Origin of the sequence: Emticicia fluvialis (assembly GCF_024793945.1) — a bacterium.
GTDB lineage: Bacteria > Bacteroidota > Bacteroidia > Cytophagales > Spirosomataceae > Emticicia > Emticicia fluvialis.
The window spans coordinates 173015-219726 of sequence record NZ_JANUSD010000010.1; the positions used below are offsets into that span (position 1 = coordinate 173015).

At 43.7% G+C, this 46712-nt stretch carries 42 protein-coding genes and 1 tRNA gene (1 of these 43 cut by a window edge); 14 read left to right on the top strand and 29 right to left on the bottom strand.

Annotation, left to right across the window (positions count from 1 at the left end; all coding sequences use genetic code 11):
* From NZ848_RS13390 to NZ848_RS13415, 6 genes are all read right to left on the bottom strand, one after another.
* A protein-coding gene (locus NZ848_RS13390) for a hypothetical protein (protein ID WP_259015888.1) crosses the window boundary here: on the bottom strand, positions 1 to 56 show its start. It extends 2359 nt beyond the left edge of the window; only the first 56 of its 2415 coding nucleotides appear in the window; its start codon is at positions 54 to 56; its stop codon lies beyond the left edge, outside the window.
* Positions 57 to 107: 51 nt separating this feature from the next.
* Positions 108 to 2780 carry a hypothetical protein gene (locus tag NZ848_RS13395; protein ID WP_259015889.1) on the bottom strand — a complete coding sequence of 891 codons (2673 nt, stop codon included), beginning with the start codon at positions 2778 to 2780 and terminating at the stop codon, positions 108 to 110.
* 279 nt (positions 2781 to 3059) lie between these two features.
* Positions 3060 to 3563 carry a DinB family protein gene (locus tag NZ848_RS13400; protein WP_259015890.1) on the bottom strand — a complete coding sequence of 168 codons (504 nt, stop codon included), beginning with the start codon at positions 3561 to 3563 and terminating at the stop codon, positions 3060 to 3062.
* Between the two features lie 302 nt (positions 3564 to 3865).
* Positions 3866 to 4786 carry a helix-turn-helix domain-containing protein gene (locus NZ848_RS13405; RefSeq protein WP_259015891.1) on the bottom strand — a complete coding sequence of 307 codons (921 nt, stop codon included), beginning with the start codon at positions 4784 to 4786 and terminating at the stop codon, positions 3866 to 3868.
* A 49-nt stretch (positions 4787 to 4835) separates the two neighbouring features.
* Positions 4836 to 5681, bottom strand: a complete 846-nt coding sequence (locus NZ848_RS13410; protein WP_259015892.1) for an SDR family NAD(P)-dependent oxidoreductase — start codon at positions 5679 to 5681, stop codon at positions 4836 to 4838.
* Positions 5682 to 6148: 467 nt separating this feature from the next.
* Positions 6149 to 6222: transfer RNA gene (locus tag NZ848_RS13415), tRNA-Arg, on the bottom strand.
* A 240-nt stretch (positions 6223 to 6462) separates the two neighbouring features.
* On the opposite strand from NZ848_RS13415, the gene NZ848_RS13420 reads away from it, so the two are divergent.
* From NZ848_RS13420 to NZ848_RS13430, 3 genes are all read left to right on the top strand, one after another.
* Positions 6463 to 7872, top strand: coding sequence for an MBOAT family O-acyltransferase (locus NZ848_RS13420; protein WP_259015893.1), 1410 nt, complete (start codon positions 6463 to 6465; stop codon positions 7870 to 7872).
* A 133-nt stretch (positions 7873 to 8005) separates the two neighbouring features.
* Positions 8006 to 8992, top strand: coding sequence for a hypothetical protein (locus NZ848_RS13425; protein WP_259015894.1), 987 nt, complete (start codon positions 8006 to 8008; stop codon positions 8990 to 8992).
* Positions 8993 to 9076: 84 nt separating this feature from the next.
* Positions 9077 to 10051 (top strand): NAD-dependent epimerase/dehydratase family protein, encoded by a 975-nt coding sequence (locus NZ848_RS13430; protein ID WP_253522837.1) that lies wholly within the window; start codon positions 9077 to 9079, stop codon positions 10049 to 10051.
* 124 nt (positions 10052 to 10175) lie between these two features.
* Here the strand turns inward: NZ848_RS13430 and NZ848_RS13435 are convergent, their stop codons facing one another.
* The 9 genes from NZ848_RS13435 to NZ848_RS13475 form a co-directional block, all read right to left on the bottom strand.
* Positions 10176 to 11360, bottom strand: coding sequence for a glycosyltransferase (locus NZ848_RS13435; protein ID WP_259015896.1), 1185 nt, complete (start codon positions 11358 to 11360; stop codon positions 10176 to 10178).
* 138 nt (positions 11361 to 11498) lie between these two features.
* Positions 11499 to 12614 (bottom strand): glycosyltransferase family 4 protein, encoded by a 1116-nt coding sequence (locus NZ848_RS13440; RefSeq protein ID WP_259015897.1) that lies wholly within the window; start codon positions 12612 to 12614, stop codon positions 11499 to 11501.
* Positions 12615 to 12846: 232 nt separating this feature from the next.
* On the bottom strand, positions 12847 to 14166 hold the full coding sequence (locus tag NZ848_RS13445) for an MFS transporter (RefSeq protein ID WP_259015898.1): 1320 nt from the start codon (positions 14164 to 14166) through the stop codon (positions 12847 to 12849).
* A gap of 84 nt (positions 14167 to 14250) precedes the next feature.
* Positions 14251 to 15006 carry a LamB/YcsF family protein gene (locus NZ848_RS13450; RefSeq protein ID WP_259015899.1) on the bottom strand — a complete coding sequence of 252 codons (756 nt, stop codon included), beginning with the start codon at positions 15004 to 15006 and terminating at the stop codon, positions 14251 to 14253.
* A 69-nt stretch (positions 15007 to 15075) separates the two neighbouring features.
* A complete protein-coding gene (locus tag NZ848_RS13455; RefSeq protein WP_259015900.1) occupies positions 15076 to 16023 on the bottom strand; it encodes a 5-oxoprolinase subunit C family protein in 948 nt (315 codons plus the stop codon).
* Between the two features lie 367 nt (positions 16024 to 16390).
* On the bottom strand, positions 16391 to 17065 hold the full coding sequence (pxpB, locus tag NZ848_RS13460; RefSeq protein ID WP_259015901.1) for a 5-oxoprolinase subunit PxpB: 675 nt from the start codon (positions 17063 to 17065) through the stop codon (positions 16391 to 16393).
* A gap of 107 nt (positions 17066 to 17172) precedes the next feature.
* On the bottom strand, positions 17173 to 19185 hold the full coding sequence (locus tag NZ848_RS13465) for a thioredoxin domain-containing protein (protein ID WP_259015902.1): 2013 nt from the start codon (positions 19183 to 19185) through the stop codon (positions 17173 to 17175).
* Between the two features lie 9 nt (positions 19186 to 19194).
* The gene (locus NZ848_RS13470) at positions 19195 to 20847 is read right to left on the bottom strand and encodes a T9SS type A sorting domain-containing protein (protein ID WP_259015903.1); all 1653 of its coding nucleotides are present in this window, start codon (positions 20845 to 20847) and stop codon (positions 19195 to 19197) included.
* Positions 20848 to 20867: 20 nt separating this feature from the next.
* A complete protein-coding gene (locus tag NZ848_RS13475) occupies positions 20868 to 21542 on the bottom strand; it encodes an NUDIX hydrolase (RefSeq protein ID WP_253522863.1) in 675 nt (224 codons plus the stop codon).
* Between the two features lie 172 nt (positions 21543 to 21714).
* Between NZ848_RS13475 and NZ848_RS13480 the strand changes: the two genes are divergently transcribed.
* The 4 genes from NZ848_RS13480 (at position 21715) to NZ848_RS13495 (ending at position 25813) form a co-directional block, all read left to right on the top strand.
* A complete protein-coding gene (locus NZ848_RS13480; protein ID WP_259015906.1) occupies positions 21715 to 23001 on the top strand; it encodes a hemolysin family protein in 1287 nt (428 codons plus the stop codon).
* Between the two features lie 335 nt (positions 23002 to 23336).
* Entirely contained in the window at positions 23337 to 23966 is a 630-nt protein-coding gene (pyrE, locus tag NZ848_RS13485; protein ID WP_253522868.1) for an orotate phosphoribosyltransferase, read from the top strand.
* A gap of 59 nt (positions 23967 to 24025) precedes the next feature.
* Positions 24026 to 24958: a hypothetical protein gene (locus tag NZ848_RS13490; RefSeq protein WP_259015907.1), complete on the top strand. Its 933-nt coding sequence runs from the start codon at positions 24026 to 24028 to the stop codon at positions 24956 to 24958.
* A 3-nt stretch (positions 24959 to 24961) separates the two neighbouring features.
* Positions 24962 to 25813: a sulfotransferase domain-containing protein gene (locus NZ848_RS13495; RefSeq protein ID WP_259015908.1), complete on the top strand. Its 852-nt coding sequence runs from the start codon at positions 24962 to 24964 to the stop codon at positions 25811 to 25813.
* A 9-nt stretch (positions 25814 to 25822) separates the two neighbouring features.
* Here NZ848_RS13495 and NZ848_RS13500 read toward each other — a convergent pair whose 3' ends face one another.
* From NZ848_RS13500 to NZ848_RS13510, 3 genes are all read right to left on the bottom strand, one after another.
* Entirely contained in the window at positions 25823 to 25966 is a 144-nt protein-coding gene (locus tag NZ848_RS13500; RefSeq protein WP_253522877.1) for a hypothetical protein, read from the bottom strand.
* Positions 25967 to 26276: 310 nt separating this feature from the next.
* Positions 26277 to 26420: a hypothetical protein gene (locus tag NZ848_RS13505; protein ID WP_253522880.1), complete on the bottom strand. Its 144-nt coding sequence runs from the start codon at positions 26418 to 26420 to the stop codon at positions 26277 to 26279.
* 200 nt (positions 26421 to 26620) lie between these two features.
* Positions 26621 to 28498, bottom strand: coding sequence for an asparagine synthase-related protein (locus NZ848_RS13510; RefSeq protein WP_259015909.1), 1878 nt, complete (start codon positions 28496 to 28498; stop codon positions 26621 to 26623).
* 573 nt (positions 28499 to 29071) lie between these two features.
* Here NZ848_RS13510 and NZ848_RS13515 point away from each other — a divergent pair.
* The 3 genes from NZ848_RS13515 (at position 29072) to NZ848_RS13525 (ending at position 31256) form a co-directional block, all read left to right on the top strand.
* The gene (locus tag NZ848_RS13515; RefSeq protein ID WP_259015910.1) at positions 29072 to 29731 is read left to right on the top strand and encodes a hypothetical protein; all 660 of its coding nucleotides are present in this window, start codon (positions 29072 to 29074) and stop codon (positions 29729 to 29731) included.
* The gene (locus tag NZ848_RS13520; RefSeq protein WP_259015911.1) at positions 29698 to 30483 is read left to right on the top strand and encodes a sensor histidine kinase; all 786 of its coding nucleotides are present in this window, start codon (positions 29698 to 29700) and stop codon (positions 30481 to 30483) included. Before NZ848_RS13515 ends, NZ848_RS13520 begins: the two co-directional genes overlap by 34 nt.
* Before the next feature lie 98 nt (positions 30484 to 30581).
* Positions 30582 to 31256: a response regulator transcription factor gene (locus NZ848_RS13525; protein WP_101726179.1), complete on the top strand. Its 675-nt coding sequence runs from the start codon at positions 30582 to 30584 to the stop codon at positions 31254 to 31256.
* 351 nt (positions 31257 to 31607) lie between these two features.
* Here NZ848_RS13525 and NZ848_RS13530 read toward each other — a convergent pair whose 3' ends face one another.
* The 4 genes from NZ848_RS13530 to bla form a co-directional block, all read right to left on the bottom strand.
* The gene (locus NZ848_RS13530) at positions 31608 to 32705 is read right to left on the bottom strand and encodes a fatty acid desaturase family protein (protein ID WP_253522893.1); all 1098 of its coding nucleotides are present in this window, start codon (positions 32703 to 32705) and stop codon (positions 31608 to 31610) included.
* Between the two features lie 129 nt (positions 32706 to 32834).
* Complete coding sequence (locus tag NZ848_RS13535) at positions 32835 to 33851, bottom strand: zinc-binding alcohol dehydrogenase family protein (RefSeq protein ID WP_259015912.1); 1017 nt, start codon at positions 33849 to 33851, stop codon at positions 32835 to 32837.
* A 244-nt stretch (positions 33852 to 34095) separates the two neighbouring features.
* Positions 34096 to 35463 carry an FGGY-family carbohydrate kinase gene (locus NZ848_RS13540; protein WP_259015913.1) on the bottom strand — a complete coding sequence of 456 codons (1368 nt, stop codon included), beginning with the start codon at positions 35461 to 35463 and terminating at the stop codon, positions 34096 to 34098.
* A 202-nt stretch (positions 35464 to 35665) separates the two neighbouring features.
* Positions 35666 to 36418 (bottom strand): subclass B1 metallo-beta-lactamase, encoded by a 753-nt coding sequence (bla, locus tag NZ848_RS13545; RefSeq protein WP_259015914.1) that lies wholly within the window; start codon positions 36416 to 36418, stop codon positions 35666 to 35668.
* Between the two features lie 382 nt (positions 36419 to 36800).
* Here bla and NZ848_RS13550 point away from each other — a divergent pair, with 382 nt between their 5' ends.
* Complete coding sequence (locus tag NZ848_RS13550) at positions 36801 to 37169, top strand: hypothetical protein (RefSeq protein WP_259015915.1); 369 nt, start codon at positions 36801 to 36803, stop codon at positions 37167 to 37169.
* An 81-nt stretch (positions 37170 to 37250) separates the two neighbouring features.
* On the opposite strand, the gene NZ848_RS13555 is transcribed toward NZ848_RS13550, so the two are convergent.
* From NZ848_RS13555 to NZ848_RS13575, 5 genes are all read right to left on the bottom strand, one after another.
* Entirely contained in the window at positions 37251 to 37760 is a 510-nt protein-coding gene (locus NZ848_RS13555) for a hypothetical protein (protein ID WP_259015916.1), read from the bottom strand.
* Between the two features lie 61 nt (positions 37761 to 37821).
* Complete coding sequence (locus NZ848_RS13560; protein ID WP_259015917.1) at positions 37822 to 38682, bottom strand: chromate resistance protein ChrB domain-containing protein; 861 nt, start codon at positions 38680 to 38682, stop codon at positions 37822 to 37824.
* A gap of 48 nt (positions 38683 to 38730) precedes the next feature.
* Positions 38731 to 39147: an arsenate reductase ArsC gene (locus NZ848_RS13565; RefSeq protein ID WP_259015918.1), complete on the bottom strand. Its 417-nt coding sequence runs from the start codon at positions 39145 to 39147 to the stop codon at positions 38731 to 38733.
* A gap of 111 nt (positions 39148 to 39258) precedes the next feature.
* Positions 39259 to 40104, bottom strand: a complete 846-nt coding sequence (locus NZ848_RS13570; RefSeq protein WP_259015919.1) for an arsenite methyltransferase — start codon at positions 40102 to 40104, stop codon at positions 39259 to 39261.
* A 60-nt stretch (positions 40105 to 40164) separates the two neighbouring features.
* Entirely contained in the window at positions 40165 to 40500 is a 336-nt protein-coding gene (locus NZ848_RS13575; RefSeq protein ID WP_259015920.1) for an ArsR/SmtB family transcription factor, read from the bottom strand.
* Between the two features lie 234 nt (positions 40501 to 40734).
* Between NZ848_RS13575 and NZ848_RS13580 the strand changes: the two genes are divergently transcribed.
* Positions 40735 to 41715 carry a glycosyltransferase gene (locus NZ848_RS13580; protein WP_259015921.1) on the top strand — a complete coding sequence of 327 codons (981 nt, stop codon included), beginning with the start codon at positions 40735 to 40737 and terminating at the stop codon, positions 41713 to 41715.
* Between the two features lie 346 nt (positions 41716 to 42061).
* On the opposite strand, the gene NZ848_RS13585 is transcribed toward NZ848_RS13580, so the two are convergent.
* Complete coding sequence (locus tag NZ848_RS13585; RefSeq protein ID WP_259015922.1) at positions 42062 to 44914, bottom strand: outer membrane beta-barrel protein; 2853 nt, start codon at positions 44912 to 44914, stop codon at positions 42062 to 42064.
* Between the two features lie 399 nt (positions 44915 to 45313).
* Here NZ848_RS13585 and NZ848_RS13590 point away from each other — a divergent pair, with 399 nt between their 5' ends.
* Positions 45314 to 45946: a carboxylesterase family protein gene (locus tag NZ848_RS13590; protein WP_259015923.1), complete on the top strand. Its 633-nt coding sequence runs from the start codon at positions 45314 to 45316 to the stop codon at positions 45944 to 45946.
* Positions 45947 to 46102: 156 nt separating this feature from the next.
* The gene (locus NZ848_RS13595; RefSeq protein ID WP_259015924.1) at positions 46103 to 46366 is read left to right on the top strand and encodes a hypothetical protein; all 264 of its coding nucleotides are present in this window, start codon (positions 46103 to 46105) and stop codon (positions 46364 to 46366) included.
* Between the two features lie 135 nt (positions 46367 to 46501).
* Here the strand turns inward: NZ848_RS13595 and NZ848_RS21525 are convergent.
* The coding region (locus NZ848_RS21525) for a transposase (RefSeq protein WP_309600835.1) at positions 46502 to 46712 on the bottom strand (211 nt) is incomplete at its 5' end.

A 46712-nucleotide genomic window follows, 5' to 3' on the forward strand; every position in this document is an offset into this window, starting at 1 on the left:
TTCCCATCATCGTATTGACGCAAGGATTCATTATCTGAGAGTAAGAGATGCAGCATTTTAAAAACTAAATATCTGAATATTGGACCGTTTACTTAATGAACTCATCTTCAATTTTTTTCGCTTTTCCCCAATGTGTCACCATCTTTAGACTCAATATTGGAATCTTTGCTTCTACGACCCCTTGTACTTTTAAGTTTATCTTCGTCTTTCAAATTATTTGTTTTTTCACTTTTAATTGGAATATCTTTTAAAATTTCAAAAACTTTACCAATCTTTGACTTCAAGTCTTCATCATTAATCCCGCAGAATTCAATTAGATTTTCCAATAAATTATTTTCAGCTTTTACTACATTATTATTTGCCTTTTCGGCATTATCTCTTTTAAGATAAAGCCATAATATCGGACAAGCCAACATCCATTTCGAAAATGATAATACTTCGCTATTACTTTTAGCTTTTTTAATTACTTTTTTCAGGTTATTTACAAATAATGCTTCGCTATAACGTGGATTATTAAGATTCAATTCATTTGAAAAATCACTATTAGCAATGCAATCTTCTATTAATACTGCATTCATAAACGCTATTAATTGGGCTTGGAATATTTCTCCAAGATTTTTACGACCTATTTTATTTTCTAAATTTGCTAGGGCGTAAAAAAATCTGGTAGAAATTTTGCCCATCAGATATGAAGAGACAGTTAATTCTTCAGGACGGGCTTTAACCCATTTTTTAAAATATTCTTCCAACTTAATCACATCTTCACCTTCATCAGCAAAATCCAAAGAAATCTCTTCTGGAGTCTCATACTCCTCATTAGGCCTTCTTTTAAAATCTGGCATTATAAATGCTCTCAACTGTGCCAATTCAAAAAAATCATTTAAACTGATTTCGGAATCAATCTTTTTGCAAAGTTCGCCAATTGCACCTAAAAGCGTATAAGGTGAATAGGTAAGAAGTGACGATTGTTTGTATGCATATTGATTGGAGGTCAAAGGTAAATATACTAATAATCGTTCTATACGGTTTGCACTTTTGATTTTTAAAATCCCATCAATTCTATCCGCAGTGTCTTCAATGCCCTTTTTTGCTGTTGAAGCCAATCCAAATAATGGTATGCTACCAGCCTTGGAAATGTATTCACTATTTGAACCCTTATCTAAATAACCTCTCAAATATGAAATAATTCTACCTGTTACCGATTTTAAACTTCCATCGTTTAGTATAACCTCCCGCCTGCACAACTCTACAAAAGACAGACTATAATCTGAGGAGTTATCATCTTTATACCCAATCAATGGCATAAGATTTCTTAGGTACCCAATCCGGATAAAATAATCAAAAAACACAAATGGATTGTACTTATTTTCTGCAACTAACATGAAATTTAAGGTTAACAAACCAGCATTCAAAAAAGAATCTGTTGTAAATGGCTGTAATTGGTATAATTCTACCAGTTTTCGCTCTTTAATTAAAAATTGTAATATAAATCTATTTAGCATTTTGCCTATCTGCCTTAAGGGAATAGGATCAATTTCCCTTGACTGCAAATCACTAAAAAAAACATCAATCAATAATTTTGCATACTTGCCGGCGTTTTGTTGTTTTAAAATATCTCCATAGAAAATAGAAAGAATTTGAATTTGCGTTCTAAGAGGAGTATTCAAAAAGAATCTTAAATATTGTGAAGTTTCATTCTCACTTATTATTCCAAAAATTTTCAAAAAGTTCTTATAAGCAGTTTGAATTTCAATTTTACTTTCTAATTGACTTTGTGAATGAGAAATAGAGAAAAGTAATTTCCTGCCAGAATCTCTCTCATTTATTAACTGCCAAAGTGTTGGTAGAGCAATTCTCAACCTGGGCTGCAAAATTTTCTGTAAATACTGAGATTCCAGTTCTGAAATAGTATCATCAAAACGACCTAACCTTTTGAGCACTTCACCCTCATATTTCAGAATCTCACTACCAAAATTTTGCCATTTCTTTTGTCTAACCACAGTTGAATAAAGCTTCAAATCACCAGATAATAGTGTAATTAATCTCTCACTCGTAAGATATTTACGAATTGTTTCCAGTACTGGCCAGCCCTTTCTTGAGTCAACATCAATATCATCGAACATCAAAAGAAAAACTTTCTTATCTAGAATTTCCAAAGCTCTTACTAATAGATTATGAAAGTTTTCAGATAGTTTGAAAGATGCCCCTACCGACTTCAAACCATTTTCCATTACAAATTCGGGGTCTTGCCAACTGTTATTTATATGGTCAGCCACTCCATCAATGGAGGGTAATCCTGATGCCAGTTTGCTCAAGGCATTACGCCAATCTTTTCTTTTCCAGACTATTTGATCCGAAGTTGGTTTACATTCTTCATCGTCTAATTTATTTTCAACCAATTCCGTAATTCTGGAAATTACATTCAAAAAAACATGCCCTTTTTCTTCTATCAATGTTGGATCAATTATTTCTAGAACCTGCACCTGCTGAAAATCGGAACTATTAATATCGCCAAATTTATTTTTTTTCTCTAGTTCCTTTTGTACGCTCAACAAAAATGAAGTTTTTCCACTACCTCTGGAACCCAGAATGGTAATTGTATCATGCAAGTGAAGCTCGGGTTTATTCTTTCTATCGATATTCCTATTAACATTCTCTATTTTCTTTTTTATAAATCCCAATACATTTTCAAGCTCATCCTGATGTATTAGATTACTATTGGCTTCAAAGGGTTGAGCATGTGTACTTTTATCAAGAATTATATTAATTTCTTTAGGCATTGAACTATAAGTTTGAAGTTTTGTACGAATGAATAGAATACTATACGTAAATATAGTAATTTATTATTTAGCGGTATAAAAATCTTTGAAAAGCAAAAGAAAAACGGCTTAAATGTTTCAGGATGATAAAAACTAGCATTTATATTAATCAAGAGATTCAACAAGTTTATACATAGACTGAGAGAAAAACCTTGCTTCTTTGTTTAACATCTTTCACTTGAAAACCATAAAAAAACCTTCCCAAACAAGAGAAGGCCCCCTCATCAAATCCATACACTTTTACTTCGGCAACGACTGCTCGTAGGTGGGGCCATATAGGCCTGGTACTTTGTTGCCGGTGGCGCGTAGATACACAATCATTTCGCCGCGGTGGTGGTAAATGTGGTTAAATACAAAACCACGGGCTATGGCGCCTTTTGGAAATGGCCCCAGCATGGTGCGGTCGCCGTTTTTCATGGTCCACAGGTTTTGCAGGCTCTCTTCAGTGGCCGATTGCAGCGCGGCGCGGGCTTTTTCCACATTGGTTTCAAACAACACAAGGGTAGCACCTATATCGGCAGGGTTGCCGCGTTCCAGTCGGTCGGTGGCCATGTCATACACATCGGTGGTAAAAACGCCGGTATACCAGTAATAAATGGTGGCTATGTGCTGGGCAAGCTCGCCCATTGTCCATGAGGTGGGTGAAGGCCTGTAAGCCAAATCTTTTTCCGGAATGGCCGTCAGCAGTTTTCTGGTATTTTGAACTTCCTGCTCAAACTCGGCTATTAAAGATTGTAAAAGCATATTTGTGTTCCTTTTTATGAATAATGAGGATAGACTATTGTCTTTTTATGACGCTATTTTGAAGACGTATCGGATAGTTGACAAAGTTATTAAAAACTATAAAATTTTAATGGTCAGAAAATAATTTTCGGGGTAAATGCCACCTGCGCTGATTAATCAATTAAAAAAATCCGCTATCGAAAAACCCCTACAAAAAATAAAGCCTGAAAAAACATAAAAATCCCGAAGAGGGGCGGTATATTAATACAGCCACTCTTCGGGACTAAACCTTAATTAAACAATTATAAAGGTACTAACCCACATCAATTAAAAGACCGCTTAAACTCCAAAGGGGAAAGATTCGTCTTCGTTTTGAACAATTTGCTGAATGACTGCGGATGCTCGAAACCCAGTTCATAGGCTATTTCACTGACCGACAAACCGGAGGTAGAAAGTTTCTCTTTTGCTTTTTCTATCAGTTTCTGATGAATATGTTGCTGGGCATTTTGCCCGGTAAGTGAGCGAAGCAAATCACTCAGATAACTGGGCGACAAATTGAGTTTTTCTGAAAGATAATGCACCGTGGGTATGCCCTCATTGGCTGGTTTTTCACCGGCAAAATAGCTGTCGAGTATTTCTTCCAGCTTTTGCAGCAAATCGTTATTAATGGCCTTGCGTGTAATAAACTGGCGTTTGTAGAACCGGTTAGCATAATTGAGTAGCAATTCAATCTGGGCTATGACCACATCCTGACTAAAATCGTCTATGCGGCCTTTCAGTTCTATGTCTATCATATTAAAAACCTGCATAATGGTTGTTTTTTCTTCTTCTGAAAGATGCAGCGTTTCGTTAGTTGCATAAGAAAAGAAACCGTATTGTCTGATTTTCTTTGCCAGACTATACCCCAGAAAAAAATCGGGGTGAACCAGCAGCGTGTACTCCGAACACGCGTTGGCTTCGTTATCGTTTACCCCCATTATTTGTCCAGGCGATGCAAACAACAGCCCGCCCTCATCAAAATCATAGTAGCTCTGGCCGTATTTCAGCCTGCCAGTCAGTTTTGGTTTATAGGCTATTTTGTAAAAACCCAGCACATGCCCATTGCGGAAGTCGCCCATATCGGCAGGCAGATGAGTTCCATGTATCAGGCTGATTAATGGATGTTGGGGCCTGGGAATACCAAAAATACGGTGTGCCTCTGTCAATGACTCCATTTTCAGCGGGCTGTTATCTTCTTTTTTCATGTTTTGAAATCTGTAAAACGATGGTCGACACTTAATTTTGGTTGCGCAATCACTTTATGCTACCCTGCGCTGCATTAGATACCTCTGCCCATGCCTCCCAAGTTGCCAGCCGATCGTTATAAGCCTGACGAACCCAAGGTAAATTATGACTACCCAGAAAAAACCGTAAAGGTGGGTTTTCGGCATCTACAACCTTAAAAAGCGCCTCCGGTGTAGCGGCAGGGTCTCCTCTTTCCATAGTTTGAAGGCTACCAAAAAACTGATTTTTAAAATCGGCGTAGATGTCTAGTCCCTGCGCAAATTTCAACGATTGCTGGCTGCCGAACTCGGTAGCATAAGCGCCCGGCTCAATGATGGTTACCTTTATGCCAAAAGCTTTAACCTCGGCTGCCAGACTCTCATAAATGGCCTCAAATGCCCATTTAGACGAGCAATAATAGCCAATAACCGGCAATACCACATGCCCCAGGTTGCTTGAAGTACCCAGTATGTGCCCACCGCCCTGCTGACGCAACAACGGCAAAGCCGCCTGAATAACAGAAACCGGACCAATAATGTTCGTTTCGTACAAAGCGCGGATATCGTCAGCGCTTGATTCCTCGATGGTACCAACCAGCGAATACCCCGCATTGTTGAAAACAATATCAAGCCTGCCAAAGTACTCATAGGCCTCATTTACTGCCTGCCGGGCTTGTTCGGCATGGGTTACGTCCAGCTCCAGCGTGAGTGCGTTTGCACCATATTTTTCTTTCAGGTCGGCAATGCTTTCCAATTTGCGCGCCGTAACTGCTACTTTATCGCCGCGTTGCAGGGCGGCTTCTGCCCAGACGCGACCGAATCCGCGTGATGCGCCTGTAATGAACCATACTTTTTCTGACGTGCCTGAATTTTCCATTGGCTGTTTCATAATGTGATACTATTTAGAATGATTAACAGCACAAAGGTCAGCACACTGGGGTTCTCTGGTGTAGTCAAAATGAGGGATTACGTAACCAAAATGCGGGTGGGATGAGTTTCAAGAATAGCCTCAATTTTTTTGTGAAGTATTTTTAACCACGGTGTGTCGCGGAGTGATTGCACGAAGAAGTACGGAGTTTTTTTTTCTCGGTGAAACTCAGTGCCAAACTCTGAGCAACTCTGTGGTAAAATAATGGATTGAGAAGAAGAAGTTTATAAACGAGAAAACCCCGCCAGGCAGGCAGGGTTTTGGGCTAATAATTAAATTTTTTGTTTTGTCGTGAACCCGGCAGGATTCGAACGGCTGCGGTCAGACGTTCTGCGGCCGACCGTCTGCGACCCGCAGATTAGAAATCTGTTGCTCTTAGTGCATAAAAAAAGCCTCCTCAGTATTGAGAAGGCTAGTGAACCCGGCAGGATTCGAACCTGCGACCCACAGATTAGAAATCTGTTGCTCTATCCAACTGAGCTACGGATCCGAATTGTGGGTGCAAATATAGCAGTTTGAATTTAAAATTCAAAAATGCTTTGAAAAATTGTAAGATAAACTCATTGTTTTTATCCACCGCCGCTTGTCGGTTCTCCTTTCTGTGATATATCTTGCAGGTAATTTCATCAAAAAATCTTCACTCAATCAAGTTTCTGTATAAAAATGCCTTTGAAACTTTGATAATTACACAGAACTTTGAAACTTGATTCGCTAACAAAACAAAACCTGAATGCTGTTTAATTCTCTGCAATTTGTTTTCTTTTTTATTGTTGTTACTCTTGCCTATTTCAGTCTGCCGCATCGGGGCCGTATCTGGCTGCTGTTGCTGGCAAGTTGCTATTTTTATGCGGTTTTTAAGCCTATTTATATATTAATTCTGTTTGTTACCATTGTGGTTGACTACTTTGCGGGTATTCTTATTGCCGATGCCACCGGTAAAAAACGAAAATGGCTGCTCGTTATCAGCCTTATTACCAATATCGGGTTTCTGGCTTATTTTAAGTACTACAATTTTCTAAACACCAATCTGGCCATTATCCTGTCGAAATTCGACACCCCCTCCCCATTCCCTTTTCTTGATTTCGCACTCCCCATCGGGTTGTCGTTCCATACGTTTCAGGCCATGAGCTACACCATAGAGGTGTATCGCGGCAATCAGAAAGCCGAAAAAGACTTTGTCATTTACTCACTCTATGTCATGTTTTACCCTCAGCTGGTGGCAGGGCCTATTGAGCGGCCTCAGAATTTGTTATGGCAGTTTCATAGTTTTTTCAATTTCAGTTTCCCCAACCTGAAAGAGGGCCTGATGCGCATTGCCTGGGGGATGTTCAAGAAAGTAGTTATTGCCGACCGGCTGGCTATGGTGGTAGATTATTGTTACGATAACCCGCAAGACCACAACGGACTAACGCTGCTGATTGGTACTATTTTCTTTACTTTTCAGATTTACTGCGACTTCTCCGGTTATTCAGACATCGCCATTGGCACAGCCCGGGTAATGGGCTTTAAACTGATGGAGAACTTTGATACCCCCTATTTTTCAACCTCCATATCCGAATTCTGGCGGCGTTGGCATATATCATTATCGGGCTGGTTCCGCGATTACCTGTATATTCCGCTGGGTGGTAACCGGGTAAGCGAAAAACGTATGTATTTTAACCGTTTTTTTGTGTTTATGATGAGCGGCCTTTGGCATGGCGCAGCGTGGACGTTCGTTATATGGGGTGCCCTGCATGGCGTTTACCTGATTTTAGCCCAAATACGCGACAAATATTTTAAACTGAAAACCAGGCCCCTGCCTGCTTTTTTGAGCCAGCCCTTTAATCTGTTGTTTACTTTTGTGCTGGTTATGCTTACCTGGGTGTTTTTCAGGGCAAAGGGCCTTACCAATGCCAGGATAATTCTGCAAAAGATATTTTCTTTTGGCAGTTATGGTAATACCATTGATTCGCCTTTTAACAATACTGAAATGCTGTTGTGCTGGCTGTTAATTGCCGCCCTGCTGCTGAAAGAAAAGTTTGTAAAGGTGATAGATGTTACCAACACGGCCCGATTCTATGTTGTATTTTTGGCGCTACTGGTGGTTTGTTATTTTCTGGGGGTGTTTGACTCCAACCAGTTTATATATTTTCAGTTTTGAGTTAATTGTGAAACATAGTGTTTTAGAGACATTGTGGCAAAGAAATACTTTTATAATAGCCACTAAGTACACAATGGATGCACAATGTTACGCTATTTTCAATATCAAATTTGTGGCAAGAAAATAAAGAGGAATGAATTTAAAAATATTAAAATATACCGCCCTTGTTGTTTTTGCTCTGCTTTGGTTGCCGGGCTTTTCGCCCAATGTAGCCAGATGGCTGGCGCAGAAAGGCTTTGTGAAAGACGAATATCGCTACGGCGATTTGTACCGCTTCTCGAATCTGGCGCAATTCAGGGTTCCTAATCAGCAGGGCGTGCCAGCACCTGTAAAGGTTACCAGCCCCAACACGGCGCTATACCTGATTGGCGACAGCTTTACCGAACCTGCAAGGATGACAGCCGCCGACTTTAAAACCGGTACTTTTCAAAGATTTTTTATTGGGGATACCAGTTTCATAAAATTAGACAGAACAAAGAAGAACATTCTGATAATTGAAACCGTAGAGCGGCATTTCAGAGAAAGGTTTGCGCAGCCCTATACAAACCTTGTAACGGGCAAACCCAGTACCCGGCAAGCCGCCAGAAAAATGCTGCTGAATGCCCGTGACGTGTTCTGGTATAACACCGAACGACATGAAGCGGTGCTGTTTTCGTCTGATTTTTTTCTGAAAATAAAAGAATGGAAGGCAGGTTTGAACGAAACATTTTTTAACCGCACAGATAGCCACGTGGTGTTGTCGGCAGATAAAAAGCGTATTTTCTTTGAGATGGATGCCCGCCCCGATGGCATGACATCTTCTTTTGATAGGGTTTCTGACAGCGAAATCAGCAGGCTGGTTGAAAACGTGAACCGCACTTATGATTTCTACAAAAAAAACGGCTTTGATGAGGTGTATCTTTCTATTGCCCCCAATAAGAGTTCGGTACTGGGCAAAGACCTGGGCAATTATAACCGGCTGATAGAGCGGGTTCAGCAGCACCCGGGCCTGAAAGCGCCTTATTTTGATATTTACACGCCGTTCAGCTCGTCAAAAAAAATGCTGTATGATGTGGGCGACACCCACTGGAATTGCGAGGGCAAACAAATATGGCTGGATGCCGTAAATGAGAAATTATAATGCCTTTTATAAAACAAATAGATTTTTTAGATTTGTATTTTACTGCGACAAAAAATATTATAACAATCTACCAAAACTAAAAATATGAAAAAAGCAATTGTTTGCGGAGCAGGCGGCTTTATAGGTGGCCACCTGGTTAATAGACTAAAAAGTGAAGGCTATTGGGTAAGAGGCGTTGATATTAAACATAACGAATATAAAAATGGCAATGCTGATGAATTTATCATCGGCGATTTAACCGACCCTTTGGTGTGTAAACAAGTACTTGAAGGCGGTTTTGACGAAGTTTACCAACTGGCGGCCGACATGGGCGGTGCCGGATATATATTTACCGGCGAAAACGACGCAGCCGTTATGCACAATTCGGTGCTTTGCAATGTAAATATGCTGCATGAGTCTCAAAAAGCAGGTGTAAAGAAGATATTCTATTCGTCGTCGGCCTGTATGTACCCTGAGTACAACCAGAACGAACCCGAAAACCCCAAATGTTCGGAGGATTCGGCCTACCCTGCTGCGCCTGACAGCGAATATGGCTGGGAAAAACTTTTCAGCGAGCGTTTGTATCTTACCTACCAACGTAATTTGGGCATACAGGTAAAAATAGCCCGTTTTCATAATATATTCGGCCCACAAGGCACCTGGAAAGGCGGTAGAGAAAAAGCCCCGGCTGCTATATGCCGTAAGGTAATAGAGGCAGAAGATGGCGGTAGCATACAGATTTGGGGAGACGGCAAACAAACGCGCTCATTTTTATTTATTGACGAATGCATTGAAGGTGTACGCCGCCTGATGGAGTCTGATTTCTCGGGTCCGGTAAACATTGGTTCGGAAGAAATGATATCTATCAACGATTTTGCCAGAATGATTATCGGCATTTCGGGCAAAAATGTTTCTATCAACAATATTCCGGGGCCGGAAGGCGTGCGCGGGCGAAATTCAGACAATGCTTTGATACAGGAGAAACTGGGCTGGGCGCCATCGTTACCATTGAAAGACGGTATCACCAAAACCTTTAACTGGATTGCCCAACAGGCCGCCAAAGAGGTAGAACTGGTTTAAGATACTGAAGGCATAAGAACCATGAAGTGGCTGAACTACCATTCGGCCAATTTTTTTGCACCTGCCTGATGCCACGGCTTTCCATACATAGACCTGGCAAGCGCCATCAGGCAACTGTACAGGTTTAATCAGCCAACAGGGCTTTTATAAAGGCTTCGGGGGTATGTCTTGCAACAAACTCAGCTGCTCGGGCAGGGTATTTGGGCTTAGACTGGTGCAGAAAAAACCTGAACGCCTCTTTTATTTCTTCCGGTTTGTGGCCGTCTACTGCCACGCCCAGTTCATATTCGGCTGTTATGTTGCCTACAACACCAAATCTGGTGGCAATAATTGGCTTGTTATGCCGGCAGGCCAGACCAATAACCCCGCTTGACGAATAGAAATTGACATAAGCCAGCGAAACGATGTCGCTCTGGTTAATGAACGACTCCATCTCGTCGTCGTCCACAAAGCGGCTTTCCATTACAATTTTCAATTCGGGGCGTAGTTTCCGGGCTTCTGCAATGGCCTCAGCCAGTGGGGTTTCATAAACCTGCGAAACCTTACCTACTATCAGCAGGCAGGCATTGGCTGCTTCGTCGGCTGTTAAATCCTGCAAGCCGCGTACCAGGTTCACCACATTCTTTTTCTGGTCTATCATACCAAAAGCCAGCAAAATTTTGCGGTGTGGCTCTATGTTAAATTGCTCACGTATTACCAGCCCCTGGCGCATAGGGTAGTCATAAACGGGGTCGGGCAGGTAAGTAAATGCCTGCGTGCCCAGGGTTTCGTTCATGGTTTTGATGGTTTCGTAATCATTAAAAATGAATACTTTTTTCAGCTGCTTGTTGCGCAGCATCCACCAGGTGGTAAACAATTTGCGGGCTTTGGTAACTTTGGTTTTTTGCCGGGCTTTCAGCGAGTTATCGACCGGCACTAACCTTGGGTACGGATTAAACATAATCCCGTGTATAGTACAAAGCGGGCGGCTGCTGCCAATGGTATGCTGAAACATATCAACCATCATTAATATCAGCCTGTCGGCTTTCAGGTCGGTTACATACCGGCTGATGCTCTTCCAGAGCAGCTGGGTTGATTTTATGAGGCTCATACCCGACAACTGCGGCGCAAACTCTTCGTCGGTAAAGAAAATAATCTTTACATTTTGGGCAGAGGTTTGCACAGAAGGAATGGTTCTGGCCTCGGGGTTCAGCAGAAATATATATTCTCTGTCAGACGGATTCTTTTCTAAATAGCGTAAGATATTCTGGATGTGTCCTAAATTATGCCCTACAAGTTTTACATAAATATCACAAATGATGATTCTCATAAAAGGCCGTTTGAAAAACGCCGGTATCAGATTGGCCCCGGCGGAAGTGGTTTTATCAAAAAAGGTTCAAGTGGTATCTCCGGCTGCAAAGTTACAATTAAATTTTATTTTTTCAGCCTGCCTGTGGCAATCAGGCCATTACCTGCCTGCCGCTTTTTTGTAGACCTCGAGTGTTTGAATGGCCGTAATGCCCGGCGAAAAGTCTTTCAGGCGGCTGTAACCCCTGGTTACCAATGCAGACCTTTGCTCTGAACTACTTACCACACGGCTGATAACAGCAGTGATGTCGGCCGGAGAATCGGGGTTGAAGTAAACGGCGGCATCCTGCGCTACCTCGGGGAAACAGGAACGATCGCTCAGCACAACGGGGCAACCACAGGCAAAGGCTTCAATAACCGGAATACCGAAACCCTCGTATAACGAAGGGTAAACAAAGCAAAGGGCTTTCTGGTATAGCCTGTACAACTGAGCATCGCTCACAACGGGTTGGTACCACACCGCATCGGCAATCCCTTCAGTCTGCAGCCACAGCAGCTCCACCGCTGTAAAAGGGCAACTGCCCGCGCATATCAGTTGCAAGCCGGGGTTTTGTTTCAGCACCGGGGCTACCCCTTTTATAAAAACATCAAAATTCTTGTAGTTTTCGCGGGTGCCTACATACAGCAGGTAGTTTTCTGGTGTTTCAATATCAAAATCATCAGCAGGCTTGAATGTTGAAAAATGGGTGGAATGATAAACCACATCTACCTTGTCTGGCGACAGATCAAAAATCTCAATGATATCGTTCTTTGTGTTTTCAGATACGGCAATGATACCGGCCGCATTGTGCAGCAGTTTTCTTTTATAGTCTTTACTGAAACCATCAAGCAAGCCATATTCAGTACCGAATTTTTCGGGTATGGCATCATGATAAGTAATCACATAAGGCTTATTACCCAGAAAAGGCACAAAGTAATTGTTGAAAAAAGTAGGATGAAAAACGTCGTAGTTTTTAATACTGATCTGCAGCGCGCTGTTGAGGCGGTTAAGGTGCGAAAACATCAGATTGGTGTATCGGCTGCCCAGAAAATAACTGAACGGATAAACCGTCCTGATGTCTCCTTTTTTGAGGTACTCGTTATTTGAAAACAGCAGGGAAAGGCTTACATCAACTCCCTGGTGATATTTCAGGTTATGCATCAGGTCATAGAAATACCGGGGAACACCTCCGTATCTGGCACCTGTAAACGACTGATGATCATAGAGCACTCTCATAAACGCTGGGGTCAGATATTCAGATAAACCATACAGTTACCTGATATCCTGAATTTAAATTAAGAACAGACCGGTGCTCTGGTTGGGGGTAAAATGGTTTTACCAAAACCGAGTACTGACGATTAGGAATAAATTTGCCGGGCATTTAGCACATGTAAGCACGCACCCGTTAATTGCTGCAAAAATAGTAAAATGCAATGATATAAACCTTATAGTAAAATTTATATTAGGCTTATCCCTTATAAATATTCTTCGACGGAATACGCATCAGCAATAAAAAGCCGATAATAAAAAACACCAGTATTACCAGCACCGAATTGCGCATGTCGCCGGTTAGCTGCTCTACCACACCAAACAAAAGCGTGCCAAGGGTAATGGCTATTTTCTCGACGATGTCGTAAAACCCGAAATAAGAGGCGGTGTCTTTGGTGTCGTCGGGTATCAGTTTCGCATAAGTTGAACGCGATAGCGATTGTATGCCACCCATTACCAGACCCACCACGGCGGCTATCACATAAAATTCATTGGCGGTGGTGGTAAAATACGCAGCCAGCGGCATAAGCGACCAGATGAATATCTCTATCAGCAGGGCTTTGGTATTGCCGAATTTGCCCGATAACCAAGAGGCCAGAAATGAACCCGGGATAGCAATGAGCTGAATGAGCAATAAAGTAACAATCAGCCCGGTTTTTTCTATATGCAATTCTTTATCGGCAAAAATGGTGGCCACGTAAATGACCGTCATTACGCCCATGTCATAAAACAGAAACGCCAGCAGAAAACGTTTGATGAGGTTGTTCTGGCGAAGCTCACCCAATACTTTGCGTAATTCTCTGAAACTACTGCTGAACACCTCTCCTTTCAGTCTTTTAACATTGTCTTTGGGCAGGTAGTAGAACGGTATCTGTGCAAACAAGGCCCACCATAAACCCACGGTAAGAAACGTAATGCGGGCCGTAAGGCCAGACTCCGTATCAGCCTGCGAAAGCCCCACCATTTCGGGTTTCATGATCATAACCAGATTAAACACCAGCAATAGTACGCTGCCAATGTAGCCCATCATAAACCCGCGGGCGCTGAGGTTATCAAAACGGTCTTCGGTGGCAATTTCAGGCAGGAATGAGTTATAGAAAACGATGCTTCCGCCCCAGCCAACTATTGAAAGCCCAAAGGCAATGACCACCCAGTTGACGTTGTCGCGGGTAAAGAAAAAGAAGTAGGCACAACTGGCAGCCCCCAGATAACAGAATAGTTTCATAAAAAACTTACGCCGCCCGCTCGAGTCGGCCAGTGGAGTAAGTATGGGGTTCAGCAAAACCAGCAGTAATGTGGCTACTGATATGGTATAAGAATAGAGAACGGAGTTCTGAACATGAAAGCCAAAGAAATTAACCTCGTCGTTGATGATGTTACCCAATGAATCTTTAATAGACGTGGTAGCCAGAAAGTACATCGGAAAAACAACGGTAATAATAACAAGGTTATGCACCGAATTGGCCCAGTCGTACATGGTCCAGGCGGTCAGCACCTTCTTCTGATTCTTTTGAAACATTGCTTAGGTAAGTGTTTGGTTTAGGGAAAACAGGCACGAATTAGCAAATAATTCTTTAATTTTTTAAATCTATGTAATAAATTTTCAAATAGCCCGTACCTGAATGCCCTCCGTCTTCAATCTTTCATTCAGTGCTTTGGCAAATGCAACCGCGTGCACGCCATCGCCATGAACACAAATGGTGTCGGCTTTGAGGGATACCTCGCTCCCATCGGTAGCAATCACTTTTTGTTCTTTTATCATCCTGATTACCTGCGTAACGGCTGTTTCGGTATCTTCAATGAGTGCGTTGGCATGAGTGCGAGGAGTCAGGCTGCCGTCGTGCTGATAAGTACGGTCGGCGAAGACTTCTGAGGCGGTTTGCAGGCCAGCTTTCTCAGCTTCACTTATCAGCAGGCTGCCTGAAAGACCGTATAAAATCAGTTCAGGGTCGCTGTCGAATGTGGCTTGGGCTATGGCCTGCGCCAGCGCGGCATCTTTGGCGGCCATGTTATATAAAGCACCGTGCGGTTTTACATGGTGCAAAGTACCCCCCAAAGCCCTGGTTACATGAAGCATGGCGCCTATCTGATAGAGGCAGATATCATATACCTCCTGCGGACTGAGTTGCATATTGCGGCGGCCAAAGCCCTGCAAATCGGGGAAGCCGGGGTGCGCGCCAATGGCTACGCCTTTATTGAGCGCCAGCTCTGCGGTTTTGCGCATTGTGGTGGCATCGCCCGCATGAAAACCACAGGCAATATTGGCCGACGATATGTAGTTAATCAGGGTTTCGTCGTTGCCCATTGTCCAGGTGCCGAACGACTCGCCCATATCACAGTTGAGGTCTATGGTTGGCATAATATTGGGGTTTTGCATGTAGTATATTGAGCAAGTGAGAGACAAGGCAATGCCTTGTCTCTACTCCGATTATATAATATTCATAAATCTGATTGTCGCCTTCAATTTCTTAATTTCTTTCTCTCTCAAAATTAACAAATCTTCGGCTTCGGCTGCTGATATATACTGAAAACGTATGGTATCTTTCGGGCCACATTGTGCCAGTAGCGGTAAATCGACTGAAATTACATGGCCCACACGGGGGTAACCGCCGGTTGTCTGGTGGTCGGCCATCAGAATAATCATTTGTCCGTCCGGCAACAGTTGCACCGTTCCGAAATCAACTGCTGATGAAACCAGTTCGGTTTTTTCAGAAAGCTGCAATGCCTCGCCCATTAACCGATAGCCCATGCGATTGGATTGCGGACTGATGGTGAAAGGCTGGCTTTGCAGTAAAGCCCTGCTATTGTTGGTCAGTAAATTGTATTCATTTCCTTTGATGAGCCTGATAACGGGCGATGCCCCGTAGGGTGGCCTGATGCTTAAACCCAAATAAGGTAAAAAGGCGGATGGATTGGTAGAAGATAATGCAAATCTTTGTCGCGAACGTATGGTATTGAAATCAAGCAGGCTATTTGTGCTTTTGCTGCCCAGCCAGGCCTGGGCCTGAATGCCCTCTTTAACAGCCAGATAGGCGCGCTGGCCGTTGATTCTCTTTCTGAATTTCAGCGTGTTTCCGGCGGGTATCTGTATGGCTTGCCAGTTATTGATTGGGCTTATGCCACCATTTTCATTCACCAGATAAGGTGCAAAATCTGCTCCGCCAATGGCTATAATGGCGGCTTCTTCAAAGAGTATTTCAGGCGCCGGAAAATGGCATTCAAGTACGGCTTCGTTTTCATGATTACCCAGCAGGATATTCAGCAGGCGTGCGGCGGTTTTGTCCATTGCGCCGTTCGGGTTAATGCCGCTGTAACGGTAGGCGTTACGGCCGGTATCCTGAATTGTGCTTAATATGCCGGGTTTTAGGAATTGCATTCTGGTTATTCTTGAATTAGTTTTTTTGGCTTTCTATCATTGAGGCTTATTGCCAAATAAAAATACTATAAGTTTTATAAACCCGGGTTGTTACTTTTTTTACCTGAAAAAAAGTAACGCAAAAAAGCAGGCATCATTTAACTCGCACAATTAAAAATCCTTCAGACTACTTACATTCTCATCAATTCTTCCTCGATTTTTAATCGTGCTCAGACAAGAAATGATGTTTTAAGGTTATTCATTTTTAGTTGTTATTCTTTTCCTCTGTGAAACTCTGCGTTTAACTCTGGTAACTCCGTGGTAAAACTTTTATTGTGGCTATTAAAATGCGGCGAACAGGATGTTCGCGCCACAAAAGATAAAAATACTATTCTACCCTCACAAACTTCACCAAATCTCCTGCTTTCAGGAGGGTTGGGGTTTCGGAGTTTATATTAAATAATGGTGCATTGGTACGGCCTATGAGTTGCCAGCCTCCGGGACTTTCAAGCGGGTAAATGCCTGTTTGTTGGCCTGCAATGCCTACGCTGCCTGCCGGAACTTTGGTGCGGGGCGATGCCCTCCTGGGTGTAGCAATTCGGGTATCCATGCCACCCAGATAGGCAAAACCGGGCAGAAAACCCATCATATACACACGATAAGTGGCGGCGCTGTGTATCTCAATTACTTCTTCTTTACTTAGGCCATTATGTGCTGCTACATGGGCCAGGTCTTCACCATCATATATTACCGGAATGTCAACCCGGTTCGGGTTGCTGTTTATGGTACTTATCGTTTTGTTGAGGGCTTCTTTCAGATACTTCTCTGCCAGAGCATAGGCCGTTGGGGTTTCAGGGTAAGCTATTCTAACCTGAACAACATCATAAAAGATGGTAAGTGAGGCATAGGCAGGCACCGCCTCCTGAAAGCCGATGAATGGCTGACTATTACAATAATGAAACAGCTGCGACACAAGGGTATTAACGGCCTCGTCTATTACCGAACCGAAGTCGATGGTAACAGCCGAATCACTCAGGGGGAATATTTTGTACCGGTGTTTCAAAAAAGGTTAAAAGTTTGGCTCGGCCCCTTCTCCAACTCCGGGAATGGAGATGTTTTACATTCATCTCCACGCAGGAGTAAAATTTGAACAGGCGGCCTGATAACTGGTCATTTCATCAATTCCAATGCCTTGCTGATGTTATCTGTGGGCAGTTGGCAGGTTTTATCAAAGCATACGTAAATCATGGTTCGTCCGTCCTGCGCTGTGCGGCCTTGCAGCAGGGGCAGGCCAGACCCCTCAGCTGCACCTGCAAACACCTTATTGGGGCCGTAGGTCTGGTCTAGTAAGGCTCTAACGCCTTGCGCATCAGGCCCAACAATTGCCACTTCGGCGGTTGGTTTTACCAATTGGGTGGCCAATGTAGCCCAGTTGGTGAGCCACTGGGTATCGGTCAGCACCAGTTTTTTCATTTTGGCCAGCATCAGCCGGGCTATATCCACAAAATCGTGGCGGTCGAGCAGGATACCCAGGTTATACAGGTTACCTGCCATTATAGAATTAGATGCCGGTATTACGTTATCAAAGAGTTCTTTTTTGCGGGCTATCAGTTGTTCTCCCTGGCTGTCGGTAAAATAGAAAAACTGGTCTTCGGTGTCATAAAAATTGGCAATTACGTAATCGGTCAGCATTTCGGCTTCATGCAGCCACTGTTCGTCGAATGTTACCTGATACAAAGCCATGTAGGCATCTATTACGCTGGCGTAGTCTTCCAGATACGCAATAATGGTAGCCTTGCCGTTTTTATAATTATGCCATAGACCCCTACCCTCGTGGCCGTCTTCGGTTTGTACAACCACACTCATTTTTGTTTGAATGAAATGCGCATTGGCCAGTGCCAGAGTTAAAAACGCGGGGTCGTTGATGTACCGGTAGGCATCAACCAAGCCCTTGAGCATCAGGCCGTTCCACGAGCAGAGAATCTTGTCGTCGAGACCCGGGCGCACGCGCTTGCTGCGTTCTTCAAGCAAGGTGGCAAACATTTTATCCCATTGGGTATTGTCAACACCCCACAGGCGGTCTTCCAGATGCAGAATATTGTTGCCGTGTTCCCAGTTGCCTTCTTCGGTAATATCAAAGGCTTCATTAAATTCTGCCGATTTTTCAGCCAGCAGGTAATCAATTTCCTGCTTTTTCCAGATATAGAATTTCCCCTCTTCGCCTTCGCTGTCCGCATCCAGCGCCGAGTAAAAGCCTCCTTCGGGGCTGGTCATTTCGCGTTGCAGCCAGTTGATGGTCTGGGTAACACGTTCTTTGTACAGGTGGTCACGGGTGAGTGCGTAGGCCTCGGCATAGAGCGACACCAACTGACCGTTGTCGTAGAGCATTTTCTCAAAATGCGGCACTTTCCAGTCGGCATCGGTCGAATACCGCGTCCATCCGCCACCCAGTATATCATAAATGCCCCCAAGCGCCAGCCTGTCAAGCGTCAGGTTCAGGTGCTGCAAGGCTCTTTCATCTTTAGTAAGCTGGTAATAACGCAGCATAAATTTCCAGATGCTGGGCATCGGAAACTTCGGCGCGCGATTCATGCCACCGCGTTCGTAGTCGAAATTGGCGCGCATCCGGTTAAAAACAGCTACCAGCTCTTCTTCACTGAAACTCAGTTCCGGCTCTGCCTTTAAACCATATTTTTCCGACTCGCTGAAAAGCATATTCTGTGTAAAACCATCGGCCGACTCCTGCAATTTGTCGTAGTTTTCGTCAAAGGCACGCTTAATGCCCACTACCAGATTAGCCCAGTTTTGCGGCGGAAAATACGTACCTCCGTAAAAAGGCCGCGCATTGGGCATCAGAAAAACATTGAGCGGCCAGCCGCCCTGCAAGCCCATTGCCTGTAAGGCCTCCATATAAATGGCGTCTACATCGGGGCGTTCTTCGCGATCTACTTTTATGCACACCAGGTGGGCATTCATTAAATCGGCAATCTGCTGGTTTTCGAACGATTCACGCTCCATTACATGGCACCAGTGGCAGGCCGAATAGCCGATACTTACCAATATGGGTTTGTTTTCGGCCTGGGCTTTTTGCAAGGCTGCTTCTCCCCAGGGGTACCATTCAACCGGATTATGGGCGTGCTGTAATAGATAGGGGCTAGTTTCGTGAATCAGTTGATTAGGCATAAAATTGCATTATTTTTTTATGAATTTGGTGGATAAGTTCATGGCTCGTATCAGGTACGTACCCGCAGGCAGGTGGTTGATTTTCAGGGTTTTGATGTTTTGCCCCTGTTGCAGGCTGATGTTTTCTTCATAAATGGTTTTGCCTGCGGCATTGGTCATGCTGATGCGGGTGGTTTGCGGTTGCGGGCTGTTCAGGCTGAGGTGCAGTTCTTCTTCTGTTGGGTTTGGAAAAACCTTCAGTACATTGGGCAATTGGCCGGGTTCCTGGCCTAGCAGGTTCATATCAAACCTGCAAAGAAAAATCTCGTAGCCTTTTAATGGTATAAACAACTTCTGGTTGTTGTAGGTGGCCTCTACCATTACGGCATCGTTGTCGTCTTTGGCGTAAGGGTTGTGCGCCACCACCAGCAAATGGTTATTTTTTACCACTGCCCGCCAGATAGGCTTGCGGTTATCAACATAGGCATGAGCAGGTTGAGGTATTACCAGCTGATAGTTGCCCGTGAACATCTCTTTATAGGCCGACAAGCGGTGCAGGCCTTTAATAAAATACTCGTAGGTAGAAAAGTTTTCGTTGTTGGCAAACAGGTTGGGGTCGTCCCACAGCCAGAGGCCACTGGCACCGGAGAAAAACGGAAAAATGGCTGTGGCTTCGGCCATAAACGGCTTTATAAACTTCTGAGCCGCATTGGTTACATAACTGTAACGCAGCCAAACGAACGGAATGATGCGTTTATCGGGCGCCCAGGCGCGGTTTACCTCTATCTGAAAAAGCAGGTAGGCCAGGTAGTCGGGCGCCAGTGGGTGCGGGTAGTCATAATAATAATAGGCTGACGGCGCCAGGAAATCCTGCCGGGCCAGCACATCGCCGCCCAGGGTGTTCCGGTTGAAATCGTACATCAGGTAATTGAGCAGGCCGGGGTCGGTTGTCCATTTCTGCCAGCTATTACCGGGTATATTAATGTAGGTATTCAGAATGGGGGTGTCTGAATACCCTGCTATACTGGCCGGTTTATTGTTTTTGGTAAACAAAAAGGCCTCGGCATACAAGGCCTGTAAATCTTTTTTGTATTGGGTTATAAAGGCGTTATTGTCAAGGCCCCGGTAGGCAACAGGGGTTGTGGGGTGGTTTTTCAGAATCAGAATAGAATCGTTGCTTTTGATTTGCCGTTCAATATCAGGCACCAGCAGGTCTACTTCAGGCATGGTACTCAGTTCGTGCTGCCATCTGCCCTTGTAGCCGTCCAGATTGTTATTCCAGGGGCTGCGCAAGGCCCACCAGGGCTGGTCTGCGCCGTTAAAGGCTACGCCATACCATACCAGCGCTCTTTGATGTTTGGGCAGGGTGGCGTCGGCGTTTTCAAAAGTTGCCAGATGGCTAAACCCATACCTGAGCGGAAGCCGCTGGGCGTCGCCAAAGCGGGGGCCGCCATACACCAGCGTAAAAGGCAGGGTAAATTCGGGGAATTTCTGCCAGTCGATTATGCGGTTCTGAGCTGTGGGGCTGAACGGAGCCTCAATGGCATTGCAGATTTGTGCAAACGACCGGAAAGCGAATAACTGCAAGGCAGCAAACAGAAAAAACCATGGCACCCGTTTGTTCCAACCATATAGCAGAGACAAACGGTAGCGTGGCCTATTCTTGTTGTTGCTGTGTATCATGTAAACATAACCGCGAAAAACTATTGCTTGTTCAATTCATCAAAAACATAACGGATAGAACTGTAAGAATTAAGCAGGGCTTTCTGCACCTGTTTTTCGTCCATCCAGCTTAATTCTTCAATGCCCTCTTCTGTCTGGGGTTTCATGTGGGTGTCGTCGGTACATTGCATTATATACCACTTGGTGCGTTTCAGTATCTTGTTATTGCCCATGGCATAGGTGTGCCAGGTTGTGCAAATTTTTTCACCAAGTATCACACTTATGTTGCATTCTTCCTCAACCTCGCGTATGGCGGTGGTTTTAGACTTCTCGTCGTCGTCGCGTTTGCCTTTGGGGAGGTCCCACTTGCCGAGGCGATACATCATCAGTATTTTATCGTCGTCATTAAAAACAACGCCTCCGGCGGCCTTCACTACCTTATAATAGCCCTTTATCTGCTGTTCAATGCTGGTTTTGTCGTCTACCACAAACACCACCGACTGGAAGTCGAAGTCTTTCACCGTCCACAAAAGGCGAAAGAATTTCTCAATAGTGGCGGCAGAGGTATTTAATATGATGACGTGTCCTTTAAACCGTTTTTCGGTGAGTGGCTCCAGTCGGGCATCCAGCATGATATCAAAGTCATTGCCGTGCAAATGATGGAACTTATTTTTACTTATAATCTTTACAGGTTTGTCGTCAATGAAGATAACCATTGGTTTTGTTCAGGCAGATTTGTTTCTGGCAGCAAAGTTCGTAATTTTTTTGAAAGTTATTGAAGCCGTAAAAAAATTATAATACACATTTCGTTCAGAATATTTGTAAAACATATTATTTTGCACTTTAATCACCATCTGGCCCACCTACCGGCGGGCCAAAAACTTCTAAATGGAAATTTTAATTATCCTTTTTTTAGTAATACTCAACGGTATTTTCTCTATGTCAGAGATTGCCCTGGTATCATCCCGCAAAACTAAACTAGAAATATCAAGCAAAAATGGTGATAAAAGAGCGCAGGCAGCGCTAGACCTGGCTAATTCTCCCAATCGTTTTTTATCTACGGTTCAAATCGGAATCACCCTCATCAGTCTCTTGACGGGTATTTTTTCAGGCGACAGCCTGACACTACACCTGCACGATACGCTGCTGGCCTGGGGTTTCCCGCCACTTTATGCCAATGAAGTATCGGTGGGGCTTATTGTACTCATTATCGGCTTTGTACAGTTGGTACTGGGCGAACTGGTACCCAAACGTATAGGCATGGCAAACCCCGAGGCCATAGCCAAAGCGGTAGCCGCGCCGATGAACATCCTGTCGAAAATTACTTCTCCGTTTATATGGCTGCTCACCAGAAGCAGCGACCTCATTTTTAAGATGTTCGGCATTACGCAGTCTGACTTTGCAGTAACTGAAGAAGAAATAAAATCGATGATTCAGGAAGGTGCAACCGGCGGAGCCATTGACGAGATTGAACAGGAAATTGTGCAGAACGTTTTTCATCTGGGCGATAGAAAAATTACCACCCTGATGACCAGCCGTAACGAAATTACAATGCTGGACGTAGAAGACAGCGTTGAAGAAAACAAAGCCAAGATTATAGAATACAAGCACTCGGTGTATCCGGTTTGTAAAGACGGTATCGACAATATTATTGGTTTGTTGTATATAAAAAACCTGTTGGGCAAAGACCTGGACTCTGAACTGAGAAACCTGGAACAGGTGCTGAAAGAACCCCTGTTTATACCTGAAAACAACCATGCGTACCAGGCCTTGGAGAAATTCCGTGAGGAGCGTATCCATGTGGGTATTATTGTGGACGAATACGGCAGCGTGCTGGGTATGATTACCCTGAACGATATTATGGATGCTTTGGTGGGTGATATTTCGGTAGATAATGAGTTTAGCTACGAGATTTTTGAACGTGAAGACGGTAGTTTTCTGGTGGATGCCTCCCTGCCTTTTGATGATTTTCTGAATCATTTTGATATTCAGATTAACAATCGCCGCGAATACACCGGCTTTGATACCCTGGGCGGCTTTGCCCTGAACATATTGAAAGAGATACCCGACACCGGCGATAAATTTGAATGGGAAGACTACGAATTTGAAATTATTGACATGGACAAAAACCGGATTGACAAGATTCTGGTAATGAAGGTATCAAAAGAGAGTTGATGAATTGTAAAATAAGGGTTGAGATTAACTCAAAACATTTTCTGACATTCACCACTTCGTTATCCCGTAGGGATGATCTATCGGTAGAATAAATTCCTTAGAAAAATTCAAGTCCCGCAGGGACGATGGATTAATATACCGTCCTTACAGGATTCACCTTTAGTATCAAGGTGTTTTCTACAGATATATCGTCGCGATGGGTCTCTGCAAACTTAAGAAAACACAAATTCTCTCTAAAAACCTGAAATTTAAGGTACAAACCTTGTTAAAGGCTTTACCTGAAATATATAACCAGTAACATTTTTTGCCTTCAGGCTACCTAATATAATATCTGAATGAACACTTCGCGTAAAATTGCTTCTTATCTGTTATCAACCAAGGCCGTAAAATTAAGCCCCGACCAGCCGTTTCAATGGAGTTCAGGCTGGAACTCACCCATTTATTGCGACAACCGCGTAACGTTGTCTTACCCGGAAGCAAGAACATTTATTAAAAAATCGTTGGCGAAGGCCATTAAAAAGCATTTTCCTGAGGCCGAACTCATAGCTGGTGTAGCCACTGCCGGTATACCGCAAGGCGCGTTGGTAGCCGAGGCGCTTGGCCTGCCGTTTGCCTATGTGCGCCCCAAACCGAAAGAACACGGCATGGGCAACCAGATTGAAGGCCGTATTGAAAAAGGACAGAAAGTGGTGGTTATTGAAGACCTGATATCAACAGGTGGCAGCTCTCTGAAAGCCGTTGACGCCCTGCGCGCCGCCGGAATTGAAGTGGTGGGCATGGCAGCCATTTTTACCTATGGCTTTAAAGTAGCCGACCAGAACTTTGCCGACAAACAGGTGCCGCTGGTAACGCTGAGCCATTATAATGCCTTGATAGATGAGGCCATCAAGCAGAATTATATATCGGCTGAATCGTTGGAATCGCTTAAAAAATGGCGCAGAAAACCAGAAACCTGGGGTAAGTAAGCACAAGAATTGATACAAACTTTTACGAGGCAGAAACCCCATTCTGTCGCTTTGTTTATATGGCAGGTGGTATCTGCCTTTCAGAATCTATCAGAATGGTCTCTTATATTTATAAAGGTTGTGGTATCAGCATAAGCTCTGAACTGCCATTGCCTGAACTGGTACCGGGCGATGCCACCCCGGCAGACCTCAGCATCAGAATAGGCCCGGTACCAGACCAGCCAACAGCGCAGGTAACAGAAATTGGCCCCGGCTATATGGCAAGTGCCCATGAGTACATTTTCAGGTTACCGAATGTGGCAGGCTATTATGCAAGAGATGGTAAAGAAATATGGATTGACCCGGCTAAAAATGCCGACGCTGAAAGCATCAGACATTTTTTACTGAATCAGGTTTTGCCACAGATACTGTTTCAGAGAAATCTGATACCATTGAAAGCATCAGGTATTATCTATAACAACCAGGTGGTTTTGTTTGTAGGGCGTAGCGGAGCAGGCAAGTCTACCCTTCTGGCATCACTAAAGCAAAGAGGTTATCAAGTATTTACTGATGATATGTGCGTTATGCGCCACAACGCCAAACGAGAAATAGAAATACTGGCAGGTTATGCTACTATAAAATTATGGCAAGATGCCTACAAAATACTTCAATTGGGGAAGCCGGATGAAAGCATGAGAATACGGCCTCAATTGCCCAAATACAATACTTTCATTCATGATGAATTCTTGAGTTACCCGTATCAGGCAGCAACAACCATTTTTTTATTAGAGGCTACCATCCAAAAAAGCGCCTATACAGCAGGTGTATCCTATGCCAGCTTGTTTAAAGCACACACAGATAGCCTGCATGGTAAATCTTTCAATAAAAGGCAACTGGTGTTTAATGTGCTTAGCAATTTTCTTAAAAACAAAACCGGGTACCGTATCAGGCGCTCGGTACACCAGGATTCGATTGATGAAATGGTAAAGTTTATTGAAACCAAAATTTGCTAACCTATGCAAGACACACTTCGTAAAATTGTATGGCTGGCCTCATATCCCAAAAGTGGCAATACCTGGTTCAGATTGTTTTTGTCGGCACTTGCCAATAAAGGCAATTTAGATATTAACCGTCTTCGTTTCCAGATGATTTATTCGTCGAGAGATATATTTGAGAGCGTAAGCGGAATTGACTCGCGGTATCTTTATGACGAAGAAGCCAAATTACTGCAGCCGGAGGTTTTTAGAAAAATTGCTGCTGATTCAACAGAAAACCTGTATATAAAAATTCATGATGCTTTTGTGCAGGCAAACGGCACTACACCCATAGTACCTGAAGATGCAAGCCTTTGTGCCATTTATTTTATCAGAAATCCGCTTGATATTGTTGCTTCTCTGGCCAATCATTTAAATAAACCTATTCATTATGCTTTAACTCTGCTTTGCAATAAAGCAGGTTTTTTTGTGCCGCAACATGGTAATCTGAACAATCGTAATCAGTTCAGACAGTATTTATCAGACTGGAGTTCGCATGTGCAGAGCTGGACCAACGGCCCGAAATTTCCTGTATATGTTGTCAGGTATGAAGATATGCTCGAAAACCCCTTTCAGGTATTTAAGCAATTACTGGTTTATACAGGCGTAACTGAATACAGCGATGATGCCATCAGGGCTGCCGTTGAAGCTACTGCTTTTGATAAACTGAAAAAGCAGGAAAATGAAAAAGGTTTCAACGAGAAATTCAGCGTTGAAACCCCTAGTTTTTTTAGAAGCGGCCTGCAAGGTAACTGGGTTAATGAGCTAAGTGCCCAGGAAGTGGAAACCTTAATACAAAACCACAGTGAAGTAATGACCCGCTTTGGCTATTAGTTTATCCGGTCATGAACCGGTTGAAACTCCGCCACCATCATTGCCTGTATTAGATGACCCTTCTATTATGTCCGCCGATAAAAGTTCTATTCTCGGTGTTTCCCAGGTTTTTTTAACAGTCAATTCTGCTTTTACTACATTTGAATCTTCCATAATACAATTATAAAAATTTTATAGATAAATATTTTTTACTTTTTTCCGGGTTAATCGCTGGGTCACTCAAATAAAAATATAACCAACTGTAAACACCTGCTAATCAGTTAATTATAAATGTATTATGCAATAACCAAAGCAGTTTTCGAAAAATTGGGGAAAACAGAAGAAATTCAGCGTTGAAACCCCTGATTTTTTTAGAAGCGGCCTGCAAGGTAACTGGGTTAATGAGCTAAGTACTGAACAAGCAGATGCCATTGTCAATTACCAACAGAAGACCATTAAAAGGTTTGGTTACCTGATATAATTATCAGGAAGCGGTATCAGTACCCGCGCCGTCAGTACCTGGTTGACCGCGTCCTTTTATTACATTCTCAGATAAAACAACTATCCTTGGTGTTTCCCAGTTTTTTTTAACTGGCAATTCTGAATTTACTTCTTTTTTAACTTCCATAATAGATATAAAAAAATTTGTTAATAATAGATATGAATAATTTTATTTACTAATTGAAAAAAAACCGGCAGAAAATTAAAATTTAAGATGGTAATGATAGCCAAGCCTGAAAATCTGATAAAAAATGGCTTAATCTGGTAGTAATGAATCAGAAAAATCCTGTAAAACAAAATTAGAATTTCTATTTTAGAAAACTAAACTTATTTATAAAAATAACCTTTCGCCTCAAGCCAGTGTAGGTATGCCACCAGTTCAACTGCCCATGCAGCAATACGGCAGTCAGTATTGTTTCGTTTGCCTTCAAGAATAGCCCCGTACAACGTCTTAAAACGATCTACATGAAGTGCCTGCCTGCTGCGCTCATAGCTGGCATCTTGTAGAACAGTATCTATATATGTATGCGATTGAATGAACTTTTCGGTGAAATCAAGCACAAATGGCTTCTTGTCTTTTCTCCACTGAATTTCCTGTGGCACAAAACCGTCCATAGCCCTGCGCATTAAAGACCGCTGCCAGTTATTTACCAGAAACTGCTCTGGCGGAATATCCATAAAAAACTCCATCAGGTTTTTATCAAGTAACGGAGCCGTGCTTTCTATACCGTAAGAGGCACTTAGTTTTTTTTGCGTACTAAAAAGCATCCCACCCAAGGTACCAGTATTGATAATGGCGGCAAGCCTTTTTTTAACTGACGCTGTTGCGCCGAAGGCTACTTTTCCGGCTGCCAGAGGTGCCAGTTCTTTACTTAGCAAAGCCTGCCTCTCTAGCCGAAGGTAAGGAATAATAGGCTCGTACAGTTTTCTGGCAAAAGAGTTATCCAGTATGCATGTCCTGAAAGCCTGAAGAAATGATATTTTGTTATCGGCGGCTATAAAGGCTAAAGATTTAAATGCCGCACGTAATTGACCCGCTTTAAGCTGGTCATATATCAGGCCATCGCCTTTGTAAGACATGGCGAAGTCTCCGCCAAAACCATTAAAAAACAAACCTATTCCTTTTTGGCTTGCGGTTTCAAACAGGCGTTTATCTGTATAAATAAAAGGATAGGCCAACACTTCGAGGCGTTCAAATGTATCGACCAGATTAGTGAAAGGCCCCGAACCGTCTGAAAAATCAATAAACTCCTGCTGAATATTAGGATACTTTTTACCCATTAGTTCCATATAATAGCGTTCGTCTTTTTGGGTTCCTGTGTAATCGGGGCTTAATACGTTAGAAATAGTATATAATGGCTTATTCTTTTTTTGCAGCTCTGTGGCCAGAATACCAGCCAGAAATGAGGAGTCTAGCCCGCCGCTTAACGAAATCCCCACGGGCTTGTCGGTATCCAGCCTTTTGTAAACGGCATTGATAATGAGTTCTCTCATGCAGGCTGCCCAGTCATTATTGTTAGTAAAGGCATACCTGCCCTGCTTTTTAAGCTGCCAGTATTTGTAAAGCCCAATAGAATGCGGCTCATTACACTTCCAGGTAAGACGGGTAGCCGCAGGCAGTTGTTTGATGTCGGCATCGTAAGTACCGCCATCAAAATTAACCATAAACTTATTTACGGTATTGTTCCTGTCAAATCTTTTCGGGGTCTGGTTTGCGGCTGTTATACCTTTTATCTCGCTGGCAAACACAAACGCATGCCCGTTGTAATAGTAATAAAAAGATCTGAAACCCATGTGGTCGGTAGCTGCAAAGATGGTTCTGGTTTCTTTGTTCCAGATTACAAAGGCAAACTCACCATCCAGGTAATCGGTGCAGTTGCTACCATATTTACGGTATAGCTTCAGTATCAGGCAGGCGTCGGCTATTTCATGGTTTTTATGGGGCAGGCCCAGCAGGCTTATGATGTTGCTCTGGTTATCAAGGCGGCTGTCGCAGGTAATTACATATTCATCTTCCTGATACGGCAATAGCTCGTTATGCTGCCTCACAGACGTAATAAGCTGGTATGTGGCTAAAAACGCCCGGGTATCATGATATGTACCTTTACCGTCTTTGGCCCTGTGTGCCATGGCTTGTTGCATAGCTGCAAAGGCTGCATCAGATTCTGGTGGAGACGTAAAGATGATTCCAAAAATGGCGCTCATGGCTGCAAATCAGGTGGTACCTGTTAAGGTTAAAATAAGACAGGGCGCAAAGATAAATAATAAATCAGAATTAGTACGGCGCAGGTAAACCAAATAAATAAAGGCAGAGAAATAAAAAGAAGAAATGTGCCGCTAATGATAAGCAGACATTTACTGACTTAGTTAGGCCAAACCCTAATATATTTTTAATGTGGTGCGTTGATATGGATTAATATCTGATGCGTGCTTTACCGGCTATCTTTTGCAGAGCATTGTGCTGCTGATTTAGCAACCCTGATTAAGACTCACAAAATAACAATAGGCGTACCGGAAAACCAACATGCAAAAATGGGCATAATTTTAAAATAATTTACGGGTAAAAATACCTGTTTTGCGCTTGCGTAGTTTTACGTATTTGCCATAACACCTATAAAACAGGTATTTTTACGGGTATGCAACCCCTTAAAAAAGGGCTACATTTGTTGTGGCGCTTACAGGTAAGCCCCCCAGAACTCCTTTTTCTGAAAATATGTACCCGGCAGGGCTGTCAGCCTGACGCCGGGTTATATAATTGACTATTAAAAAAGACACCCGATGCTTGTAAAAATTACAACTTGGCTGGTAACGTATGTTTCAGTTATATTGCTTTTTCCGGTTGCCATTGCTGTGTATAGAAAAAAACACCTGACAAAAGAGCTGAAGGCCATAGCTGTTTATTTATGCTTTGCGCTTTTTTCTGAGGTGGTGTCAATCGTTACTGCTGAATTGTTAAATAACAACCTGCCGTTTCTGCATTTCTATACCATCATTGAGTTTGCCATTATCAGCTGGTTCTATAAAACCTATCTGCAAAATTTTATACCAAAGGGTGTTTTTTATGTGGCTATTGCGCTTTTTACAGTGCTTGCTGTGCTTAATTTTATATACGTGCAACCACTTACAGGGTTCAATACTTACCCGCGTGGGCTTGAAAGCATCATTTTTGTATTTTTTGCCCTGGCAACCTATTATAAGATGATTCAAACGCTAGAGATTATTTATATAGAAAAATCTCCTTTGTTTTGGATTAATGCCGGATTTCTGTTTTACTTTGCAGGGAGTCTGTTTTTATTTGTACTCGGAAATTTGCTATTGAGGATGGACCTCCGCCTGAGTATGTTATCGTGGGCAATTCATGCCTGCCTGTTGGGTTTGACCTATATATTTATTGCTATTGGTTTATGGTACAGCCCGCAACAACAGGAGCCCCACTAGATATGTATGTGATGATAATTGGTGGTACACTGATGCTTTTAATGATGGCCTGCGGTATTGTAATTTTTATGGTGCTTTACCAACGCCGGATGCTTGAACACCGCATTCGTATTCAGGAAGCAGAAGCCAAGCATCAGCGCGAGCTGTTTTTTGGCGCTATGGATGCCATTGAGCAAGAACGCAAAAGGCTGGCCCGCGACCTGCACGACGAGGTGGGTGCCTCTTTGTCTGTGATGCGGCTGATGGTTAATGAGCTACCCACCAGGCCACAACTAACCACATTAGACTACAAACAGCTGATAGATAACATCATAGACAACGTAAGGCGGATATCAAACGACCTGCTGCCACAAGGGCTGGAAGAGTTTGGCCTGCCTTATGCCATTGAAAGCCTTTGCGAAAAAGTAATGGCCGTTGCCGGAATTGACATCAATCTGACTGTAGAAATACCCGAACAACCGGGCAATACCCAAAGCCTGGCCGTTTACAGACTCTTACAAGAGTTACTGAATAATGCTGTAAAGCACGCTGAAGCCACAGAACTAACGCTAACGATAAGGAAAGAAAATGCATTTCTATACATTAAATATGCCGACAACGGCAGGGGCTTTGATTTTGTAGAAGCGTATCAGAAAAGAAGCCTTGGTCTTAAAAATATAGAGGCCCGAACCCGGCTGCTTAACGGCCAGACCAGGTTTGATACATCTCCCGGTGCCGGCCTGAGAGTGGATATTGAAATTCCGGATTTGTAGGTATTTACGTACCTAATATCAGTCTTCAACCTGCTACTGATTATATACAAATTGAACTTTGTCAACCAGTACCTGTATAGGTTTGCTATACTATACTTATGAAGATGATTAAAATTGCTATTGCAGATGACCAGATTTTATTCAGAAAAGGGATGGCCGCCATCATTAATAATCTGGATAAAATGGAGATTATTTTAGAAGCCGACAACGGCAAGACTTTACTTGATGCCATTAAAACTGCTGAGGTAAAGCCCGATATTGTGTTGCTTGATTTGTCAATGCCCGAACTGAACGGCATTGAAACCACCAGGATTCTGCACTCCGACTACCCGGATATCAGGATTATTGTGTTGTCAGTGCATAGCGATGACCGCTTTGTGGCGCACCTCATGGAGCTGGGTATTAATGGTTATCTGTTTAAGAATGTTGAGCCTGCCGAAGTAGAAAAAGCCATTGTAACGGTTATTGAGAAGGGTTTTTATTTCAATGAAGTTTTTCTGAAAACCATGAAAGACCGCCTGACAGGCAAGAAACCCCGGCTGCTGATACCACAAAACATACCATCTACGTTAACGCAGCGCGAACTGGAAGTACTTGACCTCATCTGCCGCCAGTACACCGCGCAGGAAATTGCCGAGAAATTGTTTATCAGTATTCGTACCGTTGACGGCCACCGGAACAACCTGCTTGAAAAAACGGGTGTCAGAAACACGGCCGGACTTGTTGTTTTTGCCATCAAAAATAACCTGCTGGACCCGGCGACGCTTTTGTAAATGAGCGGGCGGCGTTCCGCTGATTGAGTGAATGAGTGATTTAGTGAATTAGTGAATTAGCGGGCGGCGTTGCGGGGATTGAGTGAATTAGTGATTGAGCGATTGAGAGAATGAGAGAATGAGCGAATTAGTGATTGAGCGGGCGGCGTTCCGCTGATTTAGCGAATGAGTGATTTAGTGATTGTGTAAATGAGCGTCTATAATTGCGGGGAATGAGTGATTGAATGATTTAGCGGCCGCTAATTCATTCAATCACTCATTCACTAAATCACTCATTCACTAAATCACTCATTCACTAAATCACTCATTCACTAATTCACTAATTCACTAAATCACTCAATCACTCATTCACTAATTAGTTAACTTCCCAAGATGCTTCAGCATTCTGATGTGTGAGTCGAGGCCGTTAATGAATGATGCTTTGTCGTTATAGAGTATGCCGTATTCTTCGGCGGTGCTGCGTACAATAGGCGAAATGTATCGGTAATGCACGTGCGATATATGCGGAAAAAGATGATGTTCAATCTGGTAGTCGAGCCCGCCGATATACCATGATAACAGGTAATTTCTACTGGCAAAGTTAGAAGTGGTATTGAGCTGATGAATAGCCCATGAGTTTTCGATATTACCTTTTTCGTCGGGCGATGGCTGGTGCGCGCCTTCTACCACGTGCGCCAGCTGAAAAATGGTGCTCAGTATCAGCCCTGCTATGGCGTGCATGGTCATGAAACCAATCAGCCACTGGCCAAAGCTCAAATTTAAAACCACCATCGGCAAAACACCAATTACCAGAATATAAGCCACTTTGCCAATAAGCAGGCGGAAAATCTCCTTGCGCGGGTACGACTTAACAAGCCCGGTTTTAGACATCTCGTTATATAAAGCAATTTCTTTGAAGTCTTTCCAGAGAAAAGACAAGGTCATGAGGCTATATAAAAAGAAAGCATAAATATGCTGAAATCTGTGTATGCGTTTGAGTTTGTCGCTGCACGATAACCGCAGCAGAAACTTGCCGGTGATGTCTTCGTCTACCTCATGAATATTGGTAAACGTATGATGCAGGCGGTTGTGTTGTATCTCCCAGTTGTAAACATTACCCCCAAGCAGGTACAAAGAGGCACCAAAGAGGCGGTTGATCCAGTGATGCTCTGAAAACGAGCCGTGAATGGCGTCGTGCATTACAGACATACCTACTCCGGCTACACCCACACCCATCAGTATGGTAAGCAGCCACATTTGCCATAAGGTACATTGCCCACTTAAAATAAGCGCAAAAGAACCCAGGTAAAGAGACAACATACATATTGCCTTTACCATGATTTTTTGTCCGCCTGTTTTCTGAATCTGATTTTCGTGGAAATAACTATCTACTTTTGAACGCAGAACTGAAAAAAAGAGCGATTTATCCTTATTGAGGAATTTCACTCTGTTGTATTTTGAAGGTTTCATTAAAGGGGTTTAATGGGGTTAGGTAGTCCTTTCACAAGGTACTAACTTTCCCCTGAAGAATCTAGTAGTCTAACGCTTAAATGAAAAAAAATATTGTACTTAAGGAACTTTTTATTTTTTCATTAGCTTTTATAGCGTTATCACGGCCTTTACCAGTTCATGCCCCGACTGCAGCAGGTGTTCAAAACTACCGGCCACGTCTGCAAAGGCCACGCGGTGGGTTATCCAGGCGTTGGTATCAATGCGGCCTTCTTCCATCCAGTGAATGATATTATTAAAATCTTCCGGCAGGGCATTTCTGCTGGCAAAAATGGTGAGTTCTCGCCGGTGGAAAAGCGGGTCAAAGAAAGTCATGTCTCCCTGAAACAAGCCTACAAATATAATTTTGCCGCCAAAAGCCGCCATTTCAAAGGTACGCATCATAGAGCCGGGGTTGCCGGTGGCATCAAAAATGGCCGTGGGCATATCGCCATCCAAGTGCGCTTTAATGGCCTCCAGGCTGTTGTCTGAGGCCAATACGGTGGCATCAGCCTGCATGGTATTGCTGGCAAAATTCAGGCGGGCCTCGTTTACGTCCAGCATCACCACTTTTGCACCTTTAATTTTGGCAAACTGCAAACAGGCCAGCCCTATGGGCCCCGCCCCTATTACCAGCACTTTGTCGGCCGTGGTAATTCCTGAACGGTTAACGGCATGGCAGCCAATGCCCAGGGTTTCAACCAGGGCTAGTTGCTCAAAGTTCAGTTGAGCCGACGCATAAAGTTTGCCGGCAGGCAGTTTCAGGTATTCTGTCATGCCGCCGTCGGTATGCACGCCCAGCACCTGCAGGTTTTCGCAGCAATTGGTTTTGCCGTTACGGCAAGACTGGCAATGCCCGCAGTGCAGGTAAGGCTCAACGGCGCAGCGGTCGCCGGGTTTAACGTTGGTTACAGCAGTGCCGGTTTCTATCACTTCAACTCCCAGCTCATGGCCCAAAATGCGTGGATAAGAGAAAAAAGGCTGCCGACCGCGATAAGCGTGGTAATCTGTGCCGCAAATACCTATGCGGTGTACTTTTACAAGGGCCTCGTGTGGTTGTAAGGGAGCAGGCTCGCTCACCAATTGGTACTCAAACTTTCCTGCTTCCTGTAAGGTTAATGCTTTCATTTTTATGTTCGATTCTTTTTTGTTTTCCCTCCTTTTTTTTAGAGAGGGTTGGGCATTTCCTGATTTTTCAGTAAAATACCCGGGGTGGCCAAGCCACCTGTAATACTTTTTGAATGATTTGAGAAACAGGTTGAGATTCAGTTTTGTACCAAAACACTTGAAGATGCTGAACTGAATGGTTCAACCCAATCTCTTCATTTATTGGCAGTTTAAATACCCCGATTCTAAATACATTGCGGTAATTTTAATAATAACGCTTTAAACGAATAATCTGCTCGGGTATGGGTTGGGAGTTCCAGTGTTCATGAATAACCAGCGCAGCGCCTAATGCCGATGCCTGCGCAATTTCTGAGGCAAAAACCTGCTTGTGAAAAAACGCATCGGCCAGCAGATTCATAAATATTTCGTTTTTAGAGAAACCGCCTTCTACAAAAATCTTGCGTACGCCCTTTCGGCCTATGGTAAGGCGTAAAGAGGCTATCTGCTGCGCCACCAGGTCTAGCATAAACTGGTGGTAGGCTTCTTCGTACGATTTAAAGAGGTTAATGTTGCGTTCTACAAAGGGGCTGTCTAGCGTTACGTCGGCTGTTTCGGGGGTGGCCTGTTTGTATTTTTTGCGGAGGTGCATAATCAGGTTGGTATCAAACCTTACCTCTTTATAATAATTAACATTTACATTGAAATAATCGGCCAGATGTTTCACCTGCCGTTCATGCTCATTGCCCGCAAAAATTCTGGATGCCTTCACCGGTTTGCCCTCATAGTTCAGGTAAGACAGGCAGTCTTTGGCCATTTCGGCAGTGGTAAGCGGCTCTTCGTTAAACGGATTAAGGCTGATGGCCCAGGTACCAGTTGACAGCAGCACAAACTCTTCGTCAAAAGTACGCAGGTATGGCACCAATGCCGACGAACTATCGTGCACACCTATGCCTATAGCCCGGCCTGTGGCGGTATCTACCACTACCTCATTGGTAAGTTTAGGTTTTTGCTGCACCGAATGCAAATGCTCTGCCTCTACCCAGGCGTGGTAATTGTGTTTTTCGAAATCCCAAAGCAGGGTATGGCAACCCACGCTGGTGATTTCGGAAACGGGCTGGCCGGTAAACAAAAAGCTACAATACTGTGGCAGATGTAATGAATGACGAATGAGATGAAAAAGCGAAGGCTTCTGGTTTTTGAGCCAGTATAACTGCATAGCCGAATTGAGCATGCCGAGGTCTGGCGAAGCAGTTTGGCGGTAGATATCGCTTCCGTATTTTTCTACAAAATCATTACGAAGTGTTTTAGGCAGGGTTTTCAGGTAATTGTATAAGGCTGCCAGGGGTTTTCCGTTGCCGTCAAGGTGTACCAGGCTTGCACCATAGGCCGAGAAATTAAGGCCCCTGATATCATAGTTGGGGTTTTCTGACAGGACTTGAAAGCTGTTTTTAATCCAGTTTGTGAGTTGCAGGAGGTCGTCTGACGGAAAGCCGTCGTCATCGAGCGATTCATCAAGCTGCACCTGTTCTTCGTGTAGAATCTGATAATTCTGGTCGAAAACGAGTAACTTTTTATTTGTTTTACCAATATCAAAAACGGCACAAACCGGAATCGTGGCTTTCTTTTGTGTCATTGAGTTTTCATTTTTTAAGTTTCCAAAATTAAGAAACAGTTTTAATTATTCTTAACAGAACTTGTTTTATTGGGCATGAAGCAACAATATTTTATTACACAGCCACCAAAAAAACACCCGGACTACTTTATACCTAAAAGTAAGCCGGGCGGGTGGTATAATACTATGAGCAGATTATGCCTAAAAAACACATATTGGGGTGCTACTTAAACAATTGAATGGTGTAGTCAAGCAATGACTGATTGCCGTATTCGCCATGCCCGGGTATCACAATTTTTGCTTTCGGGTAAGCGGCTTTTACTTTTTCAACCGTGGCCGACCATTCGGCCACGTTGGCGTCGCCCAGATAACCTTTGCTGGCATCTATTTCTTTGATGAGGCAGCCACCAAACATGACGTCGTCTGGCGCAAAGTAACCCACTACGTTGTCTTTGGTATGGCCTTCGCCAAAGAACCTGGCTGTTGCCCGTTTTTTGCCAATTTTCAGGGTCAACAGGTCTTTAAAGCCGTTTTGCGGCACAGGCATTTTGTCTTCCTTTGCCAGCTCAATTGTCTTAAAACTGGCATAAGACGGAATGTTATGTTGATGAAACGCATTGAGCCCACCGAGGCAGTCGGTATGAAAATGGGTAGGAATAACCGCGTTTATCTGGCAATGTAGCGTTTCTGTAACCCATTTTATGAGTTCTTCGGCGCTTTTGTCTTTAGTGGGTGTGTCAAAAATAATAACCTCATTGCCGTTTCTGACCACCAGCCCGTTACAAGGCACATTGCCGAAGTCGTTGGTTTGGTGATACGATACATGCAGGAAAGAATTATCGGCAATCTGGGTAATGATCAGGTCTTTCGACTGATACACTTCTTTGGGTTTAAATGCCTTGTTTTTTTGGGCCTGGGTACTAAAAACAAATACCTGTAGTAGTAATAATAAGAATGTTTTTGAAAGGTTTTTCATTTTTTCTTCCTGCTGTTAAGAGTGATTTTTTAGGATAAATAGCACGATTTTTTTTGAGCTTACCAAAGGTACAGAAATTTATAGTCAGGCTCAAAAGACCTGCGAAGAGTTTTTTTTAAAAAATGTGGTGGCTTTTTTGGGTAGGTTTTCAAGCAAAAAAGCGGGGGTGGCTTCGTTTTTTCAGGCTTACCTTGTATCTTTGCAACACCTGGTTCTGCAAAAAATCTATTGGCATTATAGCCGCGGGCCGAAACGCTTCACCCATCAGGTATGTAAGTACAAATACTCACCTTAAAAAAATATTAATACTCATTTTTTCTGCAACTTTTGAGTACTTATACCCGTTGTATAGGTAGTACAAACAAAAATTATTCGAAAAAAAATGAGAACTAAAATAAGCACCCTGGTGGTGTTGGCGGCTATGGCCGTTGCATCTACCGCATACGCGCAAAGTAAGGCTTCGCAGCCGGTTAACTATAAACAGCAGAATATGCTGCTGGCCAAAAAAAGTAAGCAGGCGGAATCGAGCAGGATTGCGATTTCAAACGATTACTCAACCAACCCGTTGGATAATCACCGTAATTACAAAGCACATTCAGGTGTCCCTAAAGCCAACAAAGTTGTTTTTGATGTAACACTGGGTAACAGGCACCGAAACTATAAACAAAAGAATTTGCTTACTTCAAACGGCTATAAAGAAGCCAACAAGCAAGCGCAGGAAATTGAACGAGAGGAATTGGTTTTGAAGTAACAGAGAGTGGTAAGAGAATTGTTCAATAAGAAAAGGTAGCCTTTTAGGTTACCTTTTTTGTTATCTACTGGTGGGTATGTATTAAAAGTTCAAACCAAACTGAAAACCAAGGGTAAAAGATGCAGGGCGGCCATTACCAAAACGCAATGGCAAAGGTAATGCGATGTAATAGCCCGAATGCTTGTTTTTCTTTACTACCTTATTAAGTACGGGTGTAAGCCCATAGCGGCCGGAGGTTTCAAAGGCTGCCCGGCCGGCAAAAGTATAACCTTTGCCCAGCGCGACCAGCACACCGGGATGAATAAGCAGATTGCTTACCCGGCTGGTGCCTTTTTCGGATAAGATAAGGGGGACGATTTCAAGCGAAAAACCTGCTTTGGGGGTTTTCCAGAGGTTAAGACCTACCGGGAAACCCACCACATAGTTGTCTTTAAAGTTAAGGGTATTCTGCCTGCTGAAAGTAATAACCGGATGAATAACCCCTACATAACCAGTAACACGCGGATACGTTGGCTCTGGTGGTTTGTTCTGCCCGAAAGTAAGAATGCTACACCATAAAAATAAGGTTGCCAGGTAATGTTTCAATGCCATTGTTTTTGTTTTGATGTGGCACAAAACTAGTTACCGCAGCATTACAGAAATTGCACGCTTTTTACCTATTTGTATCTGGTTTACCTTTACGAAGATTATTTCTGAACGATAGCGGATTTTTACCCGTATGCTGCCTGAACGACCTTGTAAAATGGCTCTGGTCTGAAAAGCCCGTCAGATAGGCAATTTCAGTAAGGGTGTAGTCGGTTTGTTGCATCAGGTCTATGGCTTTTTCGATACGCCGTTTGCGTATATACTCGCCAAAGTTGAGGTCATCAAAATATTTTGAAAATTCGCGGGAGAGATAGGATGGATTAATGGCCAGCTCTTCTGATATTTTGCGGAGGTCGAAACTAAACTGCGCATCAATCTGGTCCTGAATAATGTGTTTCAGTTCTTTTACCCATTCGGGTACTTTCTTTTTGTCGGTCTCTTTCAGCAGGTTCTGATACACTTTGTGCAGCATGTCTTCAAACGGACTATTCTGTAAGTGTTTCTGCTTATACAGATGCGTAGCCCAACTGTAAAGGGCATCATAAATAATATAGCCCTGCTCAAGCAATTGGTAGTCGTCAGAGATATTGTAAGAAAGGCCCGCCGAAATGGCCATCAGCCCGGCAGACTCATCAGTTAATTCATATCTGTCGGTATCTGCGCCTCTTACGATATCGGCCATAATACCAACGGCTTTATCCTGAATGTTGTATTTACTGACGATGTAGTCGAAAGTACAGCGGTCATTGTAATGCGTAAACTCTACCCCCGGGATATCAAAAGGAATAGCATTTAGCTCGACCGACTTCGGAATTACCTCATGAAACGGCACATAGATAAACTCAGCCCGGGTATCTACAAATTTCCTGATAAGCCAGGGGCAGGCCAATCGGTCTATTTTGGGTTTTTCGCGGGTTATCCACTTCATAAAATGTGCGTTTTAGGGTAAATGTACGAGCAACGAAGGCGCACCCTGTTAAAGGTTGTTATCTGCAAAATTCTGAAGATACTCTTTTATCAGATTACGTACCCGGCGGAACTCCGCCTTGTTTTCTTCTTCTGAGGCGCCTTTAAATTTGGATGGGTCCGGAAAATTATGGTGCAACTGCAGCACTGCACCAGGAAAAACCGGACAGCGTTCAAGGGCGTTGTCGCATACAGTAATTACGTAGTCGAAATCAATATGAGCGTATTCATCAACATTGTTTGAGGTATGCCCGCTGATATCGATGCCGTCTTCAAGCATGGTGGCTATGGCGCCCGGGTTTAGCCCATGGGTTTCTACGCCTGCACTGAAAATTTCGGCCTTCCCGGCTGCCAGTTGATTCAGGTATCCGTGGGCTATCTGGCTACGGCATGAGTTACCCGTGCATAACACCAGTACTTTCTTCATTGCGCAAATATTTTGTTTTTATGGCAAGATAAAAATTATGTGGGGCTTTGTATATGCCCCCCTACGGATTATCAATCCGTAGTACGAAACACGGATTACCAATCCGTGATACTAACAACACCCAGCCCCCGGAGTGCAGCAATTGAGGCCCTCTTTCTCGGCATAAACCGTTATGCTGAAAATACCCGACGTGCTGTTTCTGAACTCAGCAATTTCTGCCGGGCTCAGGTAATTGGCCAGAATATCGTCAGGCACAATAATAGGCTTTTCTTTCTGAATTACGATGTTCTGAAAGCCGGAATCTGTAATCATTTGCAGGTACTCATCTTTCTGAATAGCCCCGGCTACGCATCCGGCATACATTTCGGCGGCCTCTTTCAGTTTTTCGGGCAGGTGGCCAGTCAGTACAATGTCTGAAATACTAAAATGCCCGCCGGGTTTCAGGATACGCTTGATTTCAGCAAAAACGGCTGCCTTGTTGGGCACCAGGTTAAGCACACAGTTACTCACAACCACATCGGCGCGGTTGTCTCGCAACGGAATATCCTCAATATCTCCCTGACGGAACTCCACATTGGTATAATTCAGCTTTGCGGCGTTGATACGCGCCTTATCAATCATGGCAGGCGTAAAATCAATACCAATTACGCGGCCGGTTTCTCCGGTTTCGGCACGCGCCACAAAGCAGTCGTTTCCGGCACCCGAGCCCAGGTCAACCACGGTGTCGCCTTTGCTTATGCGGGCAAACTGCGTGGGCAAACCACAGCCCAGGCCCAGGTCTGCATCGGTGGTGTAGCCGTTCAGATTCGTATAATCGTCGGCCATGATGTTGTAAACCTCTGTTGAGCAGCCGCCTGCTCCGCAACACGAGGCGCGGTTCAGGTCTGCATCCTGCAAGGCAATTTCGCTGTACTTTTCCTGTACCAATTGTTTCAGGTTTTGTTCTGTGTTTGTCATTGTTAGATTAAGTTTTATGATGTATGACGTAAACATACGACAAATATGTGCAAAAAATTTTTAACAGCACTCTGCCTGCGGAGTAGCCAGAGCCGATTCAAAAAACAATTGAAATAGCGTTTTTACACGCGCTACCACCTGCATATCCAGACAATAGCAAACATGCTGCCCGCTAACTTCGCCCTGAATAATGCCCAGCTCTTTCAGCTCCTGCAAGTGTTGCGACACCGTGGTGCGGCTTAGGGGTAGTTCGTTAGAGATATCGCCCGATACACACACCTGCTTTTTTGCCAGAAACTGAATAATGGCCACACGCGCCGGGTGCGACAAAGCCTTGGCAATCTGGGCGATTTCCTGCTGCTGCACATCAAAAAGACTGGTTTTAGCGTATGTCATGGGGTTTGACTTGAATTATGTCGTAAATATACGACATTGACAATTTATATTTAAAAGATTTTCCTTATTTTTTATTTACCGTTAGCCCGAACAGAAAAAACTGATTTAAAACACTGGTTATTGTTAATATAAAAAAAAATATTCCGACAAACAAATAACACTACCCTAATCTTTCGTTTTCAATATCAATGATATTAAGTTTATCTTTGCTGAAAATCCATAACATAAGTTTAAATGAATATAGCAATCTTGAGTAACTCTGTTTTGCCTGTGACTAAATATGGTGGTACTGAACGTATTATTTGGTGGTTGGGCGAAGAATTAACAAAAATGGGCCATAAAGTTACATTTATTGCACCCGAAGGTACAAAGAGCAGCTTTGCAAAGGTTATACATTACAACCTGGAAATACCGCTGGCAAGGCAAATTCCTGAGGAAACAGACATTGTGCATCTTTACGAAAAACCAAAAGAGCCGTTGTCGAAACCTTATATTGTAATGATACAAGGTAACAAAAACGACTTTGAAGCGTGCGACGAAAACACCGTTTTTGTATCCAGGAATCATGCAGAAAGATATGGGTCTGACGCCTTTGTGTATAACGGCCTGAAACTGGAAGAATACGGTAAACCAGATTTTAAGGTGCCGCGTACGCATCTGCATTTTCTGGCCAAGGCTGCCTGGCGCGTAAAAAACGTAAAAGGGGCCATTAGCATAGCCCGGGCCAGTGGCAACAAACTGGCTGTGCTGGGCGGCACCAGGCTCAATATTAAAATGGGCTTCCGGTTTACCCCCTACCCCAGCATTAGTTTTTATGGCATGATAGGCGGCGAAGAAAAAAACCAGCTGCTGCGTACTTCAAAAGGTTTGCTGTTTCCGGTTTTGTGGCATGAGCCTTTCGGTATTGCTATTATTGAGAGCATGTATATGGGCAGCCCTGTGTTTGGCACGCCGTATGGGTCGTTGCCAGAACTGGTACCCGCCGGAATGGGCGTGCTGTCAGACAAGAAATCGGTGCTGATTGAGGCGCTGGCGGATGTTGATAGCTACGACAACAAACGGTGCTCGGAGTACATAGCAGATAACTTTACTATGGCACACACAACCCGCAAGTATATTGAGTATTATGAAACTGTACTGAACGGCCGGAAGATTAACCCTACACCACCGAAACTGAAAGAAATGCCGCCTAAGTTTTTGCCGTTTTATGAGTAGGAATGGCGAATTAGTGATTGAGTGATTGAGTGAATTAGTGATTGAGTGATTGAGTGATTTAGTGAATTAGCGAATTAGCGGGCGGCGTTCCGCTGAATTAGCGGGTGGCGTTCCGCTGAATGAGTGAATGGCGTTGCGGGGAATGAGTGAATAAATTGTTTTTTTGTGATTCAGGTTGGTTATCGGGCTGTTTTTTTGCGGGTATGTACCCTTTTATACCATAAGTTGCGTGGTTTATTTGTATGCAAGACTTAATAATTGGAGTATCATAACCATTAATACAACAATAAAGCCCTGCCGTTCATTTTTGTCGGCAGGGCTTTGTTGTGTCTGATTATGGCGCGGTTTACAATCTGAAGTTACGCAGGTTGTAAGTGAAAGTAACCATATAATATCGGCCCAGCACCATGTTTCTTACGTCTTCTACATAGGCCGTTGATACGTTACGGCTGATGCTGTTGTTTTGTTTCAGAATATCAAACACATTAAACCGGAGCTCGGCTGCCTGTTTTTTCAGGAATTTGTAGCCCAAACCGCCATTCCATAAAGTAAAGTTTCTGTTGTAGCCCGCACCCAAACCTGAGAAAGCCTGATTGACCACCTCGGTTTGTAACACAAAGCCTTTGCCAAACAACCAGTTCAATTTGGCGTTGGTGTTCTGGGTAAGGAAGTTGCTATTCAGATTAGCCTGCAAGCTGTTGCGCACAATGTTGTAGCTGGGCGAATAAGACACCGTGAAGTCGAACTTCTCGCTCATGCTGCTGCTTATTACCACACCACCGTTAATGCCATAGTTATTGGTAAAACTTTTCACGTTGTTTATCAGGTTGGGGTTCTTCAGGTAAGATACCCCCGCATTGAAATTAACGTTTGATTTAATGGCCGAAACCGGTAAACCATAACTTACAAAAGAGCGAACGTTCAGCAGGCCATCCATATTAACCGGCTTGGTAAGCTGCGACCCTCTGAAAAGAATGATGCCGTCGGCCAGTTGATAATCTTTATCGGCAATAAAGGTTGACTGCACAATGGCATTGTTTGAGTAACTGAAATTACCAAATATATTGAAGCTCTGGGCTGTTTTAGACTGTGTTGAACCAAAACGGAAAGAAACCGAGTGGCTGTAGTCTTGTTTCAGGTCAGGGTTACCGGTTGAAAGCTGCGTAGGGTTGCTGTTGTTGATAACATCCTGCAACTGATTAACCGAAGGCGCATTGGTGCTGGTACGGTAAAACACCCTGATGTTGGCTTTGTTCTGAAAACGGTAGTTGAACATAGCATTGGGCAACACACTGTTGAAAGTGTACTTCACGTTCTGAGCCGTTGGGTAGGTTTGCTCGCTGGCCAGCTGGGCGTTCTGATATGCCGCCCCAACCGTGAAAAACGACTGCTGGTTGCGGATACGATAACTTACACCAGTACGGTTGGTAAGGTAATCGTTATCAAAAACCGAGCTTAAAGACTGGTTAAGAATAGAATAAGTATCGTTTTTTTCGTCGAAAGCATTGACACGCCTGTCAGATGTACTCAGGTTGTATGATATGTTGTGGTCGAACTGAATCTGGCCTGTTTTACCAACCGGCTCGGTATAGGTAGCAATGGCCGACACCCGGTTGCTGTACGTATAAGAGCGCGTTTGCTGATTAATGATCTGGGTGGTGTCGTTCGGTGAAAAATACCGGCTTAGCGAATACTGACTGCTCAGGCCTGTTCTGTCGCTCAGGTTATCCTGCAGACTTAACGAGAACGTGCGGCCCTCTTTGGTAAACCGGTGGCGGAAAAGTACCTCACCCGATAAGTTATAACCTTTATTGTTTGAGTTACGCGTAGTACTGGTGGTGTTTTGCAGAGCACCCTGCAACATGGTTTTGCCATCCTGCATAGAGTAGGTGTCGTTATCCTGCCAGCTAATACGCGGTGTAAATATAATAGAGTTATTTTTGTTGATGTTGTATTCCAGACGCATCGTAACGCGGTGGTTCAGGTTGTCGTTTTCAGAACCGTTGGTTTCTGTATATGTTTGGGGAATAGTACCCAGGTACTCGCGGTTGGCAGAGCCTGAGTTGCTGTTTTTAGCCGAGTTGAAAAAGTAGCTGGTGTTCAGTTTTACTTTTTTGCCGAGGTTGTCGCTATAATTAAGACCGATAGACGTAGTGTGGGCAATACCCGGTTGCTGGCCAACCATAAAGTCTCCGGCGTTGGTTCCGCCGCCACCGCCACCGGGGCGTCCGCCGCCGCCGAAGCCTCCACCTCCTCCGCCACCGCCTGGACGGGCGCCGCCACCTCCGGCAAAACCACTTGCGCCGCCACCAAAGCCACCACCACCTGACGAGCCAAGCACACCCAGGATATCCTGATTAGAAAAATTCTGCTGATTAATATTATTAGACAGGCCAATGATAGTTAGCCGCTGGTCTTTTTTGAAGAGATTCATACTCACACCCGACTGATAGCGGTCGTTTTCGCCATAGCCAGCGTAAACCTTACCAAACTGGCCGTTATTTTTGCCTTGCAGGGTAGTAATATTAATGGTTTTAACAGAGTTACCGTCGTCAAAGCCTGTAAACTGGGCTTGCTCGCTGAGGCGGTCAAACACCTGTACTTTATCTATAATTTCGGCCGGCAGGTTTTTTAGCGCCAGCGTGGCATCGTCGCCAAAAAACTCCTGTCCGTCAACTGTTACTTTTTTTACTTCTTCGCCCTGTGCTTTTACCACGCCGTTTTCAATAGTAACGCCGGGCATTTTTTTCACCAGGTCTTCGGCCGACGCATCGGGGTTGGTTTTAAAGGCATTGGCGTTAAACTGCACAGTATCGCCTTTTTGTTCTACCCTTATCTGCTTTTCGCGCACAATTACCTCGCTTAGCTGGCGGGCGTTTTCGCCCATTATCAGCACACCCAGGTTTTTGTTGGTATTGCCTACGGTTATTTTGCTGCGGAGGTCGTCATACCCGATTGACGTAACGCGCAACAGGTAGGCGCCTGCCTGCACACCCGTGAAACGGAAAAAACCGGCGGTATCTGCCTGTACACCCTTTCGCTGGGTGCTGTCGGCCTGGTTTATCAGTAATACGCTGGCGCCAACCACTGCAATTTTGGTTTTGGCCTCCTGCACTTTGCCGGTAACTTCTACTCCCTGAGCAAACAAGCCCACCGAAACCAGCAGGGCAATTGATAATAAAAATAGATGCTTCTTCATTGATTATTTTTCGTTGACATCATTTAGAGCAACAAATAGACTTAAAGTTTAGTGACTACCGTTCATTAGGCGACCAATCTGCAACTTGTGTAGATAAAACATATCAAAGCTGTCGATTATAGATACTTGTGCTATTGTATTAATCTAATATAACGCTGAATATAAAATTAAAAAAAAATTAATTTCAATGGTAATGGTTTTAAAGCGGCGTGGCTAATTTGTAATTAAATCAAGTAAAAATTGCAAATTTGCATATACACTTACATGCGTTTTACAAATTACTGATAATCAATTTATTATTATTAAGCTACTATGTGCGTTTTTCGGGCTCCATTATTGTATTTCTGGCTTTTATGCTGTTATCTTTTGGTTTTTGCGGCCTGCCCACTGCTGGCACAAATGCCAGACAAACCCCATGAGAAGTATAAATATTTATTGTACTTACCCAAGGACTACAACAAAAAAACTGTGCCATATCCGGTTATTATCTATTTGCATGGAAGCTCGCACCGGGGCAACGACCTCAACAAACTGAAAGGCTATGGCATACCGCAACTGATTGCACAGGGAAAAGAATTTGATTTTATAATTGCATCACCACAATGCCCTGATGGCAAAAGCTGGGGCAGCGACAACTGGTTTGACCCGCTGTATGATGAACTGAAAACCCGATACAGAATTGACCCAACCCGTGTGTACCTGACAGGCATAAGCCTGGGTGGCAATGGTGCTTTTGTGGCCGGAGCCGCCCACGCCAGTAAACTGGCAGCGCTGGTGCCTTTGTGTGGGTGGGTGGGTGAAAATGAACTGGACCAACTATGCCAAAACCTGAAAGATATGCCCATTTATACGTATCATGGCACGGCAGATACTATTGTTGACATAAACGAGACCGAGCGCATTGTAAAAGCCCTGAAGGCTTGCGGCGGAAATATTGCGTTTAAAAGGCTGGAAAACGAAGGGCATGGCATTCAGTTTCTCTACGAAAGACCGGAGATTTATGACTGGATGCTGCAATGGCAGTTAAAGTAGAATGCTTAAATTCTGATACTGCCGTTCTAAGAACGGCAGACACACTGACTCAATTGAAATTGAGCCAAACTGAGGGGCTTCAAAAATAAAAATATTTATTGAACGGCACTTGGAACGATTGCAGAAAAGGTTTACATTAGTAGAAAAAACAACGCTATGGAATCGCTAAAAAATATGCTCAATTTTTATGTGCTGATACTGTCACCTTTTATGGTATTGATGCTCTTATCAAACCTTGGCTTGATTACAGCCGAAACTTTTGCCATTGTATTGCTGCTGTGGGCGTTGGTGTATCACCCTTATATTTCGGGCAGCAGGTTAGTTGCATTGGGCAAAATCAGAAAACAGGAATTGAAGTACAATTTTATTCCATTCTGGAATCTGAAGTATTTTGATGTTTTGTTTCTGGGGAAAGGCTAAACCCTTTTGTCATTGGTATTTATTGGTAGCGCATCTGCCCCGGTTTGGCTGAATGTTGATTCAGCCAGTGTGTCGAGGCTGTCCAAAAAGGGGCAGCTTCTTTTTTTAGTTTAGATCGAAAGGATTCGGGTTTTACTAAGCGGCGTAGCGATATTTTATCTGGTAAGATTCAAAAAGTACATAAATAGTCCTATTTTGAGCGGTAGATACTGAATTTTGTTGGTTTTCTTGTTCAGACAGGCGTTTTGCTGCCCACTTTCTCAGATTATGCCCGATAGCCATCAGGCCAAACTCAATACCTACCTTCTGAAGACCCCTTAAAGTAAATCTTGAGAACTTGTTATTA

Bases quoted from the DNA above. Each gene is read 5' to 3' on its own strand.
- NZ848_RS13575 (WP_259015920.1), bottom strand. From the start codon at position 40,500: ATGACATACGCTAAAACCAGTCTTTTTGATGTGCAGCAGCAGGAAATC.
- NZ848_RS13520 (WP_259015911.1), top strand. From the start codon at position 29,698: ATGGTACAGCCCGCAACAACAGGAGCCCCACTAGATATGTATGTGATG.
- NZ848_RS13505 (WP_253522880.1), bottom strand. From the start codon at position 26,420: ATGGAAGTTAAAAAAGAAGTAAATTCAGAATTGCCAGTTAAAAAAAAC.
- bla (WP_259015914.1), bottom strand. From the start codon at position 36,418: ATGAAAAACCTTTCAAAAACATTCTTATTATTACTACTACAGGTATTT.
- NZ848_RS13425 (WP_259015894.1), top strand. From the start codon at position 8,006: ATGAATTTAAAAATATTAAAATATACCGCCCTTGTTGTTTTTGCTCTG.
- NZ848_RS13465 (WP_259015902.1), bottom strand. From the start codon at position 19,185: ATGCCTAATCAACTGATTCACGAAACTAGCCCCTATCTATTACAGCAC.
- NZ848_RS13565 (WP_259015918.1), bottom strand. From the start codon at position 39,147: ATGAAGAAAGTACTGGTGTTATGCACGGGTAACTCATGCCGTAGCCAG.
- NZ848_RS13590 (WP_259015923.1), top strand. From the start codon at position 45,314: ATGCCAGACAAACCCCATGAGAAGTATAAATATTTATTGTACTTACCC.
- NZ848_RS13475 (WP_253522863.1), bottom strand. From the start codon at position 21,542: ATGGTTATCTTCATTGACGACAAACCTGTAAAGATTATAAGTAAAAAT.
- NZ848_RS13420 (WP_259015893.1), top strand. From the start codon at position 6,463: ATGCTGTTTAATTCTCTGCAATTTGTTTTCTTTTTTATTGTTGTTACT.
- NZ848_RS13495 (WP_259015908.1), top strand. From the start codon at position 24,962: ATGCAAGACACACTTCGTAAAATTGTATGGCTGGCCTCATATCCCAAA.
- NZ848_RS13395 (WP_259015889.1), bottom strand. From the start codon at position 2,780: ATGCCTAAAGAAATTAATATAATTCTTGATAAAAGTACACATGCTCAA.
- NZ848_RS13585 (WP_259015922.1), bottom strand. From the start codon at position 44,914: ATGAAGAAGCATCTATTTTTATTATCAATTGCCCTGCTGGTTTCGGTG.
- NZ848_RS13580 (WP_259015921.1), top strand. From the start codon at position 40,735: ATGAATATAGCAATCTTGAGTAACTCTGTTTTGCCTGTGACTAAATAT.
- NZ848_RS13595 (WP_259015924.1), top strand. From the start codon at position 46,103: ATGGAATCGCTAAAAAATATGCTCAATTTTTATGTGCTGATACTGTCA.
- NZ848_RS13410 (WP_259015892.1), bottom strand. From the start codon at position 5,681: ATGGAAAATTCAGGCACGTCAGAAAAAGTATGGTTCATTACAGGCGCA.
- NZ848_RS13550 (WP_259015915.1), top strand. From the start codon at position 36,801: ATGAGAACTAAAATAAGCACCCTGGTGGTGTTGGCGGCTATGGCCGTT.
- NZ848_RS13555 (WP_259015916.1), bottom strand. From the start codon at position 37,760: ATGGCATTGAAACATTACCTGGCAACCTTATTTTTATGGTGTAGCATT.
- NZ848_RS13490 (WP_259015907.1), top strand. From the start codon at position 24,026: ATGGCAGGTGGTATCTGCCTTTCAGAATCTATCAGAATGGTCTCTTAT.
- NZ848_RS13435 (WP_259015896.1), bottom strand. From the start codon at position 11,360: ATGAGAATCATCATTTGTGATATTTATGTAAAACTTGTAGGGCATAAT.
- NZ848_RS13455 (WP_259015900.1), bottom strand. From the start codon at position 16,023: ATGCAATTCCTAAAACCCGGCATATTAAGCACAATTCAGGATACCGGC.
- NZ848_RS13400 (WP_259015890.1), bottom strand. From the start codon at position 3,563: ATGCTTTTACAATCTTTAATAGCCGAGTTTGAGCAGGAAGTTCAAAAT.
- NZ848_RS13530 (WP_253522893.1), bottom strand. From the start codon at position 32,705: ATGAAACCTTCAAAATACAACAGAGTGAAATTCCTCAATAAGGATAAA.
- NZ848_RS13560 (WP_259015917.1), bottom strand. From the start codon at position 38,682: ATGAAGTGGATAACCCGCGAAAAACCCAAAATAGACCGATTGGCCTGC.
- NZ848_RS13450 (WP_259015899.1), bottom strand. From the start codon at position 15,006: ATGCCAACCATAGACCTCAACTGTGATATGGGCGAGTCGTTCGGCACC.
- NZ848_RS13510 (WP_259015909.1), bottom strand. From the start codon at position 28,498: ATGAGCGCCATTTTTGGAATCATCTTTACGTCTCCACCAGAATCTGAT.
- NZ848_RS13515 (WP_259015910.1), top strand. From the start codon at position 29,072: ATGCTTGTAAAAATTACAACTTGGCTGGTAACGTATGTTTCAGTTATA.
- NZ848_RS13535 (WP_259015912.1), bottom strand. From the start codon at position 33,851: ATGAAAGCATTAACCTTACAGGAAGCAGGAAAGTTTGAGTACCAATTG.
- NZ848_RS13480 (WP_259015906.1), top strand. From the start codon at position 21,715: ATGGAAATTTTAATTATCCTTTTTTTAGTAATACTCAACGGTATTTTC.
- NZ848_RS13445 (WP_259015898.1), bottom strand. From the start codon at position 14,166: ATGTTTCAAAAGAATCAGAAGAAGGTGCTGACCGCCTGGACCATGTAC.
- NZ848_RS13540 (WP_259015913.1), bottom strand. From the start codon at position 35,463: ATGACACAAAAGAAAGCCACGATTCCGGTTTGTGCCGTTTTTGATATT.
- NZ848_RS13570 (WP_259015919.1), bottom strand. From the start codon at position 40,104: ATGACAAACACAGAACAAAACCTGAAACAATTGGTACAGGAAAAGTAC.
- NZ848_RS13470 (WP_259015903.1), bottom strand. From the start codon at position 20,847: ATGATACACAGCAACAACAAGAATAGGCCACGCTACCGTTTGTCTCTG.
- NZ848_RS13405 (WP_259015891.1), bottom strand. From the start codon at position 4,786: ATGAAAAAAGAAGATAACAGCCCGCTGAAAATGGAGTCATTGACAGAG.
- pyrE (WP_253522868.1), top strand. From the start codon at position 23,337: ATGAACACTTCGCGTAAAATTGCTTCTTATCTGTTATCAACCAAGGCC.
- NZ848_RS13430 (WP_253522837.1), top strand. From the start codon at position 9,077: ATGAAAAAAGCAATTGTTTGCGGAGCAGGCGGCTTTATAGGTGGCCAC.
- NZ848_RS13525 (WP_101726179.1), top strand. From the start codon at position 30,582: ATGAAGATGATTAAAATTGCTATTGCAGATGACCAGATTTTATTCAGA.
- NZ848_RS13440 (WP_259015897.1), bottom strand. From the start codon at position 12,614: ATGAGAGTGCTCTATGATCATCAGTCGTTTACAGGTGCCAGATACGGA.
- NZ848_RS13500 (WP_253522877.1), bottom strand. From the start codon at position 25,966: ATGGAAGATTCAAATGTAGTAAAAGCAGAATTGACTGTTAAAAAAACC.